Raw genomic sequence first — 57,671 nt, forward strand, 5'->3', positions numbered from 1 at the left:
AAATTAATTGAAATGGACTTCCATGATTGGTTTTATGATTTCGGGATTATTGGCTTTGTATTACTAATGATTCCATTTATTTATTACGGGCTAAGAATTCTACTAGCATTTGCTAAGAGATTTAAGGACATATTTAATATAAAATATGGAATGATTTCAGCAAGCTTATTGTTAGCGTTAGGTATTGCTTATATTGCAGGACATATTTTAACAGCACCAGGAGTTGGGATTTACTTTGTAGTGGTGCTAGCTTATCTAATAGTAGACCTAGAAATTGAATGATAAAAATAAAAGCTAACTTTTGTTAGCTTTTATTTTTTAGTACAGTAAAATAAAAATAGCTGGAAACGTAGCAAGGATTTAAAGGAGGAAAAAACATGAGAATATTGCATATGAATGCAGGAGCAGAAGATGGGGGAGGGAAAACACATATTATTTCACTTCTCGATCAGTTTCCAACTGGTGAAGTAGAATTAGCAGTATTTGAAGATGGAATTGTTGCGAAGGAAGCAAGGGAATTAGGGATAAAAGTCCATGTGTTTTCACAAAAATCGCGCTATGATTTATCCATTTTAAAGAATATAAGTGAATTTATTAATAAAGAAAAATTTGATGTAGTTCATACGCATGGTCCTAGGGCTAATTTCTATGTTTCTTTAATGAAAAAGAGAATAAAGGCAAAATGGGTAACGACTATTCATAGTGATCCATTTCAAGACTTTACTAAACAGGGCTTAAAAGGTTGGATTTTTACGAAATTAAATTTGAAAGCCTTAAAAAATATAGACTTATTTTTCGTAGTAACAAATAGATTGAAAAAAAGCCTGGCAGCATTAGGGATTTCAAATGAAAAGATGCATGTTATTTATAATGGAATTGAATACGATAAGGAAAAAGCAGAAGGCTATAATAAAAAAGAAATGTTCAATATTGCTGAAGATGTATTTACGGCAATCCAAGTAGCGCGATTACATCCTGTCAAAGGACATGAAGTTTTATTCGATGCGTTACAACAAACAAAATTGGAGAAAATTAAAGTATTATTAGTTGGCGATGGCCCATTAGAAGAAAATCTAAAGTCATTAGCTACTGAAAAAGGGATTAACGATAAAGTAGAGTTTTTAGGACATCGTCAAGATGTAAAACAATTATTTGCGTCGTCACATGTAAATTTATTAACTTCTCATAGTGAAGGGTTCCCACTAGTTTTATTAGAAGCGGCAAATCAACGCGTACCATCAATTGTGACTAGGGCTGGAGAAATTGAACCATTAATCGTAGATGAAACTTACGGATGGATTGTGCCAACAGATGATGGAAAGGCATTAGCATTAGCTTTAGAAGAAGCGTATGATAAGTGGAAAACTGGAGAATTAGCAGCAATGGGTAAACATATTTATGAGCATGCTACTATGAATTTCTCACTTCAAAAACTATATGAAGATACAAAGGAAACATATAAGCAATTAATAGCGAAAAACTTGTAATGATAGAGAGGATAGTTAACTATGGCAGTACAAACAGTTGATATTCTAGGCGTTCCTTTTTCTACAATGACAATGGATGAAACGGTCCAATATTTAAAAGAACAACTAGAAGCGGAGCGAACTCATACGTTTCAGGTAGTAACAGCAAACCCTGAAATTGTTATGTGCGCAAAAAAGGATGAAAAGTTCTATCAAACATTATTGAATACAGATTTAATTACACCTGATGGTATTGGGGTTGTAAAGGCAAGCGGCATGCTTGGTACACCTTTAAAAGAACGTGTAGCAGGTTTTGATTTAATGTGTAATTTACTTGCGAAGTTATCAGAAGATAGTAAACCAGTATCTGTTTTCTTATTAGGTGCAAAGCCGCATGTTGTACAAGCTGCAGCAGATCATTTAACAAAGACATATTCAGCTGTATCCATCGCCGGTACACAAGATGGTTATTTCAAACAAGAAGACGAAGAGAATATTATTTCTCGCATTCAAGAAGCAAAACCAGATTTATTACTTGTTGCACTCGGTTTCCCGAGACAAGAGAACTTTATCCAAAACAATAAGCATCGTTTAGAAACGAAAATGGCTGTTGGAGTGGGTGGAAGTTTAGACGTATGGGCTGGAGAGGTAAAACGTGCACCAAAATGGATTCAAGCGATTCATTTAGAGTGGTTTTATAGATTATGCAGTAATCCAACACGCTGGCGTCGTCAGTTAGTATTAGCGGAATTTTTAAAAGAAGTAATGCGTTCGAAAAAGTAGCGAAATATCGCTACTTTTTTTTATTTATTCATTTTTAATGAAGTGAAACTTTAATCAGTGAGTCATCCCTACTGATTATTAGCCCTCACCAATCGGGATAGACGTTTTACTTTTTGGGAATGATGAAGGAGAATTTTTTACACAAAAGTATTTTACTTATACAATTCACACATGTAAAATGATGTGTAAAGACACCTGTGTGAGGAGGACTTCTAGTGGGCAAGGTAAAAGAAATTTCGAAGCGCAAACTACTTGGTATAGCTGGACTTGGATGGCTATTTGATGCAATGGATGTTGGAATGCTTTCATTTGTAATGGTAGCTTTGCAAAAGGATTGGGGATTAACGAGCCAGGAAATGGGCTGGATAGGCAGTATTAACTCAATCGGTATGGCAGTAGGAGCGCTTATTTTTGGGATACTATCAGATAGAATAGGCCGAAAATCAGTCTTTATTATTACATTATTATTATTTTCTATCGGTAGTGGTTTAACTGCATTAACAACGACACTCGCGATGTTTCTCGTTTTACGCTTTTTAATTGGTATGGGGCTTGGCGGAGAGCTTCCGGTTGCCTCTACACTAGTATCAGAGAGTGTTGAAGCGCATGAGCGTGGGAAAATTGTTGTGTTATTAGAAAGTTTTTGGGCAGGTGGATGGCTAATTGCAGCCCTTATCTCGTATTTTGTTATTCCTAAATATGGTTGGGAAATTGCGATGGTATTGAGTGCAGTTCCAGCACTATATGCTTTATATTTAAGATGGAATTTACCGGATTCCCCAAGGTTCCAAAAAGTTGAAAAAAGACCATCTGTTATTGAAAATATAAAATCAGTTTGGTCTGGGGAATATCGTAAAGCAACAATTATGCTATGGATTCTATGGTTTTGTGTTGTCTTTTCTTATTATGGAATGTTCCTTTGGTTACCGAGTGTAATGGTGCTAAAAGGATTTAGTTTAATAAAAAGTTTCCAATACGTACTTATTATGACATTAGCTCAACTTCCAGGATATTTCACCGCTGCTTGGTTTATTGAACGTCTCGGTCGTAAATTTGTGTTGGTTACGTATTTAATCGGGACAGCTTGCAGTGCCTATTTGTTTGGGGTTGCGGATTCATTAACAGTATTAATCGTGGCAGGTATGTTACTATCCTTCTTTAACTTAGGTGCTTGGGGAGCATTATACGCCTATACACCTGAACAGTATCCGACGGTTATTCGTGGTACTGGTGCAGGAATGGCAGCAGCATTTGGGCGTATTGGTGGTATTCTTGGCCCACTATTAGTGGGGTATTTAGTTGCCTCAGAAGCTTCACTATCACTAATATTTACGATTTTCTGCGGATCAATTTTAATTGGTGTATTCGCTGTAGTAATACTTGGACAGGAAACGAAGCAACGAGAATTAGTATAAAGTGAAATTTTAAACGTAGCCCTGACCGTTTATTACCCTACACTACTCCGCTCTTTCTAGGCAGTTAATGTAGGATAAAGGGGGAGAGGAAACCGAAGTGGTTTCCTTTTTTCTGTTTTTTTAGATAAATAATGGTATAGTAAGAAAAAGGGATTATTTCTTATAAAAGCGAATGTATACAGCAGGACATATGGACAAAGAATTAGGTGGTTGAAGAAATGAAAATTTTACTGATCATGGAAGAGGCAGAAGAGAGAAGAGAGTTAGCTGAAAATTTCACTGAAAATATGAGAAATGTAGAATGTTTTGAAGCAAAGACAGGAACAGAATCTTTATTTATGATGAAAAAACATATACCAGACTTTGTTTTTTTAAGTTCCAAATTACTAGATGGTACTGGTTTTGAATATGCAAGTTTATTACGAGAAATAAATTGCTATACAAAATTTATTTTTGTAGGTGAAAACATAGAGGAATCTATTACAGCTTTTCGTTTCCAAGCATTTTATTATTTATTACGACCATTTCGTGAAGAAGATTTACAATTTCTTTTATATAAAATAGGTAAAGAACAAGGTGAGAAAGCAAAGAGTTATTTGCGGAAACTACCGATAGAAAGTCAAGAGGGTATACGATATATTCTTCCAGAAGATATCGTATATGTAAGTAAAAATAAAGAAAATAAAACTGTTTCAATTTACACAACGAATAATCAGTATATTTCAACATATACACTTCAGGAATTAGAAAATAAGCTAAATGCATATGATTTTTTACGTGTGCATAAAAGCTATTTAATTAATATGTCATATGTAAAAGAACTGAAACCTTATTATAATGGCACGTATAATTTGTATTTAGATAGGTATGATGAGCAACCGATTCCAGTCAGTCGTAATTATGTAAAACGCCTTCGAAATAACATTGAATTATAGTAGGTAATGAGAGTATTTTAACATGATAAACTGAAAATCCTTCATGATAGGGAGGATTCAAGTTAAATATTCAGAAAATTTAGTACAATCTCCACTAAGAAATAGTATTGGGGGAATTGTATGTGAAGACATTGAAATCGATCTTACTTTGGGGCGTTATTACAGCAGTAGGAGCAGGGGCTTTTGGGGTAATAGCTTTATCACAAGGTGAAACCATTAATGCTGTATGGCTCTTAGTAGCTGCTGTATGTGTATATGCAGTTGCTTATCGCTTTTATAGTAGATTTATAGCGAGAAAGGTTTTTAATTTAGATGATAATCGTCAAACACCAGCCCATACATTAAACGATGGGAAAGACTATGTTCCAACAAATAAGTGGGTATTGTTTGGACATCACTTTGCAGCGATTGCTGGGGCGGGACCTTTAGTAGGACCGATTTTAGCAGCACAAATGGGATATTTACCAGGGACCATTTGGATTATTGTTGGGGTAGTTGTTGCGGGGGCTGTCCAAGATTTTGTCATTTTATTTGCTTCGATGAGACGTAATGGTAAATCGTTAGGAGAAATGATTAAGGATGAGATTGGGCCTGTTACAGGACTAATTGCAATGATAGGTATTTTAGGAATTATGATTATTTTATTAGCAGTATTAGCGTTAGTCGTAGTAAAGGCACTGATTGGAAGTCCTTGGGGAATGTTTACGATAGCAGCAACGATTCCCATCGCTATTTTAATGGGAGTTTACATGCGCTATATTAGGCCTGGTCGTGTTGGAGAAGGGTCAGTAATTGGTATTATCCTACTTATTTTATCTCTTATTGGAGGACAGTATGTAGCAGAAAATCCAACACTTGCAAGTATGTTCACATTTAGTGGCGAAACAATTGCTATTATGCTTATTGTATATGGATTTATTGCATCTGCATTACCAGTTTGGATGTTATTAGCACCACGTGATTATTTAAGTACATTTTTAAAAGTTGGAACAATTGTTGGATTGGCGATTGGTATTTTAATTGTAGCACCTGATTTACAAATGCCAGCAGTTTCGCAATTTATTGATGGAACAGGTCCTGTTTTCTCCGGTAATTTATTCCCGTTCTTATTTATTACGATTGCCTGTGGTGCAGTCTCTGGATTCCATGCTCTTGTTTCATCAGGTACGACGCCAAAAATGATTGAACAAGAGGGACATGCACAGCCAATTGGTTACGGAGCAATGTTAATGGAGTCGTTTGTAGCTGCGATGGCAATGATTGCAGCTTGTGTATTAACACCAGGAACTTATTTTGCGATTAATAGTCCGGCAGCACTTATTGGTACGGATGTATCGCAGGCAGCTCAAGTTATTTCTTCATGGGGATTTGCTATTACACCAAATGAACTAAAAGAACTTGCTGTAAATGTTGGAGAGCAAACAATTTTATCACGTACAGGTGGCGCACCAACGTTAGCGATAGGTATGGCATATATTTTCTCACAAGTAATAGGTGGAACGGCGATGATGGCATTCTGGTATCATTTTGCTATTCTCTTTGAAGCCCTATTTATTTTAACAACGATTGACGCAGGAACGCGTGTAGGACGATTTATGATTCAAGATATTTTAGGGCATGTATATAAGCCGTTTGCGAAAACAGATTCTACATTAGCGAATGTAATAGCTACAACGTTATGTGTATTAGGATGGGGTTATTTTTTGTACCAAGGGGTAGTAGATCCGCTTGGTGGAATTAATACATTATGGCCACTTTTCGGTATTGCAAATCAAATGTTAGCAGGTATTGCATTATTACTTGGAACGACAATTTTGTTCAAAATGGGGAAAAAGGCATATGTTTGGGTGACACTTATTCCAACTGTTGGATTGCTTATTGTAACGATGACGGCGGGTTATCAAAAGCTATTTCATGAAAACCCTAAAATAGGATTTCTATCTCATGCAAAGGTGTTCCAGGGAGCATTAGATGAGGGGAAAGTGTTAGCACCAGCTAAAAATGTTGCTCAAATGAAGCAAATTATTTTCAATGATTATATTGATGCAGCGCTTTGCGGGATTTTTATGATAGTTGTAATCGCTGTATTAATTTCTGCAATTCGAATTTGGATTCAAGTATTAAGAAATAAGCCGATGCTGCTAAAAGAGGCAGCATATATTTCTAGAGATGAAAGTGAGTCGAGGAACTATTATGCTTAAACGACTACGGAAAGTATGGGGGGAAAGAAAACGCTTTATTAGTTTGCTCGTTGGGGTACCAAGTTATGAAGTATATGTGGAGCATATGAAAAAGCATCATCCTGAAGAAGAGGTTGTATGTCAAAAGCAATTTTTTGCTGAGGCACAAGAAGCAAGATTTAATGCAAAGGGTGGAAAAATATCACGCTGTTGTTAATGAAGAAGGGCGAGTTTTCGCCCTTTTTATTTTTTTTGCTGTTTCACGTGGAACAGCAAAAAATAAACAAAAAACTTTGGGAATTATAGGGATTTCGTATACAATAAAGTGGGGAAGGGGATAGATGGAAAAGTAGGGAGATTATTTTATGTTAAGGGACTTATTTGTAAATACAACAATTATTCTTTCCTTTATTTTTGTTGGAGGTCAGCTTTTAAGAGATAGGCCGTTAAAAGAAGAGTTTTCTCTTTGGCAGAAATGTGTAGTAGGTATTCTTACTGGAATATTAGGTATATTACTAATGTATTTCGGTGTTCATGTTGGTACCATCCTATTGGATTTGCGCTACTTAGCTGTTATTTTAGCTGTTATAATTGGAGGCCCGATAGCGAGTACTATAGCTGTTAGTATGATTTTAGTAACTAGGTTATTATTTATGGATTATTCATTAGCTTCTCAAGTAGCTTTTTATACAATTATTGCGATAGGAGTAGGTAGTATCTTTATTTCGCGTCTAAATATCTCTCTAGGAGAAAAGTGGGCATGGTTACATACATATATTTTATCTATTCTAATCCCCTCACTATATATATGGTTAATTAAAGATATTAACATAGTAGGATTATATTTAATTTCTAGTATTATTACAGGCTACATAACATTCATAAGTGCAAATTACGTTTTACAATCCAATGAGTTATTCCAAACGATGAAGCAATACGCAACGGTAGACGCATTGACAGGTCTAGGAAACGTAAGACAGTTTGATTTAGAGATGAATCGTCATATTAGTAATAAGAACATGAAAAATGATTCGCTTTGTTTACTACTTATAGATATTGACCACTTTAAGTATGTAAATGATACGTACGGGCATCCTGCAGGGGACGAAGTGTTAAAACAAGTAGGATGTATTTTACGAGAAACTTCACAATTTCCAGATTTGGCTTTTCGAAAGGGTGGAGAGGAGTTTGCGCTTTTGATACCGAATAAGGGATTAGCTTACGGAATTCGTATGGGCGAGCAAATTCGTATAGCTGTTGAAAGTCACCCATTTCAATTGTTAGATGGAACAAAAATAAAAATTACGGTTTCGGTAGGGGTTTCAGAGTATGAAGGGTCATCAGAGCAATTTATTCAAGCGGCGGATGATGCGTTATACTACTCGAAACGAAATGGTAGAAATAAGGTCAGCTCTGCATCTTAAAGATAAGATGACCAGAAGACATAAAGCTTATAAAAAACACTCACAGAGGCAATGTATGAACCTTGTGAGTGTTTTTATTTATATATTAGACAAGTTCTTTTGATACAACGAATTTACGATATGCACCATGGTGAGTTGGACCTACGTATTCGTTAATTTTGAATGAGTAACGAATAGCAGCTGTGATGAATTCTTTAGCAGTTTTTACTGCTTCTTTCACAGGTTTTCCTTTTGCAAGTTCTGCTGTAATTGCAGCAGAATATGTACAACCTGCACCGTGTGTATTGGTTGTATCGATTTTTTCTGATTCTAGAAGATCGAATGTTTCTCCATCATATAGGACGTCGATTGCAGTTTCCGTACCAAGTTTGCTTCCACCTTTAATTAGTACGTATTTGGCACCTAAAGCGTGGATTTTCTTCGCTGCTTCTTTCATGTCCTCAAGAGAATTAATTTTCACACCGCTTAATTGGTAAGCTTCAAATAAGTTTGGTGTTACAACTAATGCCTTTGGCACAAGAACGTCACGTAAGCAATCGTTCGTTTCAGGATGTAATGCTTCATCTGCACCTTTACATACCATAACAGGGTCAACTACTACATTTTTGAAATTGTGCTTTTCGATTGTTTCTGCAACCATTTCAATAATTTCTACTGATCCAAGCATACCTGTTTTTAAAGCGTCTACGCCAACACCTTCAATTGTTGTTTCTAATTGTGGTTTTAATGTAGAAGCTGGGATTGGAAATACGTTATGTGCCCAACCGTTATGTGGATCCATCGTTACGATTGTTGTAAGAGATGTCATTCCGTATACGCCAAGTTCTTGGAATGTTTTTAAATCTGCTTGTATACCAGCACCGCCACTTGTGTCAGAACCAGCGATAGTAAGTGCTTTATTTAATGTCATTATGAAAGCCCCCTCAAGTGATATAATGAAAACTATGTTTTCACCATTATATCAATGTTACGAATAAGTACAAAGTGAAAAGTAGATGATTTATTTTAAGAGCTATTTAAAATCTTGTATGCAGGAGACTGATTATGTTTCGAGATAATCGTACAAATGAATTAGTTATATTAAAGGAAATTGCAGAAACATTAAATACATCAAATGATACATATCATGTATTGCAAGCAGTACTAGAAAAATTGCTCAGTGTAACAGGTTTAACGACAGGCTGGATTTTTCTTGCGGATGAAAATGGGAAGTATACGAAGGTGATCGATTACCAGTTACCAGAGGCACTTAAATATGAAAATAAACGCCCGATGTGTGAAGGTGAGTGTTGGTGTTTACGCGGCTTCGTAGATGGGAAATTAGAGAGAGCCGTTAATATTATTGAATGTAAAAGAATTAATAATGCAATTGAATATAATTGGGGAGATACAGAAGGAATTCTTCATCATGCTACGGTTCCTTTAAAGGCTGGAGGAGAGAAATTTGGTGTTTTAAATGTAGCTAGCCCAGGTAAAACACATTTTTCGGAAGAAGAATTAGTATTGCTCCAATCAGTTGCTTTCCAAATCGGGACGGCTTTAAAGCGAACAAAATTATATGAAAATGAAAAGCGAAGAGCACATTACTATGTGAAATTGGAGCGGTTTATTCAAGCTTTAAAAACGATTCATAAGTTTAATGTATTATCTGAAAAGGTGGTAAATCACGTAGGTGAAGTATTTCAGTGGAATCAAGTGGCGTTTTTTATTAGGGAAGAAATAGAGTTATCTTTGCGAGCTTCTTATGGGCAGGAAGAGTTACAAGAGGATGTAAAAGAAGCGGCAAAGAAGGCGTTAGAACAAGGTGAGCTAGCTCTATTAAAACGTGTAAATGGAGTTGTTATTGCTACGCCAATACATATTCAAAATCATATATTTGGTGTTTTATGTGTTAGTTTAAATAATGGAGAATTTGATGTTAATACAATAGATATAATTCAAGCGTTATCGAATCACGTTTCATTAATAATAGAGAATCTAAGATTAAACGAACAGCGCCGTGAACTCGTACGACTGGAAGAAAGAAACCGATTAGCAAGGGATTTACATGATTCTGTTTCGCAAAAATTATTTTCATTAACCTTTATGACAAAAGGGGCTGAGGCCGTTTTAAAAGGTCAAAATGAAAAGGTTGACCAATCTTTGCATGAGATGCGGGAACTAGCGCAAGGAGCTTTAAAGGAAATGAGAACATTAATTTGGCAGCTTCGTCCGGCAGGATTAGAAAAAGGTTTATTACCAGCTTTAAAGCAGTACGGTGAAAACTTGGGACTGAAAATTCGGGAACAAGTTACAGGTGTTCGTGATTTACCGCGTGTAGTAGAGGAAGCGTTATGGAGAATTGGACAAGAAGCTTTGAATAACGTAAGTAAACATGCGAATGTCAGAGAATCAACGATTTATTTCAAAGTGACAGAGAAGAATGTATCATTAGAAATAGTCGATCAAGGAAACGGCTTTGTAGAAAAGGATATAAAAGAGAAGAAATCACTCGGCATGACTACGATGCGTGAAAGAGTAGAATTAGTTGGTGGAACAATTAAAATTGTAAGTAGTAAGAAGCGAACGAGCGTAAAAGTAAATGTACCATTATGATGTGAAAATGAGGGAAGTTTGTGAAAATAAAAGTATTGTTAGTCGATGATCATACAGTCGTTTTAAAAGGATTAGCATTTTTCTTAAGTACACAGGAAGATTTAACGTTAGTTGGAGAAGCAAATAATGGGAAAGAAGCGTTAGTGAAAGTAGGGGAGACGAATCCAGATGTTGTATTAATGGATTTATATATGCCCGAAATGGATGGTGTCGAGGCGACGGCGTGCATCAAAAAAGAATATCCGAATGTGAAAGTAATTGTATTAACTAGCTTTTCTGATCAGGCGCATGTTTTACCAGCGTTAAGGGCGGGGGCAAGTGGGTATATTTTAAAAGATGTAGAACCGGATCAGCTTGTTGAAGCTATTCGAAGCGCATATAAAGGTAATATTCAATTACATCCGGATATAGCAAATACTCTTCTCTCTCAAACACTACCTGTGGAAGAAAAGGAAGAAGAACCTTCTATTCAAGTGGATGTGCTAACGGCGAGAGAAAATGAAGTGCTGCAGCTATTAGCGAAAGGGATGAGTAATAAAGAGATCGCTTCTGTTTTAGTTATTACAGAAAAAACAGTAAAAGCTCATGTAAGTAGTATTTTGAGTAAGTTGAATTTATCTGATCGCACGCAAGCGGCGTTATATGCAGTGAAAAATGGAATTGTATAAGACAAAAGTCGTAAGACCTAGTTCGCCTTTAGAAGGTGGACTTTTTTTATGGAAAAATACGTCTATGTGAGGACGAAAATGTATTGATATAAAGATAAAATATGTTTGTAAGCAACAAAACAACAATTACAAGGGATACCTTTTTTGAAAGCATATAACAACATAAGAGTGAGTACTAGGAGGAAGAAATAATGGCAACAGTTTTATTTGTTAAAGCAAACAACCGTCCAGCGGAACAAGCAGTTAGTGTAAAATTATATGAGGCATTTTTAGCGAACTATAAAGAAGCACACCCAAATGATACAGTAGTAGAACTTGATTTATATAAAGAAGAATTACCATATGTAGGTGTAGACATGATCAATGGTACATTTAAGGCAGGTAAAGGATTTGATTTAACAGAAGAAGAGGCAAAAGCAGTAGCAGTTGCTGATAAGTATTTAAATCAATTTCTAGAAGCTGATAAAATTGTTTTCGGCTTCCCATTATGGAACTTAACGATTCCAGCAGTGTTACACACATATATTGATTATTTAAACCGTGCTGGTAAAACGTTCAAATATACACCAGAAGGTCCAGTTGGTTTAATTGGAGATAAGAAGATTGCATTATTAAACGCGCGCGGCGGCGTATATTCAGAAGGTCCAGCAGCTGAGGTAGAAATGGCTGTTAAATATGTAGCAAGCATGATGGGCTTCTTCGGTGCAACAAACATGGAAACAGTAGTTATTGAAGGACATAACCAATTCCCAGATAAAGCAGAAGAAATCATTGCTGCAGGTCTTGAAGAAGCAGCTAAAGTAGCAAGTAAATTTTAATTTAAATTATAATCGTCACTCAAAGAAACAGCATTAACGTTTATGTTAATGCTGTTTCTTTATATTTTCAGCTCGTCAGCAAGCTTTTCTAATGTATTTCGATCTTGTATATAATATGTTCGGCCTTCTTTTTTTAAATAATTTTGTTGGCAAAATTGGTTTAATACATATAAAAGATGACGATAGCTGACATTTAAGTATTCTGCAGCCTCAGTATGCTTTTCTATATAACAATTATTTTGTTCTGTTAATAAAATAAAAGCAGCTAATCGATTTTCGAAAGGATAACTATAGTTTTTTGCGTAATTTTCAGTGCGAGTAATTGTCTTTTCTCCAATAAATTTGCATAAGTGCTGTAAAAACGTTGCATCTTGTAATAAAAGTTGCTGACAATCTTTAAGAGGAAGTGCTAAACAAACACAATCTTCTAGTACTTCAACGGACTTGGTGATATTTTCTACTCCTATTAATCCTAATTCCCCGATAAAAGATGGTGCTTGAATAAAATTAATTAATGAAACTTTCCCGTTTTTATGATTCATATATATTTTTGCTTTCCCAGAAATTAAGTAATAGAGATAAGGGAGGGCGTTTCCTTCGCTACATATCATCTCTTTCGTTTGAAAAGAATGCAGCTCTACATATGGCAAGACATGAAATGAAAATAGGGTATGGAATTGATGGATTCGCATGTATTGATAAATTTCTTCTTCATTTTTGCTGATTTTCATATTTTCACCCCTATTTATAGTATGAGATATCTCCTATTATCTTTACAAGAAGGAATGATACGATTTATGTAAATTTGTTTTTGTAGAAAAGAGAGTGTGATGAATTTATGAAAAAATATAAAACATTGCTATTTGATGTAGATGATACATTATTAGATTTCCAAAAGGCTGAAAAAGTAGCTTTACAGGTGCTTTTTGAAGAGAAGGGAATCCCTTTAACAGAGGAGATAGGGGCTCGTTATAAAAAAATAAATAAAGGTCTTTGGAATGCTTTTGAAAAAGGTGAACTATCACGTAATGAAGTTGTAAATAAACGATTCTCTATGTTGTTTAAAGAGTATGGAGAAGAAGTAGACGGTATATTATTCGAAAATAATTATCGTAGCTACTTAGAAGAAGGAAATCAACTCATGCAAGGTGCGTTTGAATTTATAAATCAAATTCAAGGGGAGTATGAGTTGTATATAGTGACAAATGGTGTTTCTAAGACGCAAGATAAACGTTTGCGTAATGCAGGGTTACATTCATTATTTAAAGATGTTTTTGTTTCGGAAGATACAGGTTTTCAAAAGCCGATGAAAGAGTATTTTGATTATGTTTTTGAACGGATTCCTAACTTTGCACCTGAAGAAGGGCTGATTATTGGGGATTCATTAAGTGCCGATATTAAAGGTGGATATGTAGCGGGAATTGATACTTGTTGGTTTAATCCAGAAAGGAAATTAAATGATAGTGGGATTATACCGACATATGAAGTGCATAATTTTGAAGAATTATACGCTCTATTAAAACAGTTTGTTTAATGAAAATAGATGATTGGGGTTTATTTTACATGAATCATTTTTTCTAAAGGTCTTTTTCGAGTTAGTATGGAATATATTTCTTTTGTTGCTTTATATGAAATTGTTAATATTTATTTTAGAACATTCAGAAAAACTGTTTGACATTAGGAAATTATTGCTATAAAATCAACGGTAATTGCATAGTCTTATCAAGAAAAGGTGGAGGGACAGGCCCGATGAAACCTTGGCAACAGCCGTATAACGGAATTGTGCCAAATCCTGCAGGTAGTAATCCTGAGAGATAAGAAAGAGCCTTTAGAGCGTGTTTTCAAACTGCTCCTTTCTTGTTTTCAGGAAAGGGGCAGTTTTTTATTTTGTATAAAAGAAAGGAGAATGAGAGATGGGAGAATCATGGGGAAAAGGAACGATTTGTGTGCAAGGTGGCTATACGCCAAAGAATGGTGAACCACGTGTTTTACCACTTTATCAAAGTACAACGTATAAATACGATACTTCGGATGATTTAGCAGCCCTATTTAACTTAGAGGCAGAAGGATATATTTATACGCGTATTGGAAACCCTACTCTAGCTGCATTTGAGCAGAAGTTATCAGATTTAGAAGGCGGGGTAGGAGCTGTTGCAACGGCTTCTGGGCAAGCGGCTATTATGCTCGCAGTTTTAAATATTTGTAGTAGTGGAGACCATTTACTTTGCTCTTCAACTGTTTACGGGGGAACGTTTAATTTATTTGGGGTGAGTTTACGTAAGCTTGGCATTGATGTTACGTTCTTTAATCCCAATTTAACGGCAGATGAAATTGCGGCACTTGCTAACGATAAGACGAAGCTCATTTATGCAGAATCATTAGGAAATCCAGCGATGAACGTTTTGAATTTTAAAGAATTTTCAGATGCAGCGAAAGAGTTAGAAGTGCCTTTTATCGTGGATAATACATTAGCAACTCCTTATTTATGCCAAGCATTTGAGCACGGAGCAAATATTATCGTTCATTCTACGACGAAATATATTGATGGTCATGCAAGCTCTTTAGGCGGCATTGTCATTGACGGAGGGAACTTCGATTGGACAAATGGGAAATATCCTGAACTTGTTGAACCGGATCCAAGTTATCACGGCGTAAGTTACGTTCAAAATTTTGGTGCAGCAGCTTATATTGTGAAGGCGCGTGTTCAATTATTAAGGGACTACGGAAACTGTATGAGCCCATTCAATGCGTATATTAGCAATATCGGCTTAGAAACGCTGCATTTAAGAATGGAGCGTCATAGTGAAAATGCTCTCGTAGTTGCTAAGTGGCTTGCTAACCATGAACGTATTGAATGGGTGAATTATCCTGGATTAGATAGCAATGAAAATTACTCGTTAGCACAAACGTATTTGAAAAAAGGTGCTAGTGGTGTTTTAACATTCGGCATTAAGGGCGGATTAGAAGCGGCGAAAGAATTTATCGCAAATGTAAAACTAGCAACTCTTGTAACGCATGTAGCGGATGCACGAACTTGCGTTATACATCCTGCTAGCACAACGCATAGACAATTAAGTGCTGAAGATCAGCGTCTAGCTGGCGTTACATCAGATTTAATTCGTTTATCTGTTGGCATAGAAGATGTTTCTGATATTATTGCAGATTTAGAAGCGGCGCTAGTCGGAGGCAAAGAACATGCCGATCATAATTGATAAAGATTTACCAGCTCGCAAAGTGTTGCAGAAGGAAAATATATTTGTAATGACGAAGGAGCGAGCAGAAACACAAGATATTCGGGCATTGAAAATTGCTATCTTAAATTTAATGCCTACAAAGCAAGAAACAGAAGCGCAATTACTTCGTTTAATTGGCAACACACCGTTGCAATTAGATGTTCATTTGCTTCATATGGAATCACATTTGTCTCGCAATGTAGCGCAGGACCATTTAATGAGCTTTTATAAAACATTTCGTGATATTGAAAATGAAAAATTTGACGGGCTCATTATAACAGGAGCACCAGTTGAAACTCTTTCTTTTGAAGAGGTAGATTATTGGGAAGAGCTTAAACGTATTATGGAGTATTCAAAAACGAATGTAACATCTACGCTCCATATTTGCTGGGGGGCACAGGCTGGCTTGTATTATCATTATGGTGTTCCAAAGTATCCTCTTAAGGAAAAAATGTTCGGTGTATTTGAACATGAAGTTTGCGAGCAACATGTGAAATTGTTACAAGGGTTTGATGAATTGTTTTTTGCTCCCCATTCTCGTCATACAGAAGTACGAGAGAGTGATATTAGAGAGGTGACAGACTTAACATTATTAGCAAATTCTGAGGAAGCGGGTGTTCACCTTGTCATTGGGCAAGAAGGAAGGCAAGTGTTTGCCCTTGGGCATAGTGAATATAGTTGTGATACGTTAAAGCAAGAATACGAACGAGATCGTGACAAGGGATTAAATATTGATGTGCCAAAAAACTATTTTAAACATAATAATCCAGATGAAAAGCCCCTTGTTAGGTGGAGGAGTCATGGGAATTTATTGTTTTCTAATTGGTTGAATTATTACGTGTATCAAGAAACCCCTTATATATTGTAAAGAAAGATTGTGTAACACGTGGCAACGTTTTCCTTGTAAAGATTAACCTTTATTTTTCCGAATGTTCTAAATACATTGTTTTTCAGATTTTTTATTCATATAATTTCATCTAAACACAATTTTTGAGGGGTGGACAGTACTATGAAAGAAATTCAAGTTGGGTTATTAGGTCTTGGGACAGTGGGTAGCGGTGTAGTTCGTATTATTACGGATCATCAAGAAAGACTCATACACCAAGTAGGTTGTCCAGTGAAGGTAACGAAAGTATTAGTGCAAAACATTGAGAAAGAGAGAGAAGTAGAGGTACCTTCTACTCTATTAACACAAGATGCAAATGAAATTTTAGATAATCCAAATATTGATGTTGTCATCGAAGTAATGGGTGGCATTGATGATGCAAAATTATATATTTTACAAGCTTTAAAAAGCGGAAAGCATGTTGTAACTGCAAATAAAGACTTAATGGCATTACATGGAGCTGAATTATTAGCGACAGCAAAAGATAATAAAACTGATCTCTTCTATGAAGCGAGTGTGGCAGGGGGAATTCCAATTCTACGCAGTATTGTAGAAGGACTCTCTTCAGATCTTATTACGAAAGTCATGGGAATTGTAAATGGAACGACAAATTTTATTTTGACGAAAATGTCAGACGAAGGGAGAGCATATAACGACGTGTTAAAAGAAGCCCAACAACTTGGATTTGCAGAAGCAGATCCAACATCAGATGTAGAAGGTTTAGATGCAGCAAGAAAAATGACGATTTTAGCTACTCTCGGTTTCTCTACAAATGTAGAGCTTGGAGATGTGAACGTAAAAGGAATTACCTCTATTACAGAGGAAGATATTGAATACAGTAAGAGCTTAGGTTATACAATTAAATTAATCGGTCTTGCAAAACGAGATGGTGAAAAATTGGAGGTTACGGTTGAACCAACTTTACTTCCAAATACACACCCTCTTGCGGCAGTACAAAATGAATATAACGCTGTGTATGTGTACGGTGAAGCAGTTGGGGAAACGATGTTTTATGGACCAGGGGCAGGAAGTTTACCGACAGCGACAGCTGTTGTTTCGGATTTAGTTGCTGTAATGCAAAATATTAGATTAGGGGTAACAGGAAATAGTGCTGTAGTCCCACAGTATCAAAAAGTATTAAAAGAGCCAGACGAAATAGTCGTGAAAAAGTTTTTAAGACTGCATGTAAAAGACGAAATTGGTGTATTTGCAAAAATTACTTCATTGTTCTCTGAGCGCGGAGTTAGCTTTGAGAAAATTATTCAAATGCCGCTTGAAGAGAAAGGAAAGGCTGAAATTGTAATTGTAACGCATCGTGCGTCTCTTGCTGATTATGATTATATTCTACATACGTTGCAAGGGTATGAAGAAATAGATTGTTTGAAAGCGAACTATCGAATTGAAGGGGATGCTAAGTAGTATCTCTTACCATAAAACAGAAAGAGCCTATTAAGCAGCTTGCTTAATAGGTTCTTTTCTATTTAAAATCTGTGTACCAACTTGAATAAATGCTTGGATAATCCAGCCTGTTGTAAAGGATAAGATGATGGTTCCAAAATAGATAGGTCCATCTAATAAAAAGCTTAAAGTTAAAAATAAAAAGGCTAATGAAATCTCTGTTCTTCTAAACGTCCATTTTTTCTTCTCAGCAACGGTTAAAACGAAAGCTTCTTGAGGCGCTGCGCAAAGGTTTGTAGAGACGTAAAGACCAATTCCAGCTCCAACGAATAGATTTCCGCAAATAAGTGTTATATATTTTGGAAGAGAGCGGATAGCGTCCATAATAGTTATAATGGAACCAATCCAATCAACAAAAAGAGAAATAAGAACCATCGTTACAATTGTACCGATTGTAATTTGTTTTTTATTCCAAAAGAGTACGATAAGTGTAAAGGCAAAGTTAATCATGAAAATCCAAAAACCAATACTTATCCCAAAATTTTGATATAGTGCAATAAAGAAGGAATCATAAGGGCTAAGTCCAAAGGAAGTAATTGTCGTCATCATATTAATACCGATGGCAAGAATGAGTAAACCGCCAATGAAAAATATATATTCTAATTTGAATCGAAGCATAGTTGTATATCCTTTCTAAATATATTTGCTAGGAAAGGATATATTGTGGAAAGCTTACCAGGTCAAGAGAGAATTTTTGTGAGAAGGGGAAAGTGAGATGACAAATATAAGAAAGATTGCTGAACTTGCTGGAGTATCTGTTTCAACTGTTTCACGTGTACTAAATAATCATCCGTACGTAAATGAACAGAAACGAAAAGAAATTTTAGCGATTATAGAAGAATTAAATTACACGCAAAACGTGAATGCAATTCATTTAGTGAAAGGAAAAACGAATGTAATTGGCGTTTTATTGCCACACGTAAATGATCAATATTATAGCGCTATTATTGAGGGGATATCAAAAGAAACGGCAAAGAATAATTATAATATGATGCTTTGCCAGACAAATTATAGCGAAGAAAGAGAACTAGAAATTTTAAATATGTTAAAAATGAAAAAGCTTGATGGGGTTATTATTTGTTCTCGGGCAAATAGTAAGGAGAAGCTTGAAGAATATACGAAATTCGGCCCGATTGTTATGTGTGAAGAAATAGATTCAAAATGCATTTCAAGTGTCCATATTGATTACTACAAAGTATTTTCACGTGGGATGAAAAGCTTAATAGATGCCGGTCATACAAATATTGGATATTGTATTGGAAGAAGTAATAGCGTTAATAGCCAAAGACGAAAGAGGGCGTATGAAGATTCGCTTCAACAGAGTATCGTAACACCGTTAGAGACCTGGAAATTTGAGGGGTGTTTTACAGTGGAAGATGGACGCAATGTAATTAGAGAATGGGCTCATATGTCAGTAAAACCGACGGCGTTCCTTGTATCTTGTAACCATATTGCAGCGGGGATGGTTACAGAAGCAAAAAAACAAGGAATTCGTATTCCAGAGGATATTACGATTATTGGGTGTGATGATCAAGAGGTGGCAGATATATTGGGTATAACGACGATTTCGCATTCTAGTAAAAACGTTGGATTGAAAGCGTTTGAATTATTATATGAAAAGATTAATGAAGAGAAATTAGATGTGAAGCATATAGAGTTATTACCAGAGTTAGTAGATAGAGAAACGACATAATTGAGAAGGTGTGAAAATCGCTTTTCAAAATTTCGTTTGGTATAATTATGGACAATCTATGAGGGCTAAAAGGGGTTTTGATATGAGATCAAAAGTAGTAAAAGTAATTCTACTCATTACAATTGCATCTTTCTGTTTATTTGCATATGGCTTTGTTTCAGGTGTAAATGATGTATTAAATCCGAAAGCTTCAAATTTAATTAAAAAGACCGATGTAGTGGCAAAAGAGAAAAAGAAAACGGGAACGTTACAAATCGTTAGTTTAGGTGATTCATTAACGCGTGGCGTTGGTGATAAAGAAGGAATTGGCTATGTTGGGCGAATGAAAGAGGATTTACAAAAAGATTATAAGCAAAAAATTGCATTAACAAATTTAGCAGTTAGTGGTGCAAAAATGCCCGATTTATTAAAACAAATTGAAAGTAATGGCGCTCAATATTCAATTAAGCAAGCAGATGTAATCGTGTTAACGATTGGTGGGAATGATTTGTTCCCAGGCTGGGAATCGCTTGGGAAGATAGATTTAGATACGTATCGTCCTGACACAGAAACGTTTCAAAATGAAGCAAAGAAAATTATAGAAGAAATTCGTAAATTAAATACAGATAGTACGATTTTTTGGCTTGGTTTATACAATCCTTTTGAAGATGTAGAAAATTTAAAAGGGTCTTCAAACATTGTTGTGGACTGGAATGCATCTTTAGAGAAGTTAGCGCTAAACGATAAAAATGTGTATATTACACCGACATTTGATTTATTCCAAAACCGCGGAAAAGATTTATTATACTCTGATCATTTTCATCCGAACGAAGTAGGTTATACGTATATGGCAGAACGTTTAGTTCAAAATGTTGTAAGTAAATTAAAACTAGAACAAGGAGGGGTAAAATGACGACGATACTTTCCGTACGAGACTTGAAGAAGGTAATTGGAAAGAAGACTCTTGTAGAGGACATTTCCTTTGATGTAAAGCAAGGAGAAGTGTTCGGGTTCTTAGGACCAAATGGTGCTGGAAAGACGACTACCATTCGAATGTTAGTCGGATTGATTACGGCGACAGAAGGTACGATTTCTATCGGTGGTTATTCGATTAAGGACAATTTCAGAGAGGCGATGCGTCAAATTGGGAGTATCGTTGAAAACCCAGAGTTGTATACATATTTAACAGGATGGGAAAATTTAAAGCAATTTGCTCGTATGTTAGGTGATATATCAGATGAACGTATTATTGAAATTGCTGAAATGGTTCATTTAGATGAAAGAATTCATGACAAGGTAAAAACGTACTCACTTGGTATGAAACAACGCCTTGGAATTGCGCAGGCGCTCCTTGGGAATCCAAAATTGCTCATATTAGATGAGCCAACGAATGGTTTAGATCCAGCAGGGATTAGAGAACTTAGGGAATTTATACATAAGCTTGTAAAAGAAGAAAATATGAGCGTGTTTATTTCAAGTCACTTGCTAAGTGAAGTGCAAATGATATGCGATCGCGTTGCTATTATTCATAAAGGAAAGATGATAACAGTTGCCAAGGTTGAAGAATTAATTAAAACAGCAAGTGATCGTGTAGAATGGATTGTTACACCAATTTCTAAGGCGAAAGATATGTTAGAAGCAGCCGAAGAAGTAAGAGAAGTGAGTGTAGAAGGCGAGCGATTATTATGCCGCATGGATATTGCATCTATAAGTAGTTGGAATAAACACTTGGTAGAAAATGAAATAGATGTACATAGTGTTAAGGAGCTTGTATTTACGCTAGAAGATTTATTTATTGAACTCACAAGGGGTGAGCAGCATGCGTGAATTTGCGAATCTAGTTTTAAATGAATCAGAAAAGATTTACCGTAAGAAACGTATTTTTGTTGTTATGCTTATTTTAGCAATCTTAATCCCGCTTTTTGTGTATGCGCAGTATCGCGAAATAGAAACGACACAAAAAAGACTCGGTACAACTGATTGGAAGGTTTCATTGCAACAGCAAATTGTTGATTCTCAGAACCGGTTGAATAATTCTAGATTGCCAGAAGAATGGCGTGATTGGTTAAAGGTAAGAGTTGAACAACAACAATATTATTTAGATCATGATATTAATCCGATGGCGCCAGGTGCACCGACTTTTGTCAGAGCATTTATTGAACAAGGAATTACATTGTTTATTCCGCTTCTCGTAATGATTGTCGCCATTGATATCGTTTCTGGAGAACGAAGTGATGGGACGATGAAGATGTTACTTACGCGGCCGATTCGGCGCTGGAAAATACTCCTTAGTAAATACGTGACGATGTTATTTTTCATTTCGCTCATACTGCTCCTTGTAGGTTTGTTTGCTTACATATTATCAGGGCTTGTATTTGGGTACTCGGGATGGAATTTACCTGTTTTAACAGGATTCGTCATTGATAAGGAAACGTTAAATACGAACTTTGTGCACCTTATTCCGCAGTGGCAATACATCCTAATGGCGTATGGACTAGCCTGGTTTGTTGCTATCGTTGTCGGAACTATATCATTTATGGTCTCTGTTTTAATTCGTAATACACCAGCTGGTATGGGCGTTATGCTAGCTGCATTAATTGCAGGCGGTATCTTAAGCTCATTCGCAACATCTTGGGAAGGCGCGAAATATATTTTTAGCGTGAATTTATCATTAACGGATTATTTATCAGGAAAATTACCTGCATTACAAGGCTTATCAATGGGATTTTCTTTGATGAATTTAACTGTTTGGGCAGTTGTTTCTCTTATTATTTCGTTCTTAGTATTTACAAAACAGGATATGTTGAATTAATTGGACAGGAAGTGAAAGCATGGAAAATGTTTTAAGAAATGATTGGGGACCATTACTGGCACCAGAATTTGAGAAAGAGTATTATCTTACTCTATCCAGTTTTTTGACAGAAGAATACAGCACGCATGTTGTTTATCCGAAGGTGGAAGATATTTTTAACGCTCTTCAGTATACAAGTTATGAAAATACAAAGGTTGTTATTTTAGGACAAGATCCGTATCATGGACCGAATCAAGCGCATGGTTTAAGCTTTTCTGTACAACCTGGTGTTAAAACACCACCATCATTGTTAAACATGTATAAAGAGCTTCGAGATGAATATGGTTATGAAATTCCGAATAACGGTTATTTAGTAAAATGGGCGGAGCAAGGAGTATTACTACTAAATACCGTATTAACAGTTCGTCAAAGTGAAGCAAATTCTCATAAGGGAAAAGGATGGGAGCACTTCACAGATCGTGTGATTCAACTGTTGAATGAACGTGAAAAGCCAGTTATTTTCATATTGTGGGGGCGCCATGCGCAGGCGAAGAAGAAGTTAATTACGAATCCGAATCATCATATTATCGAGTCTGTACATCCAAGTCCATTATCAGCAAGACGTGGTTTCTTTGGTAGTAAGCCATACTCTAAAGTAAATACGATTTTAGCTAATATGGGCGAAAGAGAAATTGATTGGGAAATTCCAAATTTATAAATAGAAAAGGTAGTTAACAGTCGTTAACTACCTTTTTATTATTATTGCTCGTTCTTTAATTTTGCATCTAGTACAAAAGTACCAAATGGGATAACTGATGAAACGAATGCTCCAAGTGCCCATAAAATTGATTTACGGTGTACGATTGTTACTTGAATTACTGCAAAGATGAATAGAATAAATAGAACACCATGAGCCATGCCTGTAATTTTAACAGCTGTTGCAAATCCTGCGAAATATTTCAATGGCATTGCTACAAATAATAGTAATAGGAAAGAAATACCCTCAACTAGTCCAATTGCTCTTAATCGTCCGATTGGTGTAGATAACATAAAGTAGCCTCCTTTAACGTATGCTTGTATATAGTAAATTTGTATTCTTTTTCAAAATAAAATAGTCTATTTTGTTTCATTATATACAAAAAGAAAGTTTACACTACGAGAATAGTGCAAAGTTCAAAATATAGTCACAAAAGCATGAGAATTTAAATAAAAACCTATTTGAAGTATTTGACTTCAAATAGGTTTTGTGAATGAAAATATTAAACAAGTACATCCGTTTTTAAAACAAATTTCTCTACAACTTTTGCAACACCATCGTTCATATTTGTATCTGTTACGTAATTTGCAATTTCTTTAATATCATCAGGTGCATTGCCCATTGCAACGCCAAGACCAGCAAATTCAATCATTGCTTGGTCGTTATAGCTATCGCCCATTGCGATAACTTCTTCACGCTTAATGCCAAGCTTTTGAATCAGTTTGTTTAAGCTCGTTCCTTTTGTAACACCGGCTTCAGTAAATTCTAAGAAGAATGGTTTCGAACGCATCACGCTTAATTGGCCTTCTAGTTGTTTTTGTAGTTTCTTTTCAACTTCAACAAGGCGTTCAGCTTCTTTATTCATTAATACTTTTACTACAGGCTCTTTAACTGCGGCTTTAAAGTCATCTACTACAACAATTGGCATACCAGTAATATCGCCCTCAATTTCAGTATAAGGATTATTTTCTTCCGTTACGATATCATCGCCCATATAAGTATGAATCCATACATCTTCAGTTTTACTAATTTCAAATAGGTTGTGAACGATTTCAGGAGATAGTGTACTACTAAAGATTTCTTCGTTTGTTTTACAGTTAATAATTTTTGCGCCATTAAAAGATAGAATGAAACTGCCGTATTCTTCTAAGCGAAGTTCTTTGGCTACATTGCGCATACCAAACGTTGGACGTCCAGAAGCAAGTACAACCTTTACCCCTTGCTCTTGTGCAGTCATTAACGCTTCTTTCGTACGAGGTGAAATAGTATGGTCATCACGTAATAAAGTATCATCTAAATCTAAAACAATCATTTTATAAGTCATATAGAAAATTCCTTTCTTTAATTGAAATCAAAATACATGTTCATGAAGATGTTGAGGAATAATAGTAAGACATCAAACCTCTTTGAAAAGAAGTAGATAAATCATTATGAGTGTGTTGCTCATAATATCGGTTAATAATCATTGGGGATGGATAAAACCCCAATGATTCAAGTTTGATTTTATCGTAACAACTCTAAAGGTAGAGTGCAATAATGGAAGTTTTCCAATTTACGATATTTGTTTTGCTGTGGAACGAGAAAATAGTATTTCTAGCAAAATGGCCATTACAGATCCAAGAACGAGACCGTTACTTAAAAACGATGCTAGAAATGGTGGAAGTGTGGAATATGCTCCTGCTGGAACAAACATAACTCCGACTCCTGTGAAGATTGAAAGACCGGCTACTTTAAATAATCGTTCTTTATCCTGGACAGTTTCGTATTCTCGAAAGGCAAGGCCAATCATGCTTGCGAATACAGGATAAATAGCGGCATAACCAACTGCAACAGGGATTGCTGCAAAGAATGAAGTGATCTTTGGAAATATACTAACGACAATAATAAAGCTTGACCCTAATATAAACGGGAGACGTTTATAAATATTAGTCGTTGCAATAAAACCTGCTGATCCAGAAATAGCGACAGGCCCAATAGCTGAAAATAGGCCGCCTAGCAATTGGTTGATTCCTGTTATAATGCCAGCTTGTTTAAAACGATCTGGTGCTGCATTCTTTTCATACTTAGAGACAATCCTTTGCACAACACGAATACTTGCTAACATATTTGTTAGAAGTAATAGTGTAACGAAAACGACCGTAATTGCCATGTTCCATTCAATACGAGGCATTCCGAAAACAAATAGAGACGGAAAACGGATTATATCTGTCACAGGCGTTACTGGATTTGATAACCCGAAGCATGCGAATAATATCCAGCCGCATACGATACTGAAAAGAACAGAATATTGTCCAATAATAGGTAGCTTCATGATGAAAAAGGATAGTAAAATAACAATGAGTGAAAGAATAAATACGTTAGGTTGTACTTCTGTATGTTTTCCATCAAGGCCAAACATTCCCTTTAAGAAGGAGCCACTAAGCTGCGCAACAAGAAGAAATAAATATGTTCCAATGACTGTCGGTGTAAAATAGCGAACGAGTTTATCAATAAGTCCAAAAGCGCTAAGAATAATACAAATAATACCGCTTAATAGGAAAGCATATTGAAGAACTTTAAGTGTCTCATTGTTTGATCCAAATAATACGACGCCTAAACTTGCGTAAAGGGAGAAAATTCCCCACCAAAGTCCAGCAGGACCTTCTTGAATAGGAAGTTTATGCCCAAATATAGCTTGCAAGAGACCAGCAAAGCCTAGAACAAATAATGTTCTTTGTACGAATGCGATAGCTTCAGCGCCATCAAGACCATAACTAGTTGCGACACTAATTGGTACAATAAGGCTTCCAGCTAAAATAAATAGTGCCCATTGTAAGGCGGAAAGAAATGTCTTCATTATATCAACCTCTTTCATAGATTCCGTATCTAGTATATACGTATTTTATTTCCACTGGCAAAGATTGTAGATAGAGAAAAGAGTTGAAATACGGTATGAATGCACGTAAGCAATTATGGATCGCAGTTATATGTATGACTTTTGTTGTAATTCTAGGAACGATAGGATTTATGACAATTGAAGAGATTAGTTTGTTTCAAGCATTTTGGATGACGATGATTACTGTATTGACTGTTGGATACGGAGATGCTGTTCCTGTAACGCAAGCGGGGAAAGTATTTGCGCTCCTTATTATTCCTGTTGGCGTAGGTATTGTTACGTATGCAATTGGGGTAGTGGCAGCTATGATTATTGAAGGGAATTTATTTCATGCAGTGCGGAGGAAGAAGATGGATAAACAAATAGCGCAGTTGAAAAATCATATTATAGTATGTGGTTGCGGTAGAGTGGGGCTTCAAGTTGTACATGAATTGCAAGAAAAGAAAATTCCATTTGTTGTTGTCGATAAAGATGAAAGTGTATTAGAGAAGGGAAAGCTTTTGTATATACATGGAGATGCGACGGAGGATCAAGTTTTACATCATGCTGGAATTTCAAAAGCGGCTGGTTTAGTTGCTATCGTAGCAAATGATGCTGAAAATGTATTTATTACATTAACAGCAAGAGGATTAAACGATGCAATTAAAATTGTGGCGAGATCTGAAAAGCCAGAAACTGAAGAGAAATTAAGGCGTGCGGGTGCAAATAAAGTTATTAATCCATCCAGTATGGCAGGAATTCATATTGCAAAAGGTATTGCGAATCCATTAACAGTTCATTATATTGATACAGTGCTGTATGGGATAGAACAGTCATTTGTCATTGAAGAAATTTTAGTTGGAAAAGATTCAATATTAGTTGGTAAATCGTTACTAGAGAGTGATGTGAGGAATCAGTTTGATGTAACGATATTAGCGATTTTGAGAAATGGGGATATTATACATAATCCAACGGGGCAGGAAAAACTGCAAGAACATGATATGATAATAGTATTTGGTTTAGTAGAGAAGCTGAAGCAATTTGAGAAAGAACTACAAAGTACGAGGTGATAAGGAATGCAAATATCGAGCGATAAGATTTTAAATAAAATGGCGAATGAAATTGCAAAGGCAAAAAGTAGTGAAGGACAAAAATCAAAAGATCATTTATTAGTTGTGCGTGCTTTATGCGATTTACTATTAGATGAACAGGTTGAATCTTCTACGTATAGGGAGCCGCAAATTCAATCGCAAGTAATTGGATCGCAGCCTATAAAGACAGTTCAACCAGTTATGCCAGTTTCTGGAGAACCTGTGTATATTAAAGAAGAAGGTGCAAATGGTAATTCTTTATTTGATTTTTAAGGATTAAATCGTTTGGCTTATATGAAAAAATTGCTTATGATAAAAGTAAAAAAGGGGAATTAAGATGAAAATTTTCTTTTTACTAGGTTGTATTGCAGCGGGGCTATCTGTTGCGTTAGGAGCCTTTGGAGCACACGGTTTAGAAAATAAAATTTCTGCGAAAATGTTAGAAGTTTGGAAAACAGGTGTTACATATCAAATGTTTCATGCAGGTGGACTATTCGTAGTTGCTTTATTGATGGATAAGGTTCAATCATCACTTTTAACTACTGCTGGTTGGCTTATGGTAGCTGGGATTATTATGTTTTCAGGCAGTTTGTATGCATTAAGTACGACAGGTATTAAGTTCTTTGGCCCAATTACGCCTCTTGGTGGCGTAGCGTTTATTGTAGCATGGATTTTAGTCGGAACTGCAGTTGTAAAAGGTTTATAAAAAACAAAAGCTGGCATATGCCAGCTTTTTTTATGGTCTTGGAGCATAAGTTGCTTGTTGACTAGGTAAGTACGTAATTTCTTCGGGGAATTCCACATAATCTAAGTAAATCATTAATAGTAAAAAACGTTTCCCTGATTGTGGCTCACTAATTACAATATGATCGCGACCAGCTGCTTCGATAATACCTGTATACGATTGGGTACCGAGTGAGCTACCACGTTCATAAGTCATTACAACCGTAGCTTGCTTACCCTTGTTTAAACGAAGGATATTTTCAATATAGGATTGTTCTAATGGTAACATGCCTTGAGAAACGGCATATTGAGCTTGCGCCGCTTGTTGTTGCATTGCTTGCTGTTGTTGCTGTTGTTGTGGAGTCATTTGCTGCGGTTGTACATAAGTTCCAGATGGTTGATAAAATCCAGTTCCGTAATACGGGTTTTGTTGCTGTGCCATTCAAAAATCCCTCCTTATTATCAATCCTTAATATACGCTAGGACAATCTTCGCCAGATGGCTGGAAGAAGCAGTGCTTTTTGAAGCGACCAGAGTTTTGTTGATTATACCAAGTTGACGGACAAGGGCCTTCAGGTCTAAAAAACCATAAGGCAAAATTTGCAGGCCAAAAGCGTTGTCCCTGAATCGTTCGCCTTGCTAAAGCAATATCTTGTTCCCTTGCACGTTGATAAAAATACCCTTTTTGTGTTGCCTCAAAACCACCAGGATTTTGATACACCATTTGACGTAAATTACGTATTTTTTTAAAATCTAAACAATTTCCACGGACACGATTTACCCCAACGTTCCCGACCATCAACATCCCCTGTTGTCCTTCTCCTTCGGCTTCAGCACGCATCAGTCTAGCTAATAACTTTACATCTTCTTCGTTATAAGCAATAACGCCCATTATGTGTCACCTCTCTTTTTGGAATACCTTGTGGAAAGAGGTTTATCCCGCATTAACGGGCAGTAAGACTCCCACCTTAAAATTGGGCTGGAGCAAAGAAGGTGGGTGGGAGATCAAACTGCCCGTAAAAGCCCGATTAGTTCAACTAATAATCAGTGGGGATGAACAAAACCCCCACTGATTAAAGTTTCACTTTATCTCTAGATGAAGTGTGTAACAATTACTAGTTCATACGTATGAGGAAAAGGACTCAGATATGACAACCAAACGAAGTTTTACATGGAGAGAAGAAAATAAAAAAAGCTAGCGTGAGCTAGCTTTTCATCATTATTAAAATACTTTAGACCATAAGTTTGAGAAGAAATCTCCAATAGAGCGCATTGATAATACAAACCAATTTGCTTTTTCAACTTCTTCTGTCGTTTTTGCAGTAGCTTTCATACTTTTACTACCGTCTAAGAAACCATATTTATCAGTTGATTCTAAAGTAATTGAGCCTACTTTGGTATCTTTCTTAACAGGAGCAACTAAATGTCCATCTTCAGCAAGGGATTTATCTAATTCAGTCCCAATTTTATAAGGCTCTTTGCTACCTTTTTTCGCAATTACTGTTATTTCTTTTTCGGGTGCAACAGTTACTTGGTCTTCTTTCCCTTTTACTACAGAGATTGTATTGTTTTTATTAACTTTTAATTTTTGTTTTTCAAAGTTATTAAATCCATGTTCGATTAATTCACGAGATTCTGTGAAGCGTTCATCCATTGATTTTGTTTTAATAATAACCGAGATAAGACGAACATCACCACGTTTCGCTGTAATAGTGAACCCATATCCAGCGGTATCAGAACTACCAGTTTTTAAACCGTCCGTTCCATCATAAGAGAAGGCAGCGCCTGGTAACATCCAGTTCCAGTTTTCCATACGAATTGGTTTTGGATGATTGTCTGGGAAGTTTCTAAATCTTTGTTTTGTATCCTCTAGCATTTCTGGATACTTTGTAATAATCGTTTTTGCAAGAATACCCATATCGCGAGCTGACATGGAGTTTTCTCCGGTCGGATCTGTTCCTTCAGGATGTTTTCCTTTTAAATCAGCATTATTTAACCCGGTAGAGTTTACAAATTTATATTTCTTTAACCCTAGCTTTTTTGCATGTTCATTTGCAAGATTTAAGAAGTTTTTCTCACTTCCTGCAAGAAGTTCTGCTAAAGCAATACTAGATCCATTTGCAGAGAATATAACAATAGAATGATATAATTCTCTTACAGTATATTGACGTCCTTTTTCGAACGGTACATTAGAGAATTCATTATTACGAGAGACTTCATAAGCGTAATCAGAAATATTTACTTTCGTATCCCAAGTGATTTTTCCTTCTTTAATTGCTTCTAAAACAGCGTAAACAACAATTAATTTTGACATACTAGCAATAGCTAGCAATTCATCTGGATTTTGCTCGTGAAGTATTTTTCCTGTATCTGCATCAAATAAAAGTGCAGCAGCAGCCTCAATATGTATTTTTTCTTCCGCATGGGATGTTGTTACTACTAAGGAAGAAATTGACAATACAAGCAATAGTAAAATAGACAAGATTTTTTTCATATAGATTATCACCTTCGCATCGTTATTTAGCATATAGCTCGTATCATTTTAGCATAAATTTGGATATAGAAAGGTTACAATTTTGTAAGGTATTTGAAAGAGATTTGTCGATTTTTGTTCAAATTTGCGGAGAAAAGCAGTTTTTTGAGGAGAAATATGGAGGGTAATAAAAAAAGGAACGAATTTCGTTCCTTTTTCACGATTTATATGTGTAAAAATTTCTCTACCTTTTCGTCTGGTAAAATGTTTCCAACGAAAAATGTTCCGAATTCACCATAACGAGCACTTACTTCATCGAAGCGCATTTCATATATAAGTTTTTTAAATTGAAGAACATCGTCAGCGAATAATGTTACGCCCCACTCAAAATCGTCGAATCCAACTGACCCTGAAATAACTTGGCGTACCTTACCTGCGTACTGGCGACCAATTTTACTATGACTGTACATCATTTTCTTACGTTCTTCCATAGGAAGCATGTACCAGTTGTCATCACCTTGGCGACGCTTGTCCATTGGGTAGAAGCAAATGTGATTTGCTTTTGGTAGTTCTGGATATAAGCGAGCTAAGATTTGTGGGTTTTGATATGGATCTTCATCAGCTGGAAGGTAGTTGCTTAGTTCAACAACAGATACGTAAGAGTATGCAGGAACCATATATTCAGCTAATGTTGTTTTATTCAATTCTGTCTCAATTTCATTTAACTCTTCCATTGTTGGACGTAAAATCATAAGCATAATATCAGCTTTTTGGCCAACAACTGTATACATTGCATGACTACCTTTTTTCGCAGTAGATACTTCGTTCCATTTTTCAACGACATTTAAAAATTCAGACACAGCTTGTCCGCGTTCGTCGCTAGATAATGTTTTCCATGCAGCCCAATCAATAGAACGTAAATCATGTAAACAATACCAGCCATCTAACGTTGTTGTTGCTTCACTCATTCTATTCACCTCAGTTAATGATAGTTTTACACGTTAACTATAGCATATATAGTTTTAAAATCATCTATATAAAGCTTTGGCGCATAAAATTGTCACATTTAAATTTACTTGAAAATAGGAGGAGATAAGGATTAAAGGGGATTTATTTTTAGGCTGAATTTTATGAAAATATAATCATTTTCATTTTATCTATTTTTTGGGAGCTATAAGTTTAAAATATAGAAGAAAAGCAGTATTCTTAAAGATAGAGTTTTTTTAACATATGTAGGAGGGTTTATTCGTGAGCAACTTATTTACAACAGTAAAAGAAAAAGTTCAAGGAAAAGGCATTTCTATCGTACTTCCTGAAGGAACTGATGAAAGAATTTTAGGCGCTGCAGAGCGTTTAGCAAAAGAAGAGTTAGTAAAACCAATCTTAGTTGGTAATAAGGAAGAAATTAGCGCAAAAGCTGCTAGCATGAATTTAACATTAGCAGGCGTTGATATTTATGACCCAGCTACATATGAAGAAATGGATGCAATGGTAGCATCTTTCGTTGAACGCCGTAAAGGTAAAGCAACTGAAGAAGACGCTCGCAAAATCCTTAAAGACGAAAACTACTTCGGTACAATGCTTGTATACATGGGCAAAGCACACGGTTTAGTAAGTGGTGCAGCTCACTCTACAGCTGATACAGTTCGTCCAGCACTTCAAATCATTAAAACAAAACCAGGCGTTACAAAAACTTCTGGCGTATTCATCATGGTACGTGAAGAAGAGAAATATGTATTCGCTGATTGCGCAATTAACATTGCACCAAACAGCCAAGATTTAGCTGAAATTGGTATCGAGAGTGCAAAAACTGCTGAATTATTCGGTATTGACCCACGCGTTGCTATGTTAAGCTTCTCTACAAAAGGTTCTGCGAAATCTCCAGAAACAGAAAAAGTTGTAGAAGCAACTCGCATTGCAAAAGAAATGGCTCCTGAATTAACTTTAGATGGAGAATTCCAATTCGATGCTGCATTCGTACCATCTGTAGCTGAGAAAAAAGCTCCAGGTTCTACAATTAAAGGTGATGCTAACGTATTCGTATTCCCAAGCTTAGAAGCTGGTAATATCGGTTACAAAATCGCTCAACGTTTAGGTAACTTCGAAGCAGTAGGACCAATCTTACAAGGTTTAAACATGCCTGTAAATGACCTATCTCGTGGATGTAACGAAGAAGAAGTGTACAAGTTAGCTTTAATTACAGCAGCTCAAGCACTTTAATTCTATAATGAATTGAAATAAAGACCGTCGCTATAATAGCGACGGTCTTTATTTTTCTAAGCCAAGTGCTTTATTGTTACGATCAATAATCCGTTGTAAATTCGTCTCATATAAAGGTATTTCATCTATTGTTAATTGAGATGGTGTTAACTTCGGAGCGAATTGCTGCAATGTTTTTAAAAGGCGCATCATTAAATCTTGTACTGTAATGGTTTCGCCAAGTAATTCTGAAAGTGAAGCCATCGTACTCGGTACAATTTCAGGATACGTAAAGCGTGTTTCTTCTCCTTGAATGGCTAGGTTATAGAAATCACGAACGAGTGCGGCACGCTCAGAGCCACTTCCTGTAGCACAAAGATAAATTTGGACAGCGACACCCCCGCGAATACGGCGCTGTGAAATGCCAGCGAATTTTTGATCGCGAATACTTAAGTCATAGCTACCAGGACAGTAAGAACCTACAATTTCTTTTGCCTCGATAGTAACGTCGTAATCCTTTAACATCTCCTTAATTAAATGCCACATCGTATCGTATCCAAGATCAATATCGATACCTTTTTCTGTTTCTTGGAATAAAAGTGATACGTTTAAAACACCTTCATCAAGCACGACTGCAAGCCCGCCAGAATTACGAACAATAACATTAAAGTTGTTCTTTTTTAACAAGGAAATGCCTTCTTCTAAGTGTGGTAGGCGTGAATCTTGAATGCCAAGAACAATTGTATTGTGATGAACCCAAGAACGCATTGTTGCAGCTGATTGACCATTTCCAATGCTTGTGCACAGTGTGTCATCCATTGCGAATGACTGCAATGCATGGAATGTTGGTCCCAAACTAGATTGATCTACAATACGCCACTCTGGCTGAGATAAAATGGAACGGGAATTGCTCATATAACTAACCCCTTATCTTTAAAATGACAATCTCTATTATAGCAAAAAAATGAAGAATAGAGTTTTCTCATATATAAAGGGGAAGTTTAGATGTGAAAGAATAAAAAGGATGCATTATATGCATCCTTTTTATTCTGCAATTTTTTCTAAATTACCGTTTCGATCCATTCGGAAAGATGTTTGAGAACGTTCTTCGTCATCCATGACTGCCAACTTACGAGCTCGGTTCATAATGTTCATAAGTGTTTCGTAATCTTCTTGTACAGTATGAGATTGCTTTTCTAATTTTTCTAGTTTCTTTTCTAGTTCTTCATTTCGAAGGATTTGTGCTTTAATTTCTTGTTTCAATCTCGTATTCTCGTTTTCAAGAGCTGTTACTTTTATATTTGAGGATCCAACTGTTTGTAAGAAATAAATAACATCTTGCATTGTCATAGAGCTTTTTGCAACAGGAACGGTAGATTCTTGATATGGAATAGCTTCTTTATATTGTACAATTGATTCCTCTTGTACGAATTCTTCATAATCAGTTATCGAATCTGAAGCTGGTGGTGTATAAAGTAAACGTTTTTTCGCTTGCTCACCGCTTGCAGCGCGCATTTTATCTTTACGATGTTTTTTTGCTAGTTGAAGAGCTTGTTCATAGCTATAGCGAACGACAGCATTCCAGCGGAAACCACAAGCAGCGGATGTACGATTTAACTGATCCCCTACTTCCTCAAATGCATTTAATTGCGTACTTCCTTCTCGAACATGACGAAGTACCGTTTCAGCAAGTAATAAATCATCCTCATCTGTCCAAGCATCTTGTCTTACTTTCATAGATTCAACTCCCTTTCTTTTTATGAACTTCCTATTTTTATAATGGGCAAAAAAATAAACTTTTATACAAAGCTTTTAAAAATATGGTAGATTTCGATGAAAGGTAAAAATTTTCCCATGAATGGTGAGCGCTTCTGTAGGAGAGCATATAAATATGTAGCATTATGTAGAGAATAGGCCCTGTAGGGAAACTTGCAACGAGCTTCAAAGAACGGTAAAATACCATTTAGTGTTTATTTTTAAATGTACTTGAGAAAAGTTTAAAATAGAGGAAGTGTTATATAATGGGAAACGAATTTCGCGTGTGCGATGACTGTCAGGCAACGAACGTTAAAACGTTAGTTCCGAAGTTAAAAAAAGTAGATTCATGTGCAACGATTGAAGTTGGATGTCAGTCTTACTGTGGTCCTGGTCGTAAAAAATCATTCGCATTTGTAAATAACCGTCCAGTTGCGGCTCCAACAGAAGATGAGTTAATCGTAAAAATTGAAGCAAAGTTAAATAAGTAAGAAAAAGAAGAGTGAAAAGATTACTCTTCTTTTTTATGCCCATAAGAGGAACGATTTATTCTGCGAAAGTGCTCTTGTGTGGACGAACGTTTTCTAAAGGATGGATATAACTTTTGTATTAAAGTTCTAATTTATATAAATTTGTATTTCAAAATAATGGTTGACAGTCTTTTAAAGCGATAGGTAGAATAGAAGTGTCTGATTCTGAGAATCATTATCAGGAAAATAACAATTCACCTAATTTTTTTATTACTATTTGAGAATAAATTTCATTTTAATAAATATATGTTGTTGGTTAGGATGGTTGAGGGATGGAAGCGAGCGCAAGCAGTATAGAACAGCAAGAAGAGAATGTTAAAGAGATTAAGAGCAGACCGCTCATTGCTTCTATTATTTTAGTAGCGGGTACAGTTTTGTTAGCTTTAAGCATGGCAGTTTCTATTTCTTTTGGGGCTGCAGATATTAGTTTAAAGACTGTATGGCAAGCTGTATTTCAGTTTGATGGATCTATTACACATCATAACGTAATTCAAGAGCTTCGCATGCCTAGAGCAATAGGGGGCGTAGTTGCAGGTGCCTTTTTAGCGGTATCAGGAGCAATTATGCAAGGCATGACGCGAAATCCACTTGCTTCACCATCGTTAATGGGGATTACAGATGGTGCAGTATTTGGAATTGCAATTATGTATGCATTTTTTCCTAATTCACCTTATTTGATGTTTGTTATTGCATCTTTTATTGGAGCTGCGTTTGGTGCAAGCATTGTATATGGAATTGGGTCTTCTTCACCAGGTGGATTAACACCTGTGAAATTAGCTTTAGCAGGTGCAGCTATTAGTGCTCTATTAGGGGCAATTTCATCTGGAATTGCATTGTATTTTAATCTTGCTCAAGAGGTGAGCATGTGGAATGCAGGCGGAGTTGCTGGAGTGAAATGGCAAAGTATTAATATGTTAGTGCCAATTGGCCTTGTTTGTCTTTTTATCGCAATTATGATGTCGAGATATATTACAATTTTGAGCTTCGGTGAAGAAATTGCGATTGGACTTGGTCAAAATACGACATTAATTAAATTTATCGGAACAGTACTTGTTCTTGTTTTAACGGGTTCCGCAGTTTCCATGGCAGGATCAGTTGGATTTGTTGGTCTTGTAATCCCGCATATGACTCGTTTCCTTGTAGGCTCGGACTATAGATGGGTTATTCCATGTTCTGCGGTCTTAGGCGGGCTGTTAATTGAATGTGCAGATATGTTATCTCGCGTTATTAACCCGCCATTTGAAACGCCAATTGGAGCAATTACAGCGCTAATTGGGGTTCCATTCTTCCTCTACTTAGCACGTAATGAAGGGAGAGGAAAGATGTGAGGACGAGTGTCTTAACAAAAAAGAACATTTCTATATTAACGATTTTAGTAGGACTAATCGTTTCTATATTTCTTATTAGTTTAAATACAGGAACTTTTAAAATACCGCCAATGGACGTATTAAAGTCATTGGTTGGAATAGGGGCTGAAGATCAGTCTGTTATTTTATTTGAATTCCGCATGCCGCGTATGGTGATTGCTATACTAGTCGGATCTGCTTTAGCGATGTCAGGTGCGATTTTGCAAGGATTATCACGAAATCCACTTGCTGATCCAGGTATTATCGGTATTAACGCTGGAGCGGGATTAACAGTTGTTATATTCGTCTACTTTTTCTTTGGAAAAGTTGGGACTGGTACATTTTTATCTGTATTTATCCTTCCATTCTTCGCGTTGGTTGGTGCAATATTAGCGGCGGTTATTATTTATTTACTAGCATGGAAAGACGGCGTTTCATCAACGAGATTAATACTAGTTGGTATCGCTGTTGCAGCCGGGTTTGGTGCTGTTAGTTTAATTTTTTCTATGAAGATGACATCTAACGATTTTCGTTTTGCTACGATTTGGTTAGCAGGAAGTCTATGGGGCACAGATTGGAAGTTCGTGCTAAGTGTACTTCCATGGATGGTTATTTTCTTGCCACTTGCTATTAGTAAGGCGCACATATTAAATGTAATGAACCTAGGCGATTCTACAGCAGTTGGTCTTGGTTTAAATGTAGAAAAGGAAAGACGTAAATTATTATTTATTGCAGTTTGCTTAGCTGGTGCATCTGTCGCTGTTGCCGGAGGAATTGGTTTTATCGGTTTAATGGCTCCGCATTTAGCGAGGCGCCTTGTTGGTGGTAAACATCAAATTATGCTGCCTACTGCTGCACTAATAGGGACGTTTTTACTCTTATTCGCAGACGTAATTTCAAGAAGCGTGTTAACAACTTCAGAAATACCGGTCGGTCTTGTTATTTCTGTAATTGGTGCACCATATTTCATATACTTACTTATGAGGACAAAATAAAGGGAGGCTTTTTGTATGGCAACTTTAGCAGTTGATGCGGTATCTGTTGGCTATAATGAAGGGTTAATTATTGATGGATTAACAGTTGAAATTCCGGAAGGGAAAATTACAACAATTATTGGACCAAATGGTTGTGGGAAGTCCACATTATTAAAAACGGCTTCTCGTATTTTGAAGGCGAAAAAAGGTACTGTTTATCTTGACGGAAAAGCAATCGAGAAACAACCAACAAAAGAAATCGCAAAGAAAATGGCGATTTTACCACAGACTGCAGAAGTGCCAACTGGCCTTACTGTGTTTGAACTTGTTTCATATGGACGTTTTCCTCATCAAAAAGGATTTGGAACGTTGAAAGAAGAGGATTATCGTTACATTCATTGGGCACTTGAAGTGACGGGAATGACAGAATTCGCAAATCGTTCAGCAGAGGCGTTATCAGGCGGGCAACGTCAACGTGTATGGATTGCGATGGCCCTTGCACAAGGAACAGAATTACTTGTATTGGATGAACCAACAACGTACTTAGATATGGCTCATCAATTAGAAGTATTAAACTTATTGAAAAAATTAAATGAAGAAGAAGGTAGAACGATTGTTATGGTTATCCATGACTTAAACCACGCTTCTCGTTTCTCAGATCATATGATTGCATTAAAAGCAGGTAAGTTAATGAAACAAGGAACGCCAGATGAAGTTATGACAAGTGAAACACTTCGCAGTGTATTTGAGATTGAAGCTCAAATCGTTCCTTGTCCAGTAAACTGTAAGCCAATTTGTTTAACATATGATTTAGCGATGATTAGTAATCAATTGCGTAAAAAAGCATAAGTAGAACCCCCTCGTGAAGAGGGGGGACTTCTAATGGACGTTGAGCTTCTTATATAAGAATGGGAAGTTGAACGCCCGTTAGAATGGGTTATTAACAACAATTAATAAATATATATAAATTAATTGTTATATTTGTTTCTTATAGTTCATTGTAACTTATAAGATAAATACAGCTAGAAGGAGTGGGAACATGAAGAATTTTAAAATGGCACTATTAGCAATGGTACTAGTTGTGACTTCTGTACTATTTGCAGCTTGTTCTAACAAAGAAGAAGAAAAGAAAGCAGATGCAAAGACTGAAGAGCGCACTGTAAAACATGCAAAAGGGGAAATTAAAATTCCTGCAAATCCAAAGAAAATTGCTGACCTTAGTGGTTCAACAGAAGAATTATTAATTTTCGGTATGAAACCGGTTATTACTGCTAATACATCTCAAGAAAAAATTGATGCACATATTGAAAAGAAACTAAAAGACGTTAAACCAGTTGGTTCTGCTTGGGGCGATAAAATTAACATCGAAGCAGTAGCTGCTGCAAAACCAGATTTAATTCTTGTAAATAATCGTCAAGAAAAGATTTATGATCAATTATCTAAAATTGCACCAACAGTTATGTTAAACACTCCATTAGATCAATGGCGTCCAAAATTCCAAGAAGTAGGTCAAATCTTCGGTAAAGAAAAAGAAACAAAAGAATGGTTCAAAAAGTATGATGAAAAAGCAAGCAAATTACATGACAAAATCGTCGCTAAAACTGGTGAAGCAACATTTATGAAAATGGCTGCATATCCAAATGCTTTCCGCGTATACGGTGACTACGGTTACGGTAGCGTAATCTTTAATGATTTAAAACTACCAGCAGTTAAAGGTACACCAACTGATAAACCGTTAGTACAAGTACAAAAAGAAGCTTTAATCGATTACAACCCAGATTACTTATTCGTATTTACAACTGGTGACGGTTCTCAGCGCTTAAAAGAATTCCAAGAAGAATCAATTTGGAAAAACATGAACGCTGTTAAAAACAACCACGTATTTACAATTAAAAATGAAGACTTAAACAAAGGTTACTTCCCACTAGGGAAAGATATGATCTTAGACGAAGTTGCTGAATTCGTTTTAGGTAAATAATGTATAAAGGAAATCACTTTTACTTCGGTAAAGGTGATTTTTTCTTTTTATAAAGGGAATTAATACAGTCTTTCATTTCTTTCTGTTTCTCATTTCGTTTATAATATAAAGTAAGAATGTAGTAAAGAAAGGGGGATGTCGGAAAGTGGTATATTTAAACGACAAACTCAGCGAAACAAAAGTGTTTAAAGACCCAGTACATAAATATGTGCACGTGCGTGATCGTGTTATTTGGGATTTAATCGGAACGAAAGAATTTCAACGCTTGCGCCGTATTAAGCAGCTTGGAACGACATTTTTTACATTTCACGGTGCAGAGCATAGTCGCTTTACTCATTCGTTAGGTGTATACGAAATTATTCGTCGTATGATTGATGATGTGTTTGATGGCAGACCAAATTGGAATGCTGAAGATAGATTGTTATGTTTATGTGCGGCATTACTTCATGATGTCGGCCACGGCCCATTTTCTCACTCGTTTGAAAAAGTATTTTCATTAGATCATGAGAAATTTACGCAAAAGATTATCGTTGGCAATACGGAGATTAATGATGTATTAAGTCGTGTTGATAAGGAGTTTCCACAAAAGGTAGCAGATGTAATTGCAAAAACGTCTACTAATAAATTAGCGATTAGTATGATTTCGAGTCAAATTGATGCGGATCGTATGGATTATTTATTAAGAGATGCTTATTTTACAGGCGTAAAGTACGGAAACTTCGATATGGAACGTATACTGCGTGTAATGCGTCCGTATGGGAATCAAGTAGTCATTAAAAATAGTGGTATGCATGCTGTTGAGCATTACATTATGAGTCGTTATCAAATGTATTGGCAAGTATATTTCCATCCGGTAACGCGAAGTGCAGAAGTTATTTTAACGAAGATTTTACACCGTGCGAAATCACTGCACGAGAAGTATTACACATTTAAAAATCATCCTGTTCATTTCTATTCTTTATTTGAAGAAGAAGTAACAGTAGAGGATTATTTAAAGTTAGACGAGAACGTTATGTATTACTACTTCCAAGTATGGCAGGAAGAAGAAGATCCAATTTTAAGCGATTTATGTCGCCGTTTTATGAATCGAAATCTATTTAAATATGTAGAGTTTACAGATAAACACGGTTTAGATAATTGGATGGAGTTAAGTAGTTTATTTAAAAAGATTGGACTTGATCCGGAGTATTATTTAGTAGTTGATTCAACATCGGACTTACCGTATGACTTTTATCGTGCAGGAGAAGAAGAAGAGCGTCTGCCAATCCTGCTTCTTATGCCAAACGGAGAGCTTAGAGAGCTTTCACGTGAATCGGATATTGTTGAGGCGATTACAGGTAAGAAAAGAACGGATCAAAAGTTATTCTATCCACATGATTTAATCTATGAAGATGGAAGAAAAGGAAAATATAAAGAGAGAATTATTGAGTTGTTAGAAGGAAAGAAATAAGAAGCAGCTAATGGCTACTTCTTATGAAAAAACTTGAAATTATTTGTCGCTTAATCGTTTTCCGCCAACTGCATAATGGTTTTTAGACATTTCTTCGATGAAAACAACGATGTTTTCTTCAGGAGCACCAGTTGTTTCGCTTACTGCTGCTGTTACTTTCTCAGCAAGAGCTTTCTTTTGTTCTTCTGTGCGTCCTTCTAGCATTTTCACTGTTACGTATGGCATGTACAATCGCTCCTTTTATGTAAGTTACACTCTTATTATAGCGGATTATGGGGAAGAACAATCGAAAAAACAAATAATTTCTTTTTTTGACATATGGAAGAGGAGATGAAGTATGGATCAGTTATTTAGATATCCATTGCACGAAATTCCGTTGGTAGCAATGGCGATTATTATTGCATTATCCGTTCATGAATTTGCACATGCATATGTTGCATATAAATTTGGGGACGATACAGCAAAGAGACAAGGGCGTTTAACGTTATCACCGATGGCTCATTTAGACCCTATCGGTTTGATTGCAGTATTAATTCTTGGATTCGGTTGGGCAAGACCGGTTCCTGTTAACCCATATAACTTTAAAAGACCGCGTCTTGCAGGCATATTAGTTTCAATTGCAGGGCCGATTAGTAACTTAATTTTAAGTGCAATTGGTTTAATTATTTGGTATAGCTTATTAAAATTTGGTGTATTATACTCAATTCCATCTGCAGTAGCAGATACGTTAGCTCAATTTTTCCAGATTTTTATTATGCTGAATATCGTTTTACTTGTATTTAACTTATTACCGATCCCACCACTTGATGGGTATCGCGTAGTGGAAGATTTAGCACCAGCAAATATTCGCGCGAAAATGACACAGTATGAAAAATACGGGGCAATTGCGTTATTAATTCTCGTTATTACACCGCTTAGTAATTACACAATTCAACCTATTTTTCAAGTAGTTATTCCGCATGTATTTGTATTTTTAGATAGCATCATTGCGCCTATTTTTGGCCTTTTATAATTTTTAAGTGAGGAGGATTTTACATATGACAGAGAAAAAGAAAAAAATCGGTTTTAATATCGTGAAAAATGATTCAACAGATGGACATGGTGGATTTGGTGTTGGGGCATTAAGCTTAGAAAACATTTCACCTGTATTTGTTGATGTACTAGAGAAGACTGCATTCGTTGATATCGGTGCGATGCATGCGCGTAGTACAGTAGAAAAAGGTATTAAGTTTTTAACAAATAAAGATGAAGTTCCAAACGGAAAACCATTTTGGCTTGTTTGGGTAACGATTGAAAGAACTGCGACAGGTGCGTATTACGCAGGTGTAACAGCTTGTGAAATGACAGTTGACCGTGAGATTCGCCGCGGATATAAATCACTTCCAGAACACGTAAACAAAATGGATAAATCAATGAAGCGTCACATTATGGTTGACCATATGGATGAATCATCTAAAAAAGTACTTGGTACGTTCTTGAAAGAACATAATGAAGCGATTTGGAACGAATCTGGTGAAGAATTGCGCCGTGCATTATTAAGTGAATAAAAAATAGCTGACGGATGCCCGTCAGCTATTTTTTTTACCAAGGAAGATATTTTTTCCACCAACTTGTTTTTTTCTTTTCTTCAGTCGTTTTTTCAAATTCTTCTTTATCATCGACGTGATCCATACAATATTCAGTCGGTTCGGTACCTTTAGCGAAGTACATTTTCACAGAAATAGGACAATTTTTTGTAGCAATTTTACCGTTCTCTGGGTTGATATTAACCGCTACGACGTCACCTGGTTGTTTAAATTCTTTTTTTGGCTGTCCATCTAAGCCTTTCTCCATCGTATCAGTCCATATTTTCTTCGCATATCCTTGTTCTGCTACGTTTGAAATAGATTTAGGTTGATCGTATCCGACCCATACACCAGTTACGATTTGCGGAGTAAATCCGATCATCCAACTATCCGTTTCAGTAGAACCAGATTTTCCGGCATATGTTCTTGATAATTTTGATAACATCGATTGGCCAGTTACAGCAGCATAACTGCTTAGTTTCTTATTAAACATACCAGTCATCATTTCTTCCATTACAAACGCTTTGCTCTTGTCGAGAACTTGTTTACTCTCTAAATGAGCATCGTATAATATATTTCCTTCATGATCCATAATGCGGCGAATGAAAGTAGGTTTTACTTCTTTTCCACCGTTTGCGAACATGCTATAAGCGTTGACCATTTCAATTGGTTTTACTGGTGATGTACCGAGAGCTAGAGAAGGCACATCTTTTAATGCACTTGTAATTCCAAATTGTTTCGCTGTTTTTGCAAGCGCGTCATCTCCTAAAAATAAATTCGTTTTCACAGCATATATGTTATCAGAGACTGCGAGAGCTTGTGCCATCGTTACGAAATCATCGGCATAATAATCTTTATAGTTCTTCGGTTTATACTTTGAAACACCGTCACCTAAGGTGAATACAGTATATTCGCTTTTTAAGCGCGTAGCAGGTGTGAATCCTCGTTCTAATGCCGCATAATATAGAAATGGCTTAAATGTAGAACCAGGCTGACGGATGGCTTGTGTAGCCCTGTTAAATTGACTCGTAGTATAATCAGTTCCGCCAACAAGAGCAGCCACTTCACCTGTCGTTGGATTCATAGAGACGAGAGCAGTTTGTATGTTTGTTGTGTCAGGTATATGATCTTTTACAGCTTGTTCTGCTACAGCTTGTAGTTTAGGGTCTAGCGTTGTATAAATTCGCAAGCCACCTCGTTGTAAAGCTTGTTCGTCTAATCCAACATCACGAAGAAGTGAAGCTTGTACAGCATCTTGGAAATATGGTGCGACCTCTGCTACTTTTTTCGTATCTAATGAGGCAAAAGTTAGTGGCTCTTTCTTCGCTAAGGCTGCTTGTTGCTTCGTAATATATCCTTGTTCTACCATTTCATCTAATATGAGGGCTTGTCGTCCTTTAGCACGATCCTCTTTCAAAAAGGGAGAATAGACACTTGGTCCTTTTGGGATACCTGCGAGCATACTAGCTTCTGCTAATGTTAACTCTTTTGCTGTTTTATCGAAATATAGACGGGACGCAGCTTCGATGCCATAAGCGCCATGTCCGTAATAAATTGTATTTAAATATCCTTCTAAAATATGATTTTTATTATAGTTTACTTCAAGGCGGACAGTGTACATTGCCTCTAATAATTTCCGTTTCCACGTTTTATCATGATCTAAATACAGATTACGCGCGTATTGTTGTGTAATTGTACTAGCTCCTTGTACCTTTGCCATTGCTTTTAAATCAGCAACAATTGCACCTGCAATCCGTTTTAAATCGAAGCCGTGATGTTTATAAAATCTTTGATCTTCAATAGAAAGGGTCGCTTCTTTTACATAAGGTGAAATTTCATTAAGAGAGACATTGTAACGTTTTTGAATTTCGTTACTTTGTCCAATAACGGTATCATCGTTTGCGTAAAAGACGCTTGTTTGCGGGACCGCAACAGGAGGAGGTCCCATAATTTTTGCAACTATAATAATAACAAAAAAAGAAAAAACGAAGAAAAGGACGCAAGAAAACATTGCGGTGAAGAAAAGACGTTTATATTTTTTAAGTTTTGGATTCATAGTTTGATCCATCTTTTTTCAGCCCCTCATTAATACAAGCGTTATTGTATTAGTATTGAGGGTTTTCGTTTATTTTAAACAATGAAATTTCGAAAATAAAAAAGCCCCTTCCATTAAGAAAGGAGCTCAAAGGCACGTGCTGGCCAATCGGTAATGATGACATCTACACCATAATCAATCATAGTTTGTAAATCTTTGTATTCGTTAATTGTATATGGACGGAAAACATATCCTTGCTCTTGTGCTAACTGCACAAATTCTTTCGTTAATAGCTGGAAGTTTGGATGTAATCCACTTGCTTCTCTATGTTTTGCTTCGGCAATTGGATCAGCAATCGGTGTATCATATAAAATTGCTCTTGGAATTTCAGGAGCAATTTCTGCTAATAATGAAACAGAGTCATGGTTAAATGATGAAAATACAATTTGATTTGAAAGATGATATTCACGCACAAGTGCAACAACTTTTTCCTCAATATTTGGGTAATGAATAACATCTGTTTTTAATTCGATATTTAGTTGTAAGTTCGTTGTGGAAAGCCAAATGAAAACCTCGCGCAACGTTGGAATTTTTGCTTCTTGGAAAGAAGGGGCTTTATGGCTACCAGCGTCCAATGATTGTAATTCCTCTACCGTTTTTTCAGAAACAAGTCCAACGCCATTTGTTGTACGATCGACGGTTTCATCGTGAATTACGACAAGTTCACCATCTTTTGATAGGTGGACATCGAGTTCAATTCCGTGAGCGCCAATGCGTTCAGCTTCTTGGAAGGCAATCATCGTATTTTCGGGATGTGTTCCTTTTACTCCGCGGTGAGCAAAAATAAGTGGTTTACTCATATGAAAATCTCCTTATTATCTCTTTTCTTTCATTATGAAACTGCTTTAGGGAAAATACAATTGAATATGACAAACATTTACAAAAGTCTAACAGTTGCAGAAAAGTTAACGTTAACGTAAAATGTAATAATTGAGTGAAGGGAGGAATAAACATGTATAAAATTGATGAAGTAACAAAGCAAGTCGGTTTAACAAAACGTACACTTCGTTATTATGAGGAAATTGGTTTAATTCATCCCCCAGAACGTAGTGAGGGGAATATTCGTCTGTATACGGATGAGGATATTGCCAGAATTAAAAGAATTGTGGAAGCGAAAGAAGTGCTAGGAATCACACTTCAAGAAATGCAACATTTCTTATCACTAAAAGAAAGAATGGAGCAAAGAAGAAATAGCGAGAACCCTCGTGATCGTGAAGTGATTCAAGAAATTAAAGATATGCTTGAAAAACAAGTGCAAACGTTAGACGAAAAAATGGAGCAAATGCAACGTGTAAAGGCAGAACTCGAAGATAGTTTACATCGTGCAGTAACATTTTTAGAGAGCACAAAAGGAGAGTAATCAAAATGGAGAGCAAACAAAAACTAGGGAGATTGATTACAGTGGTAGCTACCTTTCTTGCCTTTTCGGGTATAGGGGTAGTTGACCCAATCTTGCCGATTATTGCTGAGAAAATTGGTGCAACGCATTGGCAAGTTGAAATGTTATTTACCGCTTATATTTTAACGATGGCAATCATGATGTTACCAGCTGGTATATTTGCATCGAGATTTGGTGATAAACGAATGATGACAATCGGTCTTGCGATTGTGACTGTATTTGCGTTTATATGCGGTATATCGCAAACGATTGCTCAATTATCTCTTTTCCGTGCTGGATGGGGATTAGGAAATGCGATGTTTTTTGCGACAGCAATGACACTGTTAATAGCATTAAGTAAAGAAGTTCATGAAGCAGTAGGATTATACGAAGCAGCTATCGGCTTAGGTATGGCTGGGGGGCCGTTATTGGGTGGAATACTAGGTGGACATTCTTGGCGTTATCCGTTTTTCGCGACGAGTATTTTAATTTTCTTAGCATTTATTTTAGTATTCTTTTTTGTAAAAGAACCAGAGCGAAAGGTGAAGCGTAAGGCTGCTGGCGTAGGGGAATTACTTAACTTGGTGAAGTATAAACCATTTATGCAAGGTGCTATTTCAGGGATGCTATACTACTACGGATTTTTTGTTGTGTTAGCATATTCACCACTTATTATGCATTTATCAGCTATTCAATTAGGCTTTGTATTTTGCGGATGGGGACTGGCGTTAGCTTACGGTTCTGCAATTTTAGCACATAAACTAGAAGGGAAATATGAACCAAAAACATTATTGAAGGGGAGTTTACTCGTATTTGCGATTTTCTTAATTGCACTATTCTTTGTGAAAATTATGTGGTTACAAATTACTCTTATCGTTTTATCAGGATTGGCATCTGGCTTAAACAATGCATTATATACAAGTTATGTAATGGATATTTCACCTTATGAAAGATCTGTTACGTCAGGTGTTTATAACTTTGTTCGTTGGTTAGGTGGTGCGATTGCTCCAATTTTATCAGGAGTTATCGGGCACACAGTTTCACCACAAAGCCCATTTTTAGTTGGGGGAATTGTTGTGTTAGTTGGTTGTATTATGATCTTAATTCCAATTCGTAAACCAGTAGAACTAGAGACGAAAACCCTTTCTTAAGAAAGGGTTTTCTTTATACACATATGTTAGAACCCTCTGACTAAAATATATTTTCGGTATTTTTGTACTTTTAACTATACATTTTGGATGTTTTGTTTTATTTTTGTTAGGGGACATTAATGATGTCCCTATTATAAATTTGCATTGAAAGGCGTGATTGTACGATGGAACTATGGTTCACTGAAAAACAAACAAAACATTTTGGGATTACGGCGCGTATTAACCGCACATTACATACGGAGCAAACAGAATTCCAGAAACTTGATATGGTTGAAACGGAAGAGTTCGGAAACATGCTTATTTTAGACGGCATGGTTATGACAACAGAAAAGGACGAGTTCGTTTATCACGAAATGGTAGCGCACGTACCTTTATTTACACATCCAAACCCTGAAAACGTATTAGTTGTTGGCGGCGGCGATGGCGGTGTTATTCGCGAAGTGTTAAAACACCCAAGTGTAAAGAAAGCAACTCTTGTTGAAATCGATGGAAAAGTAATTGAGTACTCTAAACAATACTTACCATCAATTGCAGGCGCATTAGATAATGAGCATGTAGAAGTAAAAGTAGGAGACGGTTTCCTACACATCGCAGAAAGCGAAAATGAATACGACGTAATTATGGTAGATTCTACTGAGCCAGTAGGCCCAGCAGTAAACTTATTTACGAAAGGTTTCTACGCTGGAATCTCTAAAGCGTTAAAAGAAGATGGTATTTTCGTTGCACAAACGGACAACCCTTGGTTCACACCAGAACTAATTACAACTGTGTTTAAAGACGTAAAAGAGATTTTCCCAATTACTCGTTTATACACAGCGAACATCCCAACTTACCCAAGTGGTCTTTGGACGTTCACAATTGGATCTAAAAAACATGATCCATTAGAAGTAAGTGAAGAGCGTTTCCACGAAATCGAAACGAAATACTACACAAAAGAATTACACAATGCAGCATTCGCATTACCGAAATTTGTTGGCGATTTAATTAAGTAAGAAATCGAGTTTGAACAAATAAAGTGTAGGTAGCTCATTTAAGGTGTTTGTCCAGAAGACTTGAACATGCTAGCTACTTACACTCCTGTAAAGAAAATCGTCTTCTTATTGTTAAAAAAGAAGACACCGGTAAATCGAGAAAGAGGAGCAGTTCGCTCCAAATTTGAGAAATAATGAAAGGTTGGGATACCTTAAGTTCCACATAAGGAGGAAAAGAATATGCGTTTTGATGAAGCTTATTCAGGTAAAGTATTTATTAAAAGTCATCCAAGTTTTGAAGAGTCAAAGGTAGTTATTTACGGGATGCCTATGGATTGGACAGTAAGTTACCGTCCAGGTTCTCGCTTTGGTCCTGCACGTATTCGTGAAGTATCAATCGGTCTTGAAGAATATAGCCCATATTTAGATCGTGAATTAGAAGAGGTAAAATATTTTGATGCGGGTGATATCCCATTACCATTCGGAAACGCACAACGCAGTTTAGACATGATTGAAGAGTATGTATCAAAACTTTTAGATGCCGATAAGTTTCCACTAGGTCTCGGCGGTGAGCACCTAGTGTCTTGGCCAATTTTTAAGGCAATGGCAAAAAAATATCCGGATTTAGCAATCATCCACATGGATGCTCATACTGATTTACGTGAATCGTATGAAGGGGAGCCTTTATCCCACTCTACACCAATTCGTAAAGTGTGTGATTTAATTGGTCCGGAAAACGTATATTCTTTCGGAATTCGTTCTGGAATGAAGGAAGAATTTGAATGGGCGAAAGAAGTAGGTATGAACCTATATAAATTTGACGTATTAGAACCGTTAAAAGAAGTATTACCGAAACTTGCTGGACGCCCAGTCTATGTCACAATCGACATTGATGTATTAGACCCAGCTCACGCTCCAGGAACAGGAACGTTAGAAGCTGGCGGTATTACATCTAAAGAATTATTAGATTCCATCGTAGCAATTGCAAATTCAAATATAAATGTAGTTGGAGCAGACTTAGTAGAAGTAGCTCCGGTCTACGACCATAGTGATCAAACACCAGTCGCAGCAAGCAAATTCGTGCGGGAAATGCTGCTCGGTTGGGTGGAGTAAAAGTGAAGCCGACTGTTTAGACCCGGTGAATAAGGTTCTTCCCTGCAAAAGGTGCTTTTTACCTTTTAGCAGGGAAGGTTCTTAGACGCAAGGGTCTAGGAGGCGTAACTGGATAAAATAAAAGCGGAAGCGGCTCGCTCAGAATGTGTCGGTAAGTCGATATATATAAAAATCGTCGATATAATCTTATTTACCATGGCAAGACATGAAAAAAAGAGTTATTCTCAAAAGGTGAGAATAACTCTTTTTCTTATGCAACTTTCTCTTCCGAATTAACGCCGCGAATTTCATCAGCAGAGCGGATCGGATATTTGCGGAACACAATAGATCCGATGTATCCGATAATAGTGGTAACGATTCCACATAGTACAGCAGCAATCGTTACTTTTATAACGTCATTAAATCCGAATAGGACGAGAAGACCTGGAATTGGTGATGCTGTTCCTGGTGCATTATTAACAAGCTGGAATAGCGATGTAATAATACCGGCAAATGCACCGCCAACGAAATTTGTCATATAAATTGGAATTGGATTTGCTGAGACAACATCGGCTTGTGTTAAAGGCTCGATTGCTACAGCAATTGTATCTTTCTTTGAACAAATTTTTAATCGTTTAAAGAAAATAAAGTTCATCGGGGCTGAAGCTGCTACGGCAAGACTACCAATTGCCATTGGTAAACCTGTTAATCCAAGCATTGCAGTTAGTGCCATAGAACTCAGTGGAGAGGTAGAAATAACTGTTATTAATCCACCAAGCATAATACCCATAATGATAGGACTCTCTGTAGTTGCAACTGAAATCATAGAACCGATTTTACCAAGTGTTGCGTTAACGAGCGGATCCATAAGCATTGCCATTCCACGTGAGATTGGTGCAGCGATGAATAGGATTGCTAAAAATTCCACACCAGCTGGTAATTTCTTTTCGAGAAATTTCACGACGAAGGCACAAACGTATCCAGCGAAAAATCCTGGTAAAATACCGAATCCACTAGTAGCGATACCAATTAAAACAGCGTATACGGGGGAAACACCGATTGCTAATGCGACTAAAATCGCTGCTGCAACACCGCTCATACTACCAGAAGCTTCTCCTACTGATTGTAAAAAGTCATTGTGAAACATTTCTCCACCTATATAACGGTGAAATGCTTCAATAAGAAAACTTGCGATTGCTGCATTAGCTAAAGCACCCATCGCCTTCATTCCGTAAGGCGCACGGTAACTGAAAAGTGTAAATAGACAAAGTACAACAAGTAATAGTGCTAAACCTTGCAAGATAGCCATTTGAAAACTGTCTCCTTTGATTTTTGTAATAAAAATTCGTATCATTCAATAATAATATAAAAGTGTATGAAACGGGAAAATTTTTTCTTGGGAACTTGCTGTAAGAAAAAATCCCTTACAATAATGTAAGGATTGTGTAAGACTTTTCGATAGAGTATAGTATACCCTTTTCCGTATAATACAGGTATAGACATAACATTAGTGAGAAAGAAGTGTAAAACAGGAGGCGCATGTATGAAATTAGTCATTAAAGTTTTAGCTGTATTCGCCATTATTTTAGGGGGAACAGCGTATTATTTGAATACAAAAACAGAAGGTGTACATGCTTTTGTAGACAACTTCTTTTCAAATAAAGAAATACAAGATTATTATGCGGTTGTAGATAAAGGTGAGAAAAAAGACGGTGAGTATTTGTATACATTTAAAGGGTATACAGAGGACGGAAATCAACAAATTATTAAAAGAATGGTAAATCGTGAATTGCATGCAGGTGCTTTTATAAAAATTTATGCAAAAGGTATGCAAGGAAAAGGATGGGCTGAAATAACGAAAGAGTCAATCCCGCAAAAAGCGTTGCAAAAAATAGAAAAACCATAAAAGGAGCGACTCATTCGCTCCTTTTTTAGTACGCTAAAATAGTGATAGATGTCTTTTCTTTGTTAGAAATAATTTTTGCACGTCCACCAATTGGGAAAGTGAAAATCGGGGTTGTATGCCCGAAACTTGCGTTTGCAATAATAGGAATATGTGCAAGTTCAGGTTTTGAAGCAATCATTTCTTGAATGTCCGCTATCGTACATTCTGCTTCTTTTTGCATTCTTCCTATTACAATACCTGTTATATGTTCAAAATTAGGTTGCTGCATAAGGGAATGTAGATAGCGATCAAAAGTTTTAAGTGTCGATTTTCCTGTTAAACTGTCTTCTTCAAGGAATAAAATTTTGCCCTTTAAGTTTGGCATATATGGTGTGCCTTGTAGTAAATTAAGTGTGCTCATATTGCCACCGATAATTTCTCCTGTCGCTTCCCCCTTTTGAATTGGAACATACCCTTCATTTTTAATAAATTCTCGATTTTCCTGATCCATATACCAAGAATCATCGCTCCACGTTTCCGCCGGAATGATTTCAATAGGCTCATTAGCGGTTAAGCATTGTAAAAAGTAATCAGCCGTGTAATGGAGTCCTTTTTCCATTCCAAATGAAGAGAAGTGGGGACCTGAATATGTAACGAGACCCGTTTTTGCGTAAATTGCATTATTTAAGGCAGTAATATCAGAATAACCACAGAAAAATTTTGGGTTTTCACGAATTAAATCAAAATCGAGATATTTCAATAAACCATTCGAGTTGTATCCGCCAAGTGTAGTTAAAATAGCTTTTACATTAGGGTCTCTAAATGCTTCATGGAGGTCTTGGACGCGGGAAGAAATAGAAGAGGAAGCAAATCGATCTATCTCATCGGCATATTTTGAGAATGTCACTTGAAAGCCCATGTCAGTTAATCTTTTTATAGCAAGTTTTCTATTTTCATTTGAAACAATACTTAAACTACAGGATGGTGAAATCACGCGTATTTCATCACCCTTTTTTAACTTTGTTGGTATCATTGAATTCACCTCTATAATTAAAAGAATATTTAGATTTAAAAAATATTTTATCATATGAAATAAAGTAGGAGGGAATTATTTTTTGAAATGGAGTTTTCCTGATTTTTCAGCAGACAGACAGCGTCTTTTTTTGATATGATAGGAAAAGTGATTTATTATAAGTAGTATTTAATATCTATAACATTTGAAAGGTGTGCAAGACGTGAAGAAACAACTTGCAGGCTTGCCGGTACACGTTCATTTCGTAACAGAAATCCGTGAAGGGGCGAGGAAGGAAACCGTTGCTTTTGAAGCAAATGGTCAATACTATGTAAAAGGTCAAGGTACATATGTAACATTCCAGGAGCCGAACGAACAAGGCGAAGTGAAAACAATTATTAAAATTCAAGATGAACAAGTTCTCATTATGCGTTCAGGTGCTATTTCTATGCGTCAGACGCATGTGAAAGGTGAATGGACAACGGGTACGTATACGAGTGAACTTGGTACGTTTGCACTGCAAACGAAAACTGATAACGTTCTTTTTAAATGGTCGGATGAAAAGAAAAAAGGACAACTCTTCTTAACGTACGCATTGCTTCTAAGTGAACAAGAAGCTGGCAGATATACAATTACAATTAATTTGAAGGAGGCAAAATAATGAATTCCTTAGAACAGGTAAAAGGATTGATTAAAGAAGAAATTCAAGCTGCTGTATTAAAGGCAGAATTAGCGACAGAAGAACAGATTCCAAACGTTGTATTAGAATCTCCAAAAGATAAAACAAATGGTGACTTCTCTACAAACATGGCAATGCAACTTGCACGCGTTGCGAAAAAAGCACCTCGTATGATTGCAGAAGAACTAGTTGCAAACTTCGATAAAGCAAAAGCTTCTATTGAAAAAATCGAAATCGCTGGTCCTGGTTTTATTAACTTCTATATGGATAATAGCTACTTAACAGATTTAATTCCAACAATCGTAAACGCTGGTGAAGCTTACGGTGAAACGAACACTGGTAAAGGTGAAAAAGTACAAGTTGAGTTCGTATCTGCGAATCCAACAGGTGACCTTCACTTAGGACATGCACGTGGTGCGGCAGTGGGTGACACTTTATGTAACGTATTAGCAAAAGCAGGATACGATGTATCTCGTGAGTACTACATTAATGATGCCGGTAACCAAATTCATAATTTAGCTCTTTCTGTTGAAGCTCGTTACATGCAAGCTTTAGGTTTAGATAAAGAAATGCCAGAAGACGGTTACCATGGTGCGGATATCATTGGAATCGGTAAACGTTTAGCTGAAGAGTTTGGCGATCGTTACGCAAAAGCTGATGCTGAAGAAAGCTATGAATTCTACCGTTCATACGGTTTGAAATATGAGTTAGCAAAACTTCAAAAAGACTTAGAGAGCTTCCGTGTTAAATTTGATGTATGGTTCTCAGAAACATCATTATACAAAAACGGAAAAATCGATGCTGCACTTACTGTATTAAAAGAGCGTGACGAAATCTTTGAAGAAGGCGGAGCAACTTGGTTCCGTTCAATGACTTACGGTGATGACAAAAACCGTGTATTAATTAAAAATGACGGTTCTTACACATACTTAACGCCAGATATTGCTTACCATCGCGATAAATTAGAGCGTGGTTTCGATAAGCTAATCAACATTTGGGGTGCTGACCACCACGGTTACATTCCTCGTATGAAAGCTGCTATTCAAGCGCTAGGTTACGATAAAGAAACACTTGAAGTAGAAATCATCCAAATGGTACAACTATACCAAAATGGTGAAAAAATGAAAATGAGTAAGCGTACAGGTAAAGCAGTTACACTTCGTGAGCTTATGGAAGAAGTAGGCGTGGACGCAATGCGATACTTCTTCGCAATGCGTAGTGGTGATTCTCATTTGGACTTCGATATGGACTTAGCTGTATCAAAATCTAATGAAAACCCAGTATACTATGCACAATATGCTCATGCTCGTGTATGCAGTATCCTTCGTCAAGGTGAAGAGTTAGGATTAGCTGCAGATGGAGACGTGAATTACAAACTTGTTACTTCTGAGAAAGAAGTAGAGTTACTGAAAAAGCTTGGTGAATTCCCAGCTGTAGTTGCGGATGCAGCACAAAAACGTCTGCCACACCGCATTACAAGCTATGCATTTGAATTAGCAGCAGCATTACACAGCTTCTACAATGCAGAAAAAGTATTAAACCAAGATAACTTAGAATTAAGTAAAGCTCGTTACGAGTTAATGAAAGCAGTACGCACTACGCTTCAAAATGCATTAGCAATCGTAGGAGTATCTGCACCAGAAAAAATGTAATGAAGAAAAGCGGAGCCGACTGTTTAGTCCCGAAGGCTAAGGTTCTTTCCCACAGAAGATGCATTTTATCTTCTCGTGGGGAAGGTTCTTAGACAGAAGGGGCTAGGAGGCAGAGCTGGACATAAAGAAAAGCGGAAGCGGACTTTCGTTTTTAAATAAAAGGCAATCACATGATGTTGTGATTGCCTTTTTGTATGGAGATAATAAAAAAATAAAATTTTATCAAACAAAAGGATAATTTGCGTCGTCTTATATAAATGACAGGAGGCTTATGATGGAAGAAAAGGTAGAAGAATTAATTGATATATATAAGCAGCAAATATATTCCTTATGCTATAAGTTAGCGAAAACGAAAGAAGATGCGGAAGATATTTTTCAAGAGACGTGGATAAAGGTTTTTTCATCAAGGCATCAACTTTCCTATGTGGATAATTATAAAAAATGGATTGCTACAATTTGTGTTCGTACGTTTTATGATTTTTATCGTAAGAAAAAAAGGTGGAAAGATCGAATATTGGATTTGTTTCATAAAGAAGATGGTGGAGAAATAGATTTCGCAGATGAAGTAAATATATCAGAAGAATGTATTCAAAAAGTGGAAGCGGAAATGATACGGGAAGTTATACAGTTATTGAATGAAAAGTATAAAACTGTGCTCGTACTCTACTATTATGAACAATATTCTTATAAAGAAATTAGTGAAATATTAAATATACCGATTGGTACAGTGAAATACCGCCTTAATTATGCGAAGAAGCAAATTCGAGAACATTTGGAGGGGTTCGTTTATGACGGAAGATAAGTTTGATCAGAAGATAAAAAGTAGCTTAGCGGGAGAGATGGTTCCTAACGAAGAGCTAATAAACCATACGAAACAGAGCGTGCGAAATGCTCGAAAATTAGAAAAGAGATGGGTTGTTTTCATTCATGCTATTTGGATGATTGTATTAACAGTCACCCTAGAGCAGTTTGTTAGTCATTTGGATCATAAAATATCTGTCATTATAACGATAGTTATTATGATGCACATATACATTCCTATATATGTTGTCATACAGGCATTTTTAAAGAAGGAGTATAAATTACATGATAGGGTTCGCTAATCCATTTGTAGTATTTGAGATAGCTGGGATTACAATGTTTTTGGCTTTTATAGCACTTTTAGTATGTGTAGCATCATGGGTATATACAGATGCGAAAACGCGTGGAATAAGTAAGTGGTGGAGTGTTATAGCGATTATATTGCCATTTTTTATTGGAGTTTTGTTATATATGACACGCAGAAATAGCCGGAAAGTAGAAGGAGAATATACGATGAAGGGTATGAAAAAGCAAAAGGTAACATTAGTTGTTATATTTGCAAGTGCGATGTTTGTATTACTTAGCGGCTTTGCTTTCGTTCAAACGTTAGATGATATGTGGAGAGCTGGTGATATATATTTAGAAAATGAGAAGAAAGGGGAGACAAGTTACGAGGCAAAATTCTCATCATGGGATATTGCTGGGAAAGATATTGAACTTGAGTATGCAAAAGATACAGAAGTAACATTTTCTTATGAAACAGATGCAAAGCGTGGTAACTTATGCTTTAGCTTGTATGAAAGACAAGGAGAAGGGATAAAGGAATTAAAGGAGATTTGTGAATCGAAAAAAGGTACTTTTAAAGCTACATTAAAAGCAAATGAAAAGTATGTATTCAATATAAGTGGTTTAATGGTGAAAGATGGTTTTGTAAAAGTGAATTGGGAAGCAAAATAAAGGGCCTCTGAGAAAGGCCCCTTATTTTATTGGATTGTATAAGTAACAGAAAAACTAACAGGACTATAGTAAACGTAAGGTGCATGAAATTGAACATACATATTTCCATCTGTTTTTGCAGTGAAAATTCGGCCGTAACCATCAGAATAACGCCCAATAAGGTTATGATTTGAGTCATAAACACTGTAACTAGGAGTTTTGCTGTTAGGATGAATTGTTAGTTCTTGTCCTTTTTGAAGGGAAATAGGTTCTTGTTCAGAACTACCTCCAGTTTGCAAAGAATAAAATTTTGTAAAGCTTTGTTCTTGAGCGGCAGCAGCGACTTTTGTTTCAGGAATAAACGCGGTAGCTCCGGTAATTCCTGCTAAAGTTAACGCACCTACTAAAATCATTTTTTTCATAATAGAAAAAGCCTCCTTATTAGTTGTAATCGGTGTTGTTACAGTTAATATTGTATACGATAATGAGTAGGATAAAATATGCTTTTATGCATATATATTTTTTCTCAATAAAAGACCACTGATAAAAATCAGTGGTCTTTTATTGATTAAGCAGCTTTCTGCTCAGTTTGAGTAATAGGTTTTTGAAGCGAGTTATAAACTCCTGTTCCGATAACGTCTAATGCCATTTTCATTCGTTCAGGTGAAATGTTTTCTAATACGTTATCTTGGGGTGTATGGTATACCTTCTCGATATGATAGATTAATGGATTCCAACTATCGACACCCATCCAAATAAATAGAGCAGCAGGAATACCAGCTTCAGCAAACGGTACGTGATCACTGGAGCCAAATTTCCCTTGAAGAACGAGGTCATTATTTAATTGTTTACCTGCTTGCAAGGCAGCATCTGTTACAAAGTTTGTAGAGCCATCAGGTGTCATAGCGTATAAATTCTTTGCTTTATCATAATTTGTTGCAACCATATCAGCATTAAAGACGCCTAAAATACGGTCACGTTCTTTTTGGGATAGACTATTAACGTAATAATCCGAACCAAGTAATCCAGTTTCTTCAGAACCAAAGGTAATAAAGCGAATTTCTTTATCAGTTTCTACATTTTGAAAAGCACGAGCTAGTTCTAATACTAATCCAGTTCCAGAAGCATTATCATTTGCGCCAGGTGCTCCAACAACACTATCATAGTGCGAGCTTACAACGACTGCTTTTTCATTACCCGTACTCTTTTTTGGTTTCTTTTTTGCGATAACATTTAGAGATGTTAATTTAGATTCATGTCTCGCTTTTAGGGAAAGAATTGTTGTCTCTTTTTTAGCGATTTCTTCTTTAAATGCATTTCCTTGCGCATAAGCAAGACCAAAGACAGGGATAGATTGCTTTTTCGTTAGGCGGGGATTGAAGGTTTGTCCATAATTTCCGCGCCCGCCAATTAAACTGTATAAAAGAACACCTTTTGCACCTTTGCTAACAGCATTTTCAACTTGTTTATTATAATCTGTAACTGTCGTTCCTCTTTCAAATAAAACAATTTTACCGTTTACTTCATTTGGAATATCTTCTAATTTTGTCCCACCTTGAACAAAGATAAGGGGAGCTGTAATAGCTTCTGTAGATATTAGTGCATTAGGAGCAGCACCAGCTTGCCAATTACGTTTTGTTGATAGTGGTGATTCAATGAATCCAACGTATTGATCGGGCACCTGAAATGGCTGATATTCTACGTCATAACCCATTGATTTAAGCTGCATACCAATGTAACGAGAAGCCCATTCTTCGGATTTTGTTCCACCGGGTCGAGGCCCAATTGTTTCAGATAAGAAACGAACATGTTCAATGGCGCGGTTTGGATCAATTTGTTTTGTAATAGATGGAGTTTGTGGAACTTCTGAAGTGGAATCCGCTTTTGCTTGCCCAATTGGAGCTAAGCTAACAGCAAGTGATATAGCAAGCAAAGAGCTTACTATTTTTTGTTTCAATGATTTGCTCATTTTTTCCTCTCCTATTCTTCTATTCTCTCTG

General features: G+C 36.3%; 61 protein-coding genes and 1 riboswitch. Of the genes, 42 read left to right on the plus strand and 19 right to left on the minus strand.

Annotation, left to right across the window (positions count from 1 at the left end; translation table 11 throughout):
• From DN403_RS03935 to DN403_RS03980, 8 genes are all read left to right on the plus strand, one after another.
• Nucleotides 1–282 (plus strand): O-antigen ligase family protein (locus DN403_RS03935; protein WP_179958923.1); only part of this gene is annotated, 282 nt, incomplete at its 5' end.
• 95 nt (nt 283–377) lie between these two features.
• Nucleotides 378–1,487, plus strand: a complete 1,110-nt coding sequence (locus DN403_RS03940; RefSeq protein ID WP_016078221.1) for a glycosyltransferase family 4 protein — start codon at nt 378–380, stop codon at nt 1,485–1,487.
• Between the two features lie 21 nt (nt 1,488–1,508).
• Nucleotides 1,509–2,249 (plus strand): WecB/TagA/CpsF family glycosyltransferase, encoded by a 741-nt coding sequence (locus DN403_RS03945; protein ID WP_000290751.1) that lies wholly within the window; start codon nt 1,509–1,511, stop codon nt 2,247–2,249.
• Between the two features lie 215 nt (nt 2,250–2,464).
• Nucleotides 2,465–3,664, plus strand: coding sequence for an MFS transporter (locus tag DN403_RS03955; protein ID WP_000521109.1), 1,200 nt, complete (start codon nt 2,465–2,467; stop codon nt 3,662–3,664).
• Between the two features lie 218 nt (nt 3,665–3,882).
• Nucleotides 3,883–4,599, plus strand: a complete 717-nt coding sequence (locus DN403_RS03960) for a LytR/AlgR family response regulator transcription factor (RefSeq protein ID WP_000698256.1) — start codon at nt 3,883–3,885, stop codon at nt 4,597–4,599.
• A 122-nt stretch (nt 4,600–4,721) separates the two neighbouring features.
• A complete protein-coding gene (gene cstA / locus DN403_RS03965) occupies nt 4,722–6,800 on the plus strand; it encodes a carbon starvation protein CstA (RefSeq protein ID WP_000854306.1) in 2,079 nt (692 codons plus the stop codon).
• Complete coding sequence (locus DN403_RS03970; RefSeq protein WP_000919819.1) at nt 6,793–6,996, plus strand: YbdD/YjiX family protein; 204 nt, start codon at nt 6,793–6,795, stop codon at nt 6,994–6,996. The genes cstA and DN403_RS03970 overlap by 8 nt, the downstream gene beginning before the upstream one ends.
• Nucleotides 6,997–7,144: 148 nt before the next feature.
• Complete coding sequence (locus tag DN403_RS03980) at nt 7,145–8,203, plus strand: GGDEF domain-containing protein (protein ID WP_000942921.1); 1,059 nt, start codon at nt 7,145–7,147, stop codon at nt 8,201–8,203.
• Between the two features lie 85 nt (nt 8,204–8,288).
• Here DN403_RS03980 and pdxK read toward each other — a convergent pair whose 3' ends face one another.
• Nucleotides 8,289–9,113, minus strand: a complete 825-nt coding sequence (pdxK, locus tag DN403_RS03985; RefSeq protein WP_000174252.1) for a pyridoxine/pyridoxal/pyridoxamine kinase — start codon at nt 9,111–9,113, stop codon at nt 8,289–8,291.
• 134 nt (nt 9,114–9,247) lie between these two features.
• Between pdxK and DN403_RS03990 the strand changes: the two genes are divergently transcribed.
• From DN403_RS03990 to DN403_RS04000, 3 genes are all read left to right on the plus strand, one after another.
• Complete coding sequence (locus DN403_RS03990; RefSeq protein WP_000488150.1) at nt 9,248–10,798, plus strand: GAF domain-containing sensor histidine kinase; 1,551 nt, start codon at nt 9,248–9,250, stop codon at nt 10,796–10,798.
• Between the two features lie 20 nt (nt 10,799–10,818).
• Nucleotides 10,819–11,466 carry a response regulator gene (locus tag DN403_RS03995; protein WP_000695816.1) on the plus strand — a complete coding sequence of 216 codons (648 nt, stop codon included), beginning with the start codon at nt 10,819–10,821 and terminating at the stop codon, nt 11,464–11,466.
• A gap of 191 nt (nt 11,467–11,657) precedes the next feature.
• On the plus strand, nt 11,658–12,284 hold the full coding sequence (locus DN403_RS04000) for an FMN-dependent NADH-azoreductase (RefSeq protein WP_000246718.1): 627 nt from the start codon (nt 11,658–11,660) through the stop codon (nt 12,282–12,284).
• Nucleotides 12,285–12,343: 59 nt separating this feature from the next.
• Here DN403_RS04000 and DN403_RS04005 read toward each other — a convergent pair whose 3' ends face one another.
• Nucleotides 12,344–13,015 carry a transcriptional regulator YeiL gene (locus DN403_RS04005; RefSeq protein WP_000703316.1) on the minus strand — a complete coding sequence of 224 codons (672 nt, stop codon included), beginning with the start codon at nt 13,013–13,015 and terminating at the stop codon, nt 12,344–12,346.
• Between the two features lie 107 nt (nt 13,016–13,122).
• On the opposite strand from DN403_RS04005, the gene DN403_RS04010 reads away from it, so the two are divergent.
• From DN403_RS04010 to DN403_RS04025, 4 genes are all read left to right on the plus strand, one after another.
• The gene (locus DN403_RS04010; RefSeq protein WP_000760178.1) at nt 13,123–13,818 is read left to right on the plus strand and encodes a YjjG family noncanonical pyrimidine nucleotidase; all 696 of its coding nucleotides are present in this window, start codon (nt 13,123–13,125) and stop codon (nt 13,816–13,818) included.
• 182 nt (nt 13,819–14,000) lie between these two features.
• A riboswitch (SAM riboswitch) is annotated at nt 14,001–14,105 on the plus strand.
• Between the two features lie 92 nt (nt 14,106–14,197).
• A complete protein-coding gene (locus DN403_RS04015) occupies nt 14,198–15,496 on the plus strand; it encodes a bifunctional O-acetylhomoserine aminocarboxypropyltransferase/cysteine synthase (protein WP_000504772.1) in 1,299 nt (432 codons plus the stop codon).
• The gene (gene metA, locus DN403_RS04020) at nt 15,480–16,385 is read left to right on the plus strand and encodes a homoserine O-acetyltransferase MetA (RefSeq protein ID WP_001121544.1); all 906 of its coding nucleotides are present in this window, start codon (nt 15,480–15,482) and stop codon (nt 16,383–16,385) included. The genes DN403_RS04015 and metA overlap by 17 nt, the downstream gene beginning before the upstream one ends.
• Before the next feature lie 141 nt (nt 16,386–16,526).
• Nucleotides 16,527–17,822, plus strand: a complete 1,296-nt coding sequence (locus tag DN403_RS04025) for a homoserine dehydrogenase (protein WP_000659105.1) — start codon at nt 16,527–16,529, stop codon at nt 17,820–17,822.
• A gap of 30 nt (nt 17,823–17,852) precedes the next feature.
• Here DN403_RS04025 and DN403_RS04030 read toward each other — a convergent pair whose 3' ends face one another.
• Complete coding sequence (locus tag DN403_RS04030) at nt 17,853–18,479, minus strand: YczE/YyaS/YitT family protein (protein ID WP_000943409.1); 627 nt, start codon at nt 18,477–18,479, stop codon at nt 17,853–17,855.
• Nucleotides 18,480–18,576: 97 nt separating this feature from the next.
• Here DN403_RS04030 and DN403_RS04035 point away from each other — a divergent pair, with 97 nt between their 5' ends.
• From DN403_RS04035 to DN403_RS04055, 5 genes are read left to right on the plus strand one after another with little or no spacing between them, the layout of a single operon-like run.
• Nucleotides 18,577–19,554 (plus strand): LacI family DNA-binding transcriptional regulator, encoded by a 978-nt coding sequence (locus DN403_RS04035; protein ID WP_000181960.1) that lies wholly within the window; start codon nt 18,577–18,579, stop codon nt 19,552–19,554.
• Nucleotides 19,555–19,564: 10 nt separating this feature from the next.
• Entirely contained in the window at nt 19,565–20,446 is an 882-nt protein-coding gene (locus DN403_RS04040; protein WP_149185310.1) for an SGNH/GDSL hydrolase family protein, read from the plus strand.
• The gene (locus tag DN403_RS04045; protein WP_000207706.1) at nt 20,443–21,360 is read left to right on the plus strand and encodes an ABC transporter ATP-binding protein; all 918 of its coding nucleotides are present in this window, start codon (nt 20,443–20,445) and stop codon (nt 21,358–21,360) included. The genes DN403_RS04040 and DN403_RS04045 overlap by 4 nt, the downstream gene beginning before the upstream one ends.
• Nucleotides 21,353–22,345, plus strand: coding sequence for an ABC transporter permease subunit (locus DN403_RS04050; RefSeq protein ID WP_001206482.1), 993 nt, complete (start codon nt 21,353–21,355; stop codon nt 22,343–22,345). Before DN403_RS04045 ends, DN403_RS04050 begins: the two co-directional genes overlap by 8 nt.
• A gap of 19 nt (nt 22,346–22,364) precedes the next feature.
• Nucleotides 22,365–23,042: a uracil-DNA glycosylase gene (locus tag DN403_RS04055; RefSeq protein ID WP_000432545.1), complete on the plus strand. Its 678-nt coding sequence runs from the start codon at nt 22,365–22,367 to the stop codon at nt 23,040–23,042.
• A 41-nt stretch (nt 23,043–23,083) separates the two neighbouring features.
• Here the strand turns inward: DN403_RS04055 and DN403_RS04060 are convergent, their stop codons facing one another.
• From DN403_RS04060 to DN403_RS04070, 3 genes are all read right to left on the minus strand, one after another.
• Nucleotides 23,084–23,374, minus strand: coding sequence for a DUF3817 domain-containing protein (locus tag DN403_RS04060; protein WP_000953395.1), 291 nt, complete (start codon nt 23,372–23,374; stop codon nt 23,084–23,086).
• 209 nt (nt 23,375–23,583) lie between these two features.
• Entirely contained in the window at nt 23,584–24,405 is an 822-nt protein-coding gene (locus tag DN403_RS04065; protein WP_000221382.1) for a Cof-type HAD-IIB family hydrolase, read from the minus strand.
• A gap of 228 nt (nt 24,406–24,633) precedes the next feature.
• Entirely contained in the window at nt 24,634–25,917 is a 1,284-nt protein-coding gene (locus DN403_RS04070; protein WP_000847020.1) for a purine/pyrimidine permease, read from the minus strand.
• Nucleotides 25,918–26,012: 95 nt separating this feature from the next.
• Here DN403_RS04070 and DN403_RS04075 point away from each other — a divergent pair, with 95 nt between their 5' ends.
• The 3 genes from DN403_RS04075 to DN403_RS04085 all read left to right on the plus strand — a co-directional run bounded on the left by DN403_RS04075 (nt 26,013) and on the right by DN403_RS04085 (nt 27,732).
• A complete protein-coding gene (locus DN403_RS04075) occupies nt 26,013–27,005 on the plus strand; it encodes a potassium channel family protein (RefSeq protein ID WP_000993978.1) in 993 nt (330 codons plus the stop codon).
• Nucleotides 27,006–27,011: 6 nt separating this feature from the next.
• The gene (locus DN403_RS04080) at nt 27,012–27,299 is read left to right on the plus strand and encodes a YwdI family protein (RefSeq protein ID WP_001167339.1); all 288 of its coding nucleotides are present in this window, start codon (nt 27,012–27,014) and stop codon (nt 27,297–27,299) included.
• Nucleotides 27,300–27,363: 64 nt separating this feature from the next.
• Complete coding sequence (locus DN403_RS04085) at nt 27,364–27,732, plus strand: DUF423 domain-containing protein (protein WP_000688315.1); 369 nt, start codon at nt 27,364–27,366, stop codon at nt 27,730–27,732.
• Between the two features lie 30 nt (nt 27,733–27,762).
• Here the strand turns inward: DN403_RS04085 and gerQ are convergent, their stop codons facing one another.
• From gerQ to hemQ, 4 genes are all read right to left on the minus strand, one after another.
• The gene (gene gerQ, locus DN403_RS04090) at nt 27,763–28,191 is read right to left on the minus strand and encodes a spore coat protein GerQ (protein WP_000068647.1); all 429 of its coding nucleotides are present in this window, start codon (nt 28,189–28,191) and stop codon (nt 27,763–27,765) included.
• Nucleotides 28,192–28,218: 27 nt separating this feature from the next.
• Complete coding sequence (cwlJ, locus tag DN403_RS04095) at nt 28,219–28,641, minus strand: cell wall hydrolase CwlJ (RefSeq protein ID WP_000538161.1); 423 nt, start codon at nt 28,639–28,641, stop codon at nt 28,219–28,221.
• Nucleotides 28,642–28,971: 330 nt separating this feature from the next.
• A complete protein-coding gene (locus DN403_RS04105; protein WP_000722880.1) occupies nt 28,972–30,243 on the minus strand; it encodes a serine hydrolase in 1,272 nt (423 codons plus the stop codon).
• A 203-nt stretch (nt 30,244–30,446) separates the two neighbouring features.
• Nucleotides 30,447–31,190, minus strand: a complete 744-nt coding sequence (gene hemQ, locus DN403_RS04110; RefSeq protein WP_001287602.1) for a hydrogen peroxide-dependent heme synthase — start codon at nt 31,188–31,190, stop codon at nt 30,447–30,449.
• Nucleotides 31,191–31,470: 280 nt separating this feature from the next.
• Between hemQ and pta the strand changes: the two genes are divergently transcribed.
• Nucleotides 31,471–32,442 carry a phosphate acetyltransferase gene (gene pta, locus DN403_RS04115; protein ID WP_000067215.1) on the plus strand — a complete coding sequence of 324 codons (972 nt, stop codon included), beginning with the start codon at nt 31,471–31,473 and terminating at the stop codon, nt 32,440–32,442.
• A 48-nt stretch (nt 32,443–32,490) separates the two neighbouring features.
• Here pta and lipL read toward each other — a convergent pair whose 3' ends face one another.
• A complete protein-coding gene (gene lipL / locus DN403_RS04120) occupies nt 32,491–33,336 on the minus strand; it encodes an octanoyl-[GcvH]:protein N-octanoyltransferase (protein ID WP_000071959.1) in 846 nt (281 codons plus the stop codon).
• A 129-nt stretch (nt 33,337–33,465) separates the two neighbouring features.
• Nucleotides 33,466–34,158 carry an RsfA family transcriptional regulator gene (locus DN403_RS04125; RefSeq protein ID WP_000868355.1) on the minus strand — a complete coding sequence of 231 codons (693 nt, stop codon included), beginning with the start codon at nt 34,156–34,158 and terminating at the stop codon, nt 33,466–33,468.
• A gap of 284 nt (nt 34,159–34,442) precedes the next feature.
• On the opposite strand from DN403_RS04125, the gene DN403_RS04130 reads away from it, so the two are divergent.
• The 6 genes from DN403_RS04130 to DN403_RS04155 all read left to right on the plus strand — a co-directional run bounded on the left by DN403_RS04130 (nt 34,443) and on the right by DN403_RS04155 (nt 40,454).
• Complete coding sequence (locus DN403_RS04130) at nt 34,443–34,667, plus strand: YuzB family protein (RefSeq protein WP_000526079.1); 225 nt, start codon at nt 34,443–34,445, stop codon at nt 34,665–34,667.
• Nucleotides 34,668–34,978: 311 nt separating this feature from the next.
• On the plus strand, nt 34,979–36,034 hold the full coding sequence (locus DN403_RS04135; RefSeq protein WP_000388296.1) for a FecCD family ABC transporter permease: 1,056 nt from the start codon (nt 34,979–34,981) through the stop codon (nt 36,032–36,034).
• On the plus strand, nt 36,031–37,047 hold the full coding sequence (locus DN403_RS04140) for a FecCD family ABC transporter permease (RefSeq protein WP_001260753.1): 1,017 nt from the start codon (nt 36,031–36,033) through the stop codon (nt 37,045–37,047). The genes DN403_RS04135 and DN403_RS04140 overlap by 4 nt, the downstream gene beginning before the upstream one ends.
• A gap of 15 nt (nt 37,048–37,062) precedes the next feature.
• Nucleotides 37,063–37,875, plus strand: a complete 813-nt coding sequence (locus DN403_RS04145) for an ABC transporter ATP-binding protein (protein ID WP_000212066.1) — start codon at nt 37,063–37,065, stop codon at nt 37,873–37,875.
• A gap of 190 nt (nt 37,876–38,065) precedes the next feature.
• Entirely contained in the window at nt 38,066–39,004 is a 939-nt protein-coding gene (locus DN403_RS04150) for an ABC transporter substrate-binding protein (RefSeq protein ID WP_000787726.1), read from the plus strand.
• A gap of 145 nt (nt 39,005–39,149) precedes the next feature.
• Nucleotides 39,150–40,454, plus strand: coding sequence for an HD domain-containing protein (locus DN403_RS04155; protein WP_000262742.1), 1,305 nt, complete (start codon nt 39,150–39,152; stop codon nt 40,452–40,454).
• Nucleotides 40,455–40,493: 39 nt separating this feature from the next.
• Here DN403_RS04155 and DN403_RS04160 read toward each other — a convergent pair whose 3' ends face one another.
• Entirely contained in the window at nt 40,494–40,679 is a 186-nt protein-coding gene (locus tag DN403_RS04160; RefSeq protein ID WP_001147171.1) for a 2-hydroxymuconate tautomerase, read from the minus strand.
• Nucleotides 40,680–40,791: 112 nt separating this feature from the next.
• On the opposite strand from DN403_RS04160, the gene DN403_RS04165 reads away from it, so the two are divergent.
• The gene (locus DN403_RS04165; RefSeq protein ID WP_000372445.1) at nt 40,792–41,466 is read left to right on the plus strand and encodes a site-2 protease family protein; all 675 of its coding nucleotides are present in this window, start codon (nt 40,792–40,794) and stop codon (nt 41,464–41,466) included.
• 25 nt (nt 41,467–41,491) lie between these two features.
• Nucleotides 41,492–42,001 (plus strand): YwhD family protein, encoded by a 510-nt coding sequence (locus DN403_RS04170; protein WP_000136681.1) that lies wholly within the window; start codon nt 41,492–41,494, stop codon nt 41,999–42,001.
• Nucleotides 42,002–42,035: 34 nt separating this feature from the next.
• Here DN403_RS04170 and DN403_RS04175 read toward each other — a convergent pair whose 3' ends face one another.
• Both DN403_RS04175 and DN403_RS04180 read right to left on the minus strand, forming a co-directional pair.
• A complete protein-coding gene (locus DN403_RS04175) occupies nt 42,036–44,087 on the minus strand; it encodes a transglycosylase domain-containing protein (RefSeq protein WP_000372951.1) in 2,052 nt (683 codons plus the stop codon).
• 101 nt (nt 44,088–44,188) lie between these two features.
• Nucleotides 44,189–44,914 (minus strand): glycerophosphodiester phosphodiesterase, encoded by a 726-nt coding sequence (locus DN403_RS04180; RefSeq protein WP_000042780.1) that lies wholly within the window; start codon nt 44,912–44,914, stop codon nt 44,189–44,191.
• A gap of 152 nt (nt 44,915–45,066) precedes the next feature.
• Here DN403_RS04180 and DN403_RS04185 point away from each other — a divergent pair, with 152 nt between their 5' ends.
• The 4 genes from DN403_RS04185 (at nt 45,067) to speB (ending at nt 48,727) form a co-directional block, all read left to right on the plus strand.
• Complete coding sequence (locus tag DN403_RS04185; protein ID WP_000276560.1) at nt 45,067–45,474, plus strand: MerR family transcriptional regulator; 408 nt, start codon at nt 45,067–45,069, stop codon at nt 45,472–45,474.
• Nucleotides 45,475–45,479: 5 nt separating this feature from the next.
• The gene (locus DN403_RS04190; protein ID WP_000444236.1) at nt 45,480–46,643 is read left to right on the plus strand and encodes an MFS transporter; all 1,164 of its coding nucleotides are present in this window, start codon (nt 45,480–45,482) and stop codon (nt 46,641–46,643) included.
• A gap of 164 nt (nt 46,644–46,807) precedes the next feature.
• Nucleotides 46,808–47,635, plus strand: a complete 828-nt coding sequence (gene speE / locus DN403_RS04195) for a polyamine aminopropyltransferase (RefSeq protein ID WP_098437058.1) — start codon at nt 46,808–46,810, stop codon at nt 47,633–47,635.
• A gap of 219 nt (nt 47,636–47,854) precedes the next feature.
• Nucleotides 47,855–48,727, plus strand: coding sequence for an agmatinase (gene speB, locus DN403_RS04200; RefSeq protein ID WP_098437057.1), 873 nt, complete (start codon nt 47,855–47,857; stop codon nt 48,725–48,727).
• Between the two features lie 250 nt (nt 48,728–48,977).
• Here speB and DN403_RS04205 read toward each other — a convergent pair whose 3' ends face one another.
• Nucleotides 48,978–50,015: a PTS sugar transporter subunit IIC gene (locus DN403_RS04205; protein ID WP_098437056.1), complete on the minus strand. Its 1,038-nt coding sequence runs from the start codon at nt 50,013–50,015 to the stop codon at nt 48,978–48,980.
• 234 nt (nt 50,016–50,249) lie between these two features.
• Between DN403_RS04205 and DN403_RS04210 the strand changes: the two genes are divergently transcribed.
• Nucleotides 50,250–50,612 carry a YxeA family protein gene (locus DN403_RS04210; RefSeq protein WP_000779933.1) on the plus strand — a complete coding sequence of 121 codons (363 nt, stop codon included), beginning with the start codon at nt 50,250–50,252 and terminating at the stop codon, nt 50,610–50,612.
• A gap of 25 nt (nt 50,613–50,637) precedes the next feature.
• On the opposite strand, the gene DN403_RS04215 is transcribed toward DN403_RS04210, so the two are convergent.
• The gene (locus tag DN403_RS04215; protein WP_000613237.1) at nt 50,638–51,624 is read right to left on the minus strand and encodes a S66 family peptidase; all 987 of its coding nucleotides are present in this window, start codon (nt 51,622–51,624) and stop codon (nt 50,638–50,640) included.
• 202 nt (nt 51,625–51,826) lie between these two features.
• Between DN403_RS04215 and DN403_RS04220 the strand changes: the two genes are divergently transcribed.
• The 5 genes from DN403_RS04220 (at nt 51,827) to DN403_RS04240 (ending at nt 55,692) form a co-directional block, all read left to right on the plus strand.
• Nucleotides 51,827–52,264, plus strand: coding sequence for a YwiB family protein (locus DN403_RS04220; RefSeq protein WP_000744343.1), 438 nt, complete (start codon nt 51,827–51,829; stop codon nt 52,262–52,264).
• Nucleotides 52,264–53,934: an arginine--tRNA ligase gene (gene argS / locus DN403_RS04225; protein WP_001086463.1), complete on the plus strand. Its 1,671-nt coding sequence runs from the start codon at nt 52,264–52,266 to the stop codon at nt 53,932–53,934. The genes DN403_RS04220 and argS overlap by 1 nt, the downstream gene beginning before the upstream one ends.
• A gap of 274 nt (nt 53,935–54,208) precedes the next feature.
• Nucleotides 54,209–54,736, plus strand: a complete 528-nt coding sequence (locus DN403_RS31535) for an RNA polymerase sigma factor (protein ID WP_000391647.1) — start codon at nt 54,209–54,211, stop codon at nt 54,734–54,736.
• Entirely contained in the window at nt 54,723–55,037 is a 315-nt protein-coding gene (locus DN403_RS04235) for a hypothetical protein (RefSeq protein ID WP_000133816.1), read from the plus strand. The genes DN403_RS31535 and DN403_RS04235 overlap by 14 nt, the downstream gene beginning before the upstream one ends.
• The gene (locus DN403_RS04240; RefSeq protein ID WP_000578914.1) at nt 55,021–55,692 is read left to right on the plus strand and encodes an ABA4-like family protein; all 672 of its coding nucleotides are present in this window, start codon (nt 55,021–55,023) and stop codon (nt 55,690–55,692) included. The genes DN403_RS04235 and DN403_RS04240 overlap by 17 nt, the downstream gene beginning before the upstream one ends.
• 26 nt (nt 55,693–55,718) lie before the next feature.
• Here the strand turns inward: DN403_RS04240 and DN403_RS04245 are convergent, their stop codons facing one another.
• Nucleotides 55,719–56,093 carry a hypothetical protein gene (locus DN403_RS04245; protein WP_016099332.1) on the minus strand — a complete coding sequence of 125 codons (375 nt, stop codon included), beginning with the start codon at nt 56,091–56,093 and terminating at the stop codon, nt 55,719–55,721.
• Nucleotides 56,094–56,239: 146 nt separating this feature from the next.
• Nucleotides 56,240–57,640 carry a M28 family metallopeptidase gene (locus tag DN403_RS04250; protein WP_000045708.1) on the minus strand — a complete coding sequence of 467 codons (1,401 nt, stop codon included), beginning with the start codon at nt 57,638–57,640 and terminating at the stop codon, nt 56,240–56,242.
• Between the last annotated feature and the right edge of the window lie 31 nt (nt 57,641–57,671).

Origin of the sequence: Bacillus sp. AY2-1 (assembly GCF_008368965.1) — a bacterium.
In the GTDB taxonomy this organism is placed as follows: Bacteria; Bacillota; Bacilli; order Bacillales; family Bacillaceae_G; genus Bacillus_A; species Bacillus_A thuringiensis_S.

Excerpts from the sequence above, each read along its gene's own strand:
- DN403_RS04240 (WP_000578914.1), top strand. The coding sequence starts at position 55,021 with ATGATAGGGTTCGCTAATCCATTTGTAGTATTTGAGATAGCTGGGATT.
- DN403_RS03960 (WP_000698256.1), top strand. The coding sequence starts at position 3,883 with ATGAAAATTTTACTGATCATGGAAGAGGCAGAAGAGAGAAGAGAGTTA.
- gerQ (WP_000068647.1), bottom strand. The coding sequence starts at position 28,191 with ATGGCACAGCAACAAAACCCGTATTACGGAACTGGATTTTATCAACCA.
- DN403_RS04035 (WP_000181960.1), top strand. The coding sequence starts at position 18,577 with ATGACAAATATAAGAAAGATTGCTGAACTTGCTGGAGTATCTGTTTCA.
- hemQ (WP_001287602.1), bottom strand. The coding sequence starts at position 31,190 with ATGAGTGAAGCAACAACAACGTTAGATGGCTGGTATTGTTTACATGAT.
- DN403_RS03940 (WP_016078221.1), top strand. The coding sequence starts at position 378 with ATGAGAATATTGCATATGAATGCAGGAGCAGAAGATGGGGGAGGGAAA.
- DN403_RS04055 (WP_000432545.1), top strand. The coding sequence starts at position 22,365 with ATGGAAAATGTTTTAAGAAATGATTGGGGACCATTACTGGCACCAGAA.
- argS (WP_001086463.1), top strand. The coding sequence starts at position 52,264 with ATGAATTCCTTAGAACAGGTAAAAGGATTGATTAAAGAAGAAATTCAA.
- DN403_RS04025 (WP_000659105.1), top strand. The coding sequence starts at position 16,527 with ATGAAAGAAATTCAAGTTGGGTTATTAGGTCTTGGGACAGTGGGTAGC.
- DN403_RS04130 (WP_000526079.1), top strand. The coding sequence starts at position 34,443 with ATGGGAAACGAATTTCGCGTGTGCGATGACTGTCAGGCAACGAACGTT.
- cwlJ (WP_000538161.1), bottom strand. The coding sequence starts at position 28,641 with ATGGGCGTTATTGCTTATAACGAAGAAGATGTAAAGTTATTAGCTAGA.
- DN403_RS04125 (WP_000868355.1), bottom strand. The coding sequence starts at position 34,158 with ATGAAAGTAAGACAAGATGCTTGGACAGATGAGGATGATTTATTACTT.
- DN403_RS04045 (WP_000207706.1), top strand. The coding sequence starts at position 20,443 with ATGACGACGATACTTTCCGTACGAGACTTGAAGAAGGTAATTGGAAAG.
- DN403_RS04170 (WP_000136681.1), top strand. The coding sequence starts at position 41,492 with ATGACAGAGAAAAAGAAAAAAATCGGTTTTAATATCGTGAAAAATGAT.
- DN403_RS04185 (WP_000276560.1), top strand. The coding sequence starts at position 45,067 with ATGTATAAAATTGATGAAGTAACAAAGCAAGTCGGTTTAACAAAACGT.
- DN403_RS04065 (WP_000221382.1), bottom strand. The coding sequence starts at position 24,405 with ATGACTTATAAAATGATTGTTTTAGATTTAGATGATACTTTATTACGT.
- DN403_RS04005 (WP_000703316.1), bottom strand. The coding sequence starts at position 13,015 with ATGAAAATCAGCAAAAATGAAGAAGAAATTTATCAATACATGCGAATC.
- DN403_RS04160 (WP_001147171.1), bottom strand. The coding sequence starts at position 40,679 with ATGCCATACGTAACAGTGAAAATGCTAGAAGGACGCACAGAAGAACAA.
- DN403_RS03980 (WP_000942921.1), top strand. The coding sequence starts at position 7,145 with ATGTTAAGGGACTTATTTGTAAATACAACAATTATTCTTTCCTTTATT.
- DN403_RS04085 (WP_000688315.1), top strand. The coding sequence starts at position 27,364 with ATGAAAATTTTCTTTTTACTAGGTTGTATTGCAGCGGGGCTATCTGTT.
- DN403_RS04000 (WP_000246718.1), top strand. The coding sequence starts at position 11,658 with ATGGCAACAGTTTTATTTGTTAAAGCAAACAACCGTCCAGCGGAACAA.
- DN403_RS04150 (WP_000787726.1), top strand. The coding sequence starts at position 38,066 with ATGAAGAATTTTAAAATGGCACTATTAGCAATGGTACTAGTTGTGACT.
- DN403_RS04250 (WP_000045708.1), bottom strand. The coding sequence starts at position 57,640 with ATGAGCAAATCATTGAAACAAAAAATAGTAAGCTCTTTGCTTGCTATA.
- DN403_RS04070 (WP_000847020.1), bottom strand. The coding sequence starts at position 25,917 with ATGAAGACATTTCTTTCCGCCTTACAATGGGCACTATTTATTTTAGCT.
- speE (WP_098437058.1), top strand. The coding sequence starts at position 46,808 with ATGGAACTATGGTTCACTGAAAAACAAACAAAACATTTTGGGATTACG.
- DN403_RS04010 (WP_000760178.1), top strand. The coding sequence starts at position 13,123 with ATGAAAAAATATAAAACATTGCTATTTGATGTAGATGATACATTATTA.
- DN403_RS04215 (WP_000613237.1), bottom strand. The coding sequence starts at position 51,624 with ATGATACCAACAAAGTTAAAAAAGGGTGATGAAATACGCGTGATTTCA.
- metA (WP_001121544.1), top strand. The coding sequence starts at position 15,480 with ATGCCGATCATAATTGATAAAGATTTACCAGCTCGCAAAGTGTTGCAG.
- DN403_RS04165 (WP_000372445.1), top strand. The coding sequence starts at position 40,792 with ATGGATCAGTTATTTAGATATCCATTGCACGAAATTCCGTTGGTAGCA.
- DN403_RS04210 (WP_000779933.1), top strand. The coding sequence starts at position 50,250 with ATGAAATTAGTCATTAAAGTTTTAGCTGTATTCGCCATTATTTTAGGG.
- DN403_RS04175 (WP_000372951.1), bottom strand. The coding sequence starts at position 44,087 with ATGGATCAAACTATGAATCCAAAACTTAAAAAATATAAACGTCTTTTC.
- DN403_RS04105 (WP_000722880.1), bottom strand. The coding sequence starts at position 30,243 with ATGAAAAAAATCTTGTCTATTTTACTATTGCTTGTATTGTCAATTTCT.
- DN403_RS03970 (WP_000919819.1), top strand. The coding sequence starts at position 6,793 with ATGCTTAAACGACTACGGAAAGTATGGGGGGAAAGAAAACGCTTTATT.
- DN403_RS04135 (WP_000388296.1), top strand. The coding sequence starts at position 34,979 with ATGGAAGCGAGCGCAAGCAGTATAGAACAGCAAGAAGAGAATGTTAAA.
- speB (WP_098437057.1), top strand. The coding sequence starts at position 47,855 with ATGCGTTTTGATGAAGCTTATTCAGGTAAAGTATTTATTAAAAGTCAT.
- DN403_RS04190 (WP_000444236.1), top strand. The coding sequence starts at position 45,480 with ATGGAGAGCAAACAAAAACTAGGGAGATTGATTACAGTGGTAGCTACC.
- pdxK (WP_000174252.1), bottom strand. The coding sequence starts at position 9,113 with ATGACATTAAATAAAGCACTTACTATCGCTGGTTCTGACACAAGTGGC.
- lipL (WP_000071959.1), bottom strand. The coding sequence starts at position 33,336 with ATGAGCAATTCCCGTTCCATTTTATCTCAGCCAGAGTGGCGTATTGTA.
- DN403_RS04050 (WP_001206482.1), top strand. The coding sequence starts at position 21,353 with ATGCGTGAATTTGCGAATCTAGTTTTAAATGAATCAGAAAAGATTTAC.
- DN403_RS04235 (WP_000133816.1), top strand. The coding sequence starts at position 54,723 with ATGACGGAAGATAAGTTTGATCAGAAGATAAAAAGTAGCTTAGCGGGA.
- DN403_RS04030 (WP_000943409.1), bottom strand. The coding sequence starts at position 18,479 with ATGCTTCGATTCAAATTAGAATATATATTTTTCATTGGCGGTTTACTC.
- DN403_RS04245 (WP_016099332.1), bottom strand. The coding sequence starts at position 56,093 with ATGAAAAAAATGATTTTAGTAGGTGCGTTAACTTTAGCAGGAATTACC.
- DN403_RS04080 (WP_001167339.1), top strand. The coding sequence starts at position 27,012 with ATGCAAATATCGAGCGATAAGATTTTAAATAAAATGGCGAATGAAATT.
- DN403_RS04205 (WP_098437056.1), bottom strand. The coding sequence starts at position 50,015 with ATGGCTATCTTGCAAGGTTTAGCACTATTACTTGTTGTACTTTGTCTA.
- DN403_RS03945 (WP_000290751.1), top strand. The coding sequence starts at position 1,509 with ATGGCAGTACAAACAGTTGATATTCTAGGCGTTCCTTTTTCTACAATG.
- DN403_RS04060 (WP_000953395.1), bottom strand. The coding sequence starts at position 23,374 with ATGTTATCTACACCAATCGGACGATTAAGAGCAATTGGACTAGTTGAG.
- DN403_RS04180 (WP_000042780.1), bottom strand. The coding sequence starts at position 44,914 with ATGAGTAAACCACTTATTTTTGCTCACCGCGGAGTAAAAGGAACACAT.
- DN403_RS03990 (WP_000488150.1), top strand. The coding sequence starts at position 9,248 with ATGTTTCGAGATAATCGTACAAATGAATTAGTTATATTAAAGGAAATT.
- DN403_RS04145 (WP_000212066.1), top strand. The coding sequence starts at position 37,063 with ATGGCAACTTTAGCAGTTGATGCGGTATCTGTTGGCTATAATGAAGGG.
- DN403_RS04015 (WP_000504772.1), top strand. The coding sequence starts at position 14,198 with ATGGGAGAATCATGGGGAAAAGGAACGATTTGTGTGCAAGGTGGCTAT.
- DN403_RS04075 (WP_000993978.1), top strand. The coding sequence starts at position 26,013 with ATGAATGCACGTAAGCAATTATGGATCGCAGTTATATGTATGACTTTT.
- DN403_RS31535 (WP_000391647.1), top strand. The coding sequence starts at position 54,209 with ATGGAAGAAAAGGTAGAAGAATTAATTGATATATATAAGCAGCAAATA.